Below are 57,671 nucleotides of genomic sequence, written 5' to 3'. Positions count from 1 at the left end.
CTTCGTCGTCACCATCAACGTGTGCGCGAATAAGCGCCATAAACTCTTTACCGAAACGCTCAAGTTTCCGCATCCCCACACCGTTGACGCTTAGCATTTCACTCGGTGAAACCGGCATCTGCTCCGCCATTTCAATCAGTGTGGCGTCGTTGAACACCACGTACGGCGGAATGTTCTCTTCGTCGGCAATGGCTTTACGCAGCTTACGCAATTTGGCGAACAGTTTGCGGTCGTAGTTACCACCGAAGGATTTCTGCATCGCACGCGGTTTCAGCGCCACAATACGCGGTACAGCAAGCTGTAACGCAACGTCACCGCGCAACACCGGACGCGCGGCTTCGGTTAGCTGTAACGCGGAGTGATGAGCAATATTCTGCGTCACCAGGCCCAGGTGAATAAGCTGGCGAATAACGCTCACCCAGTGTTCGTGGCTTTGCTCGCGACCAATGCCATAGACCGGCAGTTTGTCATGAGCCAGTTCGCGAATACGCTGGTTATTCGCTCCGCGCAGCACTTCCACGACGTACCCCATGCCGAAGCGTTGGTTAACACGGTAAATCGTCGACAGCGCTTTGCGCGCATCCATGAGTCCGTCGTACTGTTTTGGCGGGTCGAGGCAGATGTCGCAGTTACCACACGGTTCCTGACGCCCTTCGCCAAAATAGTTCAGCAGCACCAGACGACGACAGGTCTGCGCCTCGGCAAACGCCCCCATCGCATTGAGCTTATGACGTTCGATATCCAGCAGTTGCCCAGCGGGTTTCTCTTCGAGGCAGCGGCGTAGCCATGCCATATCAGCCGGATCGTAAAACAGCATCGCTTCCGCAGGCAGGCCATCACGCCCGGCGCGGCCGGTTTCCTGGTAATAGGATTCAATGTTGCGCGGAATATCGAAATGCACCACGAAGCGTACGTTAGGTTTGTTGATCCCCATACCGAACGCCACGGTCGCCACTACGATTTGTAGGTCATCACGCTGGAATTTCTCCTGCACCTCGGCGCGTACGGCATTTTCCAGCCCGGCATGATAAGCCCCGGCGCTGATGCCACGGCTTTGCAGACGCGCGGCGGTGTCTTCGACTTTGGCGCGACTGTTACAATAGATAATGCCAGACTTACCGCGCTGCTCTTGCACGTAGCGCATCAGCTGATCGAGCGGCTTAAACTTCTCCATCAGCATGTAGCGAATGTTCGGGCGGTCAAAGCTGCTGATCTGAATTAACGGATCGTTCAGTCCCAGCAGACGCACAATGTCCAGCCGGGTTGTCTCATCCGCGGTCGCGGTCAGCGCCACAAACGGCAGGGTTGGGAAACGCTGACGTAACTGGCCCAGCGCAGCGTACTCGGGGCGGAAATCATGCCCCCACTGCGAAATACAGTGCGCTTCATCAACCGCCAGCAGCACCGGATTCCAGTGCGCCAGATGCTCAAGGAAGTTATCCAGCATCAGGCGTTCGGGCGCAATATACAGTAAGCGAATCTGCCCGCTGCGACAGCCCGCCATCACCTCAAGCTGCTGTTCACGACTTTGAGTAGAATTCAGGCACGCCGCCGCCACGCCGTTGGCCAGCAGTTGATCGACCTGATCTTTCATCAGGGAAATCAGCGGGGAAACGACAACGGTGAGTCCGTTTAGCAATAACGCGGGAATTTGATAGCACAGGGATTTACCGCCGCCGGTCGGCATAACGACCAGGCAGTCGCGACCAGAGAGCACGGTATCAATGATTTCTTCCTGACCGGGGCGAAACTGTTGGTAGCCAAAGGTTTCCTGCAAAACCTGTTTAGCGCCCATTTCCAGATTCAACACTTCCGCCTGCGCCACATTAACCCCATTCGCCCGAAATAAAAACAGGCGCTATTTTCAGCGCCTGAGAGAGAAACTGCAATGATTAAAATACTCTCAATACTTATCAGAAGATATCGTTGAGCATCACGCCCACACCAACACGCGTCTGATTGAAGTTGTAGTCAATCAGCGATTCGCCGTAACCACTGTAGACCTGAGTGTATAGACGCACATGCTTCGTGATGGGGTAACTGGCCCCCAGCTCTGCGCCGCCGTAGCCGGTATTCCAGTTGTACTGGCCTTTCACGCTGATAACCGCGTCACCCAGGTGATACCCCATTTTCAGCTGATAGTAGCCCATGTATTTAGTGATATCAGGGTTATCGTCGGTGCTACCAATCACGTACCACGGCTTAACTTCCACCAGCCAGTTACCATTTTCAGCCATCAGACGGGTATAAAGACGGTTCCAGCTACGTGAAGTGGGATCGGATCGGCCGTTGGAGTCATGGTTATAACCCATTTCGACATCACGAAGCGTCCAACCGGCAAAGCGATAGTCTGTGGCGAAACCGAGGAACAATTGCGGTTCGTAGTTGGTTTCGCGAAACGGTGAAGACTCTTCACTGTTCGAAAGCTGCCACCAGGACTTCTGGGTATAGGAACCGCCAAGTACCGAGTTTGGGCCTAATATCCCGCGCCAGAGCGGAAACGCCAGGCTTAGCTGAAACTTAACCTCATCTTTGCGCGCATTTTCGGACCAGCTATAACTGCTGATCGCCTCTTTGTTCATGTCGCTGGTATTGGTGTAAATAAGATAGTTGGTGTCATACGGATAAAGCGTGAAAGGGTTGTCATGTTCCTGCAGCATATTGGCGATAATACTGCCACGAACCGCCGGTGCATCATGAATCTCTTTCACTGTCGCTTCCTGCGCATACGCGGTCAACGGCAGCATAATTGCTGGTAGTAACCATCCCAGAATCGCCCGCATCGGTAATGTTCTCCTGAACCAAAATATTGATGAATTGTATAATTATCTGGCAAGTATTCTACATACTTAGCTAGTTCCTCGTTAGTTATCCCGTCCTAAAGTAGAAAACAACAAATAATAAGCATAATATCAACATTTCATTAACCATTGAGATGTAGGGATCGTATGTCTGCCGTACTTACTGCTGAGGAAGCGCTGAAGTTAGTGGGTGAAATGTTTGTCTATCATATGCCGTTTAACCGGGCGCTGGGACTGGAGCTCGAACGCTATGAGAAAGAATTTGCTCAATTAGCCTTTAATAACCAACCGATGATGGTCGGCAACTGGGCGCAAAGCATTCTGCATGGCGGCGTGATCGCCTCGGCGCTGGACGTCGCCGCGGGGCTGGTATGCGTTGGGAGTACGCTGACCCGCCATGAAACGATCAGCGAGGACGAACTGCGTCAGCGAATGTCACGCATGGGCACAATCGATTTGCGTGTTGATTATCTGCGCCCCGGAAGAGGGAGCCGCTTTACCGCCACCAGTAGCCTGCTGCGGGCGGGCAATAAAGTCGCTGTGGCGCGCGTGGAACTGCATAACGAAGAACAGCTTTATATTGCCAGCGCAACCGCCACTTATATGGTGGGGTAAGTGCCTAAAAAAAGGTAAACTGCTGTTACATTTCTGCAATGAGTTTTCCCGATGGATGCTAAACAAACGCGGCAGGGCGTGCTACTCGCTCTTGCTGCTTATTTTATTTGGGGTATCGCTCCCGCCTACTTCAAGCTGATTTACTATGTTCCGGCGGATGAGATCCTGACGCACCGCGTCATCTGGTCATTTTTCTTTATGGTGGTACTGATGAGCATCAGCCGCCAGTGGTCAGGTGTCAAAACGCTGCTACAAACGCCAAAGAAGATCTTCCTGCTGGCGCTCTCTGCAGTGCTCATCGGCGGAAACTGGCTGCTGTTCATTTGGGCGGTCAATAATCACCATATGCTGGAAGCCAGCCTCGGCTATTTTATTAACCCACTGGTGAATATTGTGCTGGGAATGCTATTCCTCGGTGAGCGCTTTCGTCGCATGCAGTGGCTGGCGGTACTGTTAGCCGCCTGCGGCGTGCTGGTACAGCTGTGGACCTTCGGATCGCTGCCAATAATCGCGCTGGGACTGGCGTTCAGCTTTGCGTTCTATGGGCTGGTGCGCAAGAAGATTGCTGTCGAAGCACAAACCGGCATGCTGATCGAAACCCTGTGGCTTTTACCTGTCGCCGCCATCTATCTGTTTGGCATTGCGGACAGCTCAACCAGCCATATGGGGCAAAACCCCATGTCGCTCAACCTGCTGTTGATTGCCGCGGGTGTCGTGACCACCATTCCGCTGTTGTGCTTTACCGGCGCGGCAACCCGCCTGCGTCTGTCAACGCTGGGATTCTTCCAGTATATCGGGCCTACGCTGATGTTCCTGCTGGCCGTCACCTTCTATGGTGAAGTTCCGGGAACGGATAAAATGGTCACGTTTGCGTTTATCTGGGTGGCGCTGGCGATTTTCGTGATGGATGCGATTTATACGCAACGACGGGTTCGTCGGAGCTAGGGGAGTGCCGGATGGCGCTTCGCTTATCCGGCCTACAAAAGCACATCGCCGTAGGCCGGATAAAGTACAGTGATTACAGCCAGTTCTTGCGCTTAAAGTACAGATACGGCGCCAGACCCGCGAGCATCATAAAGACAATCGCGCCCGGGTAACCGAAGCTCCAGTGCAATTCCGGCATAAACTCAAAGTTCATCCCGTAGCTGGAAGCCACCAGCGTCGGCGGCAGGAATACCACAGAAACAACCGAGAAGATCTTGATGATGCGGTTCTGCTCGATGTTGATAAAGCCCATCGCCGCCTGCATCAGGAAGTTAACCTTCTGGAACAGCGATTCATTATGCGGCAGCAGGGATTCGATATCGCGCAGGATCTCACGCGCCTGCTCCAGCTGACTGCCCGGCAAACGCGCTTTACGCACCAGGAAGTTTAGCGCGCGCTGGGTATCCATCAGACACAGACGAACCTTCCAGCCGATATCTTCCAGTTCCGCCAGCGTCGACAACGCTTCGTCATATTCATCGCCCTGACGCCCTTCCATGATCACACGGCTGAGTTTTTCCAGGTCGCTGTAGATGTTTTCGATCTCATCCGCCAACTGTTCAATTTTGGTTTCGAACAGGTCAAGCAGCAGCTCGTAGGCGTTGCCATCCACCATCGCCTGATTACGCGCACGCATGCGGTACAGGCGGAAAGCCGGCAGTTCGCGCTCGCGCAGGGTAAACAGGCGGCCTTCGCGAATGGTAAATGCGACGGTTGAGTTACCCGCGTGATCGTCGGCATCTTCATAAAAGAAGAAGGAGTGAATGTGCAGACCGTCTTCGTCTTCAAAAAAACGTGCGGATGCTTCGATGTCTTCCAGTTCAGGGCGCGTAGCCAGATTCTGGCCCAAGTCCTTTTGCACACGGTTTCGTTCTTCGTCATCCGGCTCGACTAAATCGACCCAAACCGAACTGGCCAGGTGCTCGATCTCGTCTGCCTCAAGGCGAGTTAAACGATTGTTTTCCAGTTGAAATGCGCTCAGCATGACCGGGACTCCCAATGCAAAAAATTATCGGACAGTTCGGAGGGCACACAGAAACAAATTGGGTTTCAGACCATTAAACAGCCTGACTCAGCGCGACGGGAAAAAAACAGAAGGTCGCTGACAACCGCGAAGGCTATCAGCAAAAAGGGATAGCCTTAGGAGTTGATCCTGGATGACAGGATAATGAGCCAGTATCTACTGGGTGTGTCCAAGGCGAATGTCCTCTTAGCGTAATCGTGCGCGCATGTTACGCCAGCAAAATTTTGACGTCAACACGCAACGGATGGCGAAAAAGTAATAATTTCCCCTTATACAGAAAGGTTAGCAGAGGGGAATTATTTATCTATGATTTCAGAATATTAACCGACAGGTTGCCGGATGTCGGCTCGGCCTTATCCGGCCTGGAAATCAAAATATTACGTTCTGCGTAGGCCTGATAAGCGCAGCGACATCAGGCGATCATACCGTTTCCAGTCTGGCGTAGGCGGCAACCAGCCATTTGATCCCCTGCCCCTGGAATGCGACCTGCAAACGACTGTGTTCGCCGCTTCCTTCCAGATTAACGATGGTGCCCTCGCCAAATTTAGCATGGCGCACGCGCTGACCGAGCTTGTAGCCGGTATCGTTTTCCGCCATTGGCGTGCCCATCCGCTGATGGCTCACCGGACGGCTGACCGTGGCGCGCAGGCGAACCTCTTCAACGCACGCTTCCGGCAGTTCGCCGATAAAGCGCGACGGACGATGGTAAACCTCTTTGCCGTACAGACGACGCGTTTCGGCGTAGGTCAGCGTCAGCTTTTGCATCGCGCGGGTTACGCCGACGTAAGCCAGGCGGCGCTCTTCTTCGAGGCGACCACCTTCGTCCAGCGACATTTGGCTGGGGAACATGCCTTCTTCCATCCCCACGATAAACACCTGCGGGAATTCCAGACCTTTCGCCGAGTGCAGCGTCATCAGCTGAACCGCGTCCTGCCAGGTATCCGCTTGCCCTTCGCCTGCTTCCAGCGCGGCGTGAGACAGAAACGCCTGCAGCGGCATTAAGTCTTCGTCTTCTTCGTTGTAGCTGAACTGGCGCGTTGCCGTCACCAGTTCGTCTAAGTTTTCGATACGCGTCTGGCCTTTCTCACCTTTTTCCTGCTCGTACATCATGCGCAGGCCGGAGTCTTTAATCACCCGGTCAGTCTGCACGTGCAGCGGCATATCGGCGGTCTCCTGCGCCAGTGCGTCAATCAGCTCCATAAAGCGCTGTAAGGCGCTGGCGGCGCGACCCGCGAGGGCTTTTTCCTGCAACAGCTCACGACAGGCCTGCCACAGTGTTAGCTGGCGGTCACGGGAGGTCTGACGCACCACGTCTAAAGTACGATCGCCAATCCCGCGCGTCGGAGTATTCACCACGCGCTCAAACGCGGCGTCGTCATTGCGGTTGGCAATCAGGCGCAGGTAGGAAAGCGCATCTTTGATTTCCTGGCGTTCGAAGAATCGCATCCCGCCATAGATCCGATACGGCATGCTGGCCTGTAACAACGCCTCTTCCAGTACGCGCGACTGGGCGTTACTGCGATAAAGAATGGCGCACTGTTCCAGCGCTCCGCCGTTGTCCTGCCAGGTCTTGATGCGATTGACCACAAAGCGCGCTTCATCAAGCTCGTTGAACGCGCAGTACAGCGAGATCGGTTCGCCGTCGACGCCGTCGGTCCACAGTTTTTTACCCAGACGCCCGTTGTTGTTTTCAATCAGGGCGTTGGCCGCGCTGAGGATATTGTTAGTCGAGCGGTAGTTCTGCTCCAGGCGAATAGTTTCTGCGCCGGGGAAGTCAGTGAGGAAGCGCTGGATGTTCTCCACCTGCGCTCCGCGCCAGCCGTAGATTGACTGATCGTCATCGCCGACGATCATTACCTTGCCGGTATCGCCCGCCAGCAGGCGGATCCACGCATACTGAATGTTGTTGGTATCCTGAAATTCGTCCACCAGGATATTGGTAAAGCGTTCGCGGTAGTGCTGCAGGATATGCGGCTTGTTGAGCCACAGCTCGTGAGCGCGCAGCAGCAGCTCGGCGAAATCCACCAGCCCCGCGCGGTCACATGCTTCCTGGTAAGCCTGATACACTTTCTGCCAGGTTTGCTCAACCGGGTTGCCGTAGCTTTGCAGGTGGTGCGGACGCAGCCCTTCGTCTTTCTGGCTGTTGATGAACCACATCGCCTGACGCGGCGGCCACTGCTTCTCATCAAGGTTCATCGCCTTGATCAGACGCTTGAGCAAACGCAGTTGGTCTTCGCTGTCGAGGATCTGAAAATCCTGCGGCAGGTTCGCATCCATATGGTGCGCGCGCAGCAGACGGTGGGCCAGACCGTGGAATGTACCGACCCACATACCGCCCTGGCTGGTTCCCATGATCTGGCCGATACGGTGGCGCATTTCCGCCGCCGCTTTGTTGGTAAAGGTCACCGCCATAATGGAGTACGGCGAGTTGTTCTCAACCGTCAGTAACCAGGCGATACGGTGCACCAGCACGCGCGTTTTACCACTCCCCGCGCCTGCCAGAACCAGCATGTTGCTGCGTGGCGCGGCCACCGCTTCACGCTGTTTATCATTAAGGCTGTCGAGCAGGTAAGAAACGTCCATTGGCACCGCCGCGTAAAAGTAGGTAAGGCGGATAAGCGTAGCGCCATCCGCCAAAAAGCTGGGTATATATACAGAGTTCTGCTGGTGATTATATCAGCGAGGTCAGAGATGCCAACTGTGAAATTTCGATATGCGGAAGCAAACGACTGTCTGCGGTTTGCATCAGGTCGGCATTTTCCGGTTTGATCCAGCAGGCCTGCATACCACAACGGATGGCGCCCGCGACGTCCGTCGTCAGGTCATCACCCACGTGCAGAATCTCACCCACAGGCATTTTCAGTTTTTCCGCCGCCAACGTGTACATGTCGCTAAAGGGCTTTGATCGCCCGTCGGGACCGGCGCGCAGCACAAACTCAAAGTAATCACCCAGGCCAAACAGTTCCGGCTGCGCGTTACCGTTGGTGATCGCCACCAGCGGCCATTTGCGGGCCAGCGCCTTCAGCGTGTCATGCGTCGTCTGCGGGACTTCAATGCGGCTACGCCATTTGGCAAAATTCATCATTGCCGCATTCGCCCCCATTCTGGCTTCTGCCGCTGACAACCCCGCCTCCAGCATAGCGCGCTCTACGGCACGGTGACGCCATTGGGTAACATCGTGGTATATTTCCGGCTCGGCGTCGCGAACGGCCTGACGTAAGCGCTGTAGGTCGCTATTTTGCAGCGAATTCAACGCCGGATGGTAATTCTGTACAAACGCGAGCGCTTCCTGCTCGGTGCGAGTGATAACGGGACGGTTATCGTAAAGGGTGTCATCAAGGTCAAAGGTGAGCGCAGAAATGCGCCCCAAAGGCCGGTAAAAACGCATTATTTCCCCCGTTTGGCGCGCGGATGCGCTGCATCGTACACTGAAGCCAGGTGTTGAAAATCAAGATGGGTATAGATTTGAGTCGTGGAGAGATTGGCATGACCCAATAACTCCTGCACTCCGCGCAGATCGCCGCTCGACTCCAGCATATGCGTCGCAAAGGAGTGACGCAATTTGTGGGGATGTACGTGGCTGTTCAGCCCCTGCTTGATACCCCATTCAGCAAAGCGTTTCTGCACGTTACGCGCCGAGATACGTTTGCCCAGTTTGGACAGAAATAGCGCATCGTCATCGCTGCCAAATAGCCCGCGTAGATCCAGCCAGTGCTCAATCCACGCCACCGCGTTGCGGCCAATCGGCAGGCGACGCTCTTTACTGCCCTTACCCATCACCCACACTTCGCCGGTGTCGAGGTCGAGATGTTTAATATCCAGCCCAACCAACTCAGATAAACGCAGACCCGCGCCGTACATCACTTCCAGCATTGCTCTATCGCGCACGGCAAGGGGATCGTTGAGATCGATATCCAGCAGACGATTAACATCGTCGACATCGATATTTTTAGGGAGATGACGCGGTGCTTTCGGCGCGGAAACGCTTTTTGCCGGATTGGCTTTCAGCTCGCCCTGATTAACCAGCCAGTCGAAGAAACTGCGTAACGCGGAGAGACGCAGCGCCAGACTCGCCGGCCCCAGTCCCTTACGACGGCTGCGAACAGCAAAACTACGTACCATCGCAGCATCACATTGTTGCCAGCTTTGCAGACCGGTCTCTCCGGCTAACGCAATGATGGCATCAAGCTGACGCTGATAATTAAGCAATGTGATCGGGCTAAGCTGACGCTCAACGCCCAGATAGCGCAAAAAGCGCGCCACATCCTGAGAAAAGGGTGAATCGGTCATACGCGTTCAATCCAGCGCTCCAGCAGCTCCGGCAACATCAGCGAGATTTCCTGCAGCAATTGCGTGCCTTGCCCCTGCTGGTAATGATTAACGTCACGGCTGCTAAACAGCATCACGCCCAGAGAGCCATCTTGCCCGAGCATCGACATCGCCACCGAGCCTATGGCTTTCGCCTCCGGCATCATGACCAGCAATTCCGGACCATTAAGCGGCCCAAGATAGTGCTGTGACTGACCCAGACGCTGGATACGCAGCGGTTCAAAAGCCTGACGGCTTAATGCCAGATGGGTGAATTTTGATGGCGCGCCAAGTCGCCAGCGATCCGGGAACAGACGAACCGTCGCTCCGGCCAGCCCTAACTCACGCGCCCAGCGATGAAATCGCATCAGCATGTCGTCAAGACTGCTGGCCGACACCAGCCGTCCTTGCAGATTTAACAGACGATAGAACAGGCTTTCATTGGCGTTGGCTTGTTCCATCAACAACGCCATGTTCTCTTCCAGCACGTTAATATGATTACGTGCCCGCGCCATATGCCATTCCACTAAAGAGACCGTGCCCCGCACTGGGTGCGGAACTCGCATCGCTTCAACGGCCTGGGCATTACGGATAAAAAACTCAGGATTACGTTGCAAGTAATCGACGACCGCCCGGTCGTCCAGCTCCATGAGCGTTTCCTGTAGTTCTTCCCCTGGTTGCTTCATAAGTGAATAAATCCGTCGTAGACATGTGCCGCCGGGCCAGTCATATACAGCGGATGACCCGGACCTTTCCAGGCGATATCAAGTCGACCGCCCGGTAATTCCACCCTCACTTCTTCCGCCAGCAGACCCTGCTGGATACCGACCGCAACGGCAGCGCACGCACCGCTGCCGCAGGCCTGCGTTTCACCCGCGCCGCGCTCATAGACGCGCAGTCGGATATGCTCGCGTTTTACCACCTGCATAAATCCGATATTGGCGCGTTCAGGAAAGCGTTCGTGGCTTTCCAGAACCGGTCCCAGTGTTTCTACCGTGGCCGTATCAACATCATCAACCTGAATCACGCAGTGCGGGTTCCCCATTGAAACCACGCCGCACAATACTGTCTGTTCGGCCGCGCGCATAATATAGGTCTTCTCTGCTTTGTTAGCGCGAAAAGGAACCTGCGAGGGTTCAAAATTGGGTTCGCCCATATTCACCCGCACCAGCTCGTCGTCGGTTACGGTTAATACCATACGACCATTCGCGGTACTGACGCGAATATCACGTTTATTAGTCAGCCCTTTCAGGCGAACAAAACGGGCAAAACAGCGGGCGCCATTGCCACACTGTGACACTTCACTGCCGTCGGCATTAAAAATACGGTAGTGGAAATCCAGCTCCGGATCATACGGAGGCTCAACCACCAGCAGTTGATCAAATCCAACGCCGAGATGTCTGTCGGCCAGGCGGCGGATCAGCTCTGGTGAGAAAAAGACATTCTGCGTTACCGCGTCGACGACCATAAAATCGTTGCCAAGGCCATGCATTTTAGAGAATTGCATCATTCACTCCGTTCACGCGGGTACAGAAATGTAAAATCTATTCCTGCCGTTAGTAATTCACCTGAGAAGGCCCATCACTAATCCCACGATCGTTTTTCTCAGGCGTGGTGGATTGCGATTGCGGCTGAACGCTCTTGGTCGGAGGCGGCGCGGTTTTATCAGCTGGCGGGAAATAGAGCGGGCCTTTTAGCCCACAGCCCGTCAGGCTGAACAGAGTAAAAATGACAGCGAGTGGCTTTAACACGTTTTTCATTATGGATTGCCTGTAAAGTTCATGCTTTCTGTTTTCTATCATCGCAGGAGAAGGCGTAAAAGCAAGAGTTTGGCTAAAAACTGCATCGCGATTTATTCCACGTTATACTGCGAGCATCACGAAAAATAGGATAAGAAAATGAACGACAGTGAATTTCATCGCCTTGCTGACACCCTGTGGATGACCATTGAAGAACGTCTGGATGACTGGGATGGCGACAGCGATATCGATTGTGAGATCAACGGCGGCGTGCTGACCATCAGCTTCGAAAACGGCAGCAAAATTATCATTAACCGTCAGGAGCCGCTGCACCAGGTGTGGCTGGCAACCAAACAAGGCGGCTACCACTTTGACCTGAAAGGCGACGAGTGGATCTGCGACCGAAGCGGCGAAACGTTCTGGGATCTGTTGGAACAAGCGGCAACACAGCAGGCGGGTGAAGAGGTGAGCTTCCGCTAAGCTTTAGTGCCGGATGCGCTTTGCTTATCCGGCCTACTTTAGCCCGGTAAGCGTCGCGCCACCGGGCAAGTTAACTCACGAGAAATACTGCTGTAACAGCGGCGTGTCGTTGTCCTGACTGGCTGGCGGAACGGCGCTAATCGGCTGGGTGCGGAACGGAATCACCTGCGCGCGCCCGTCGGTTTTCACAATCTGATAGAACTGCGGCAGGTTAAAGTTGATGAAGCTGGAGCCGTAGGTAAAACGATCGTGCGACGATGAGTAGAAACGGCTGACGTCGCGTACCAACTCCTCTTTGCTACCTTCGCAGTGGTGATACACCTCGGCCCGATTGCTTTCGTCCAGAATGTAGATATTAAAGCCCTGCTCATCACCCGTTTCTTCGAAAAAGAACTGAATAATCCCTTCACTGGCAAAACCGTCGACCACCGACGGCAGTTTCACATGGTTGGTCTCAACCTGGACGGAAAGCCCGTGCAGTTTGTTATGTGAAATCGCGCCATAGAATTCAATTGCGTTTTCCAGCTTCTGTACCGAAACGTTCAGGCGCTCGAAGAACAATCCCCACGTCTGGCCGGAAACACGCAGCGCTTTGAAACGTCCGGTTTCCTGACGGGTGCTGGAGAGGCGTAATTCGATGCACTCAGACACCAGTTGCTGGACGCGGGTGCGAATTAAACCGCGCAAATGCTGGCTATAGCAGAACACTTCGACGCTATCCGGCGGCGCGGCATCCTGGTGCATTTTGCCCAGAATCGTTTTTAACGCTTCAATCATCGCCTGCTCGCCGTTGAAGTGCAGCGTACGCACTTCATTCCACGAGTTGCGGTACAGCAGGTCGACGCTTCCTACCAGGCAATTTTGCTCTTCGCCAAAGCTGAAGACATCCAGCTTACGGAAATCAAAATGTACCACCTGATTACGGAATGCGGCCGTTGGGTCATATTCGAGGTTAACGATAATCGCCAGATGGCGAATTTCGCATGGGCTATAGAGCGCTTTCGGCGTTGGTGCAGGCAGTCGCAGCGGGAAGTGGTGCGACACGTCGGCGACCATTTCCTGTAGCTTCGGCAAATCAACAATGCCGTTGCCCTTAATAAACAAATGCGTACGCGAGGTCAGCAGGCCGTTGAACCAGGCCCACGCCACCAGCTTGTTGAGATAGCGGTTATATTCCAGCGGCTGATGGCTGATGATCGAGTCCATGTTCGGCGCGCGGTTGTAGAGATACCAACCTGAACGGTTAGCACGACCCGGCGGTACATGGATAAAGGTCAGATTCGGTTCTGAGAGGTCCGGAGATATCTGCGGGTTCACCAGCGTTACCTTGCCTGGCAACGCTTCAAACGCGGCATACAGCTTACGGGTCAGCACGCCGATATCCTGCGGACTGGCGCTAACGCTGAGGTTATTGCGCCGCGCAAAGCGGATCAGATTACGATAGCTCTGCATCATCGCATCGAGCAGTTCGTTATGCGCTTCGCGTACCTGGTCAATCTTCCAGTTAGCGCGGTTATCCAGCATGGTCAGACGGGCGTCATCCCAGCCCCACTCTTTCACTAACTGACTTAATACTTCACGACGCCAGCCCACGCAGGCGCGCTCACGGCTCAGTTTCTCACACACTTTTAAGTAGAAACATCGACGCACTAAATCCAGGCGCGTCGGATCTTCGATCGCCGTGAGATACTCGGTAACGCGCTCCAGCATCATACAGTAAGGATCGAGACCAAAAGAGACGATCTCGCCGTCATGCAGGCGCTGTTTAATATCTTTCGCCAACAGGCGTGGATTTGGGTATTCCCAGGAATAGGCTTCCAGCAGCAGCGTTTTCAGCACCGCTTTGTACGGGGAGTCGATACTCTTGTACAACTGCCAGAGGCTGGCGCCAAAGTACTCTTCGGCGGAAAGCGAACTGAGCCCGCCGAGATCCAGCCATTCGTTTGGCGTTAGCACCCCCTGTGCGTAGAGCGTCATGACGTAATCGTCGTAATGCTCTTCTTCGTCGCCCGGCACCATATTCCACAGAATACGTTTACCCGCGAGGCGCACAGCGGTGCGATAGAATTCATCAAGCAACAGGATATGCTGCGTCGAGCCACAGTCTTCACCACCCAGACTGCCGCTTTCATTGTGACGGAAACGGTTTTCATCAATCAGGAAGAAACTGACTTCCACGCCCAGCGAGGCGGCCCAGCTTTCCAGCAGACTACATTTTCGCTGCAGCAGCTGGCGCTCTTCGCTATCCAGCCAGGATTGATGGCAGACCCAGATATCAAGGTCAGAGGAACAGCTTTGCCCTACCGAAGAGGTGCTGCCCATTGAGTAAACGCCGGTGATCGGCAGTTCGCCCTTGGGAGGATCCTGCGGCGACATACCGCGGTACAGTTCCAGTTCGTTCAGGTAGTGGCGTTGGGTTTCATCAGGCGTGTAAAAGCATATGCCTTTGGGAACGTTACCATCGAGGTAACCCGGCATCAGCGGATGGTGGTAGTGCAATAATGTCGGCAGCAGACTGTATACCTGCTGGAAGGCAGGTCCCATGGCAGCAAGCGCGCGATCCACACGCAGTTGATTTATGGCATCCAGTCTCTGTTTCAGAGTCTCAATATAGAGGTACAAGACGTATCGCCTGATGTTGCTATCCGTCATGTTGTCGATTGCCGCGGCGCAAGCGCTCACAATAATCGCCATCAATTCGGATAAACCGTATGTCAAAAATAACCGTTACCTGTTTTTCGCCCATATTTTTTTATGCTGTTCAGCCGAAAAAATGGTCTAAAACGTGATCAATTTAACACCTTGCTCATTGACCGTAAAGAAAGATGCGCTACATACAAGTGTAGCACCGTTCGTTACGTGTAAATTCCTTCATACGGTCGGGAGGTTTCTCGTCATTATTCACTGCCAGTGATGATGCAGCGCCTTTTCCTCTCACTTACGTTTGAGCGTAACGCTGACATCCCTTTGATAAGGATGTTAGGATGGTCAATGATTGATAATGACGGTAACAAGCATGTTAGACAATGTTTTGAGAATTGCCACACGCCAAAGCCCCCTTGCGCTCTGGCAGGCACATTATGTCAAAGACGCCTTAATGGCAAACCACCCCGGTCTGATCGTGGAGCTGGTTCCTATGGTAACCCGTGGCGATGTGATCCTTGATACCCCGCTGGCGAAGGTCGGGGGAAAAGGGTTGTTTGTTAAAGAGCTGGAAGTCGCGCTGCTGGAAAAACGCGCCGATATCGCTGTGCATTCCATGAAGGATGTGCCGGTTGAATTCCCTGATGGTCTTGGGCTGGTCACCATTTGTGAGCGAGAGGATCCGCGTGATGCTTTCGTCTCAAATAAGTACAACTCGCTGGATGAACTCCCCGCAGGCAGCATCGTCGGGACATCCAGTTTGCGCCGCCAGTGCCAGTTGGCAAAACGTCGCCCGGATCTCGTCATCCGTTCGCTGCGCGGCAACGTAGGCACGCGCCTCAGCAAACTGGATAACGGCGATTATGACGCCATTATTCTGGCGGTCGCCGGATTAAAACGTTTAGGTCTTGAGTCGCGAGTCCGCACCGCTCTGCCGCCGGAAGTCTCCCTGCCCGCAGTCGGGCAAGGCGCAGTAGGCATTGAATGTCGACTGGATGATATGCGCACTCAGGCGCTGCTAGCGCCGCTCAACCATGAAGAAACCGCGCTACGCGTCAAAGCAGAACGCGCCATGAACACCCGCCTGGAAGGGGGATGTCAGGTACCTATTGGAAGCTATGCCGAAATCATCGACGGTGAGATTTGGCTACGTGCGCTGGTCGGCGCGCCTGACGGTTCACAGATGGTATGCGGAGAACGTCGCGGCGCCACACAGGATGCCGAACAGATGGGTATATCTCTGGCAGAAGAACTGCTGGAGAACGGTGCGCGCGCCATTCTGGCGGAAGTTTATAACGGAGAAGCCCCCGCATGAGTATTCTGGTCACCCGCCCGTCTCCCGCAGGGGAAGAGTTAGTGAGCCGACTGCGCACACTGGGGCAGGTGGCCTGGAGTTTTCCGCTCATCGAGTTTTCACCTGGTCGGGAACTGGCAACGCTTGCTTCCCGACTGTCGGCGCTGACGGAGAACGATCTGGTCTTCGCCCTCTCGCAGCACGCCGTTACCTTTGCAGATGCCGAACTTCGCCAGCAAGAGAAAAGCTGGCCATCCCTTCCGCGATATTTTGCCATTGGTCGAACAACGGCGCTGGCGCTGCATACTGCTAGCGGCTTCAATATTCACTACCCTCTGGATCGGGAAATTAGCGAAGTCTTGCTACAATTACCTGAATTACAAAATATTGCGGGAAAACGCGCGCTTATATTACGCGGCAACGGTGGCCGGGAGCTGATAGGTGATACCCTGACGGCACGCGGAGCCGATATCGATTTTTGTGAATGTTATCAACGCAGTGCAAAACATTACGATGGTGCGGAAGAAGCGATGCGCTGGCAATCCCGTGGCGTAACCACGGTGGTTGTCACCAGCGGAGAGATGCTACAACAGCTCTGGTCGCTCATTCCGCAGTGGTATCGTGAGCACTGGTTACTACGCTGTCGGCTGTTGGTCGTCAGTGAGCGTCTGGCGCACCTCGCCCGGGAACTGGGCTGGCAAGATATTAAGGTCGCTGATAACGCCGACAACGATGCGCTACTACGCGCATTACAATAACTCTCATAATGGGATGCCATAATGACGGAACAAGAAAAATCCTCCGCCGTGGTTGAAGAGACCAGGGAGGCCGTGGAAACCACGTCACAGCCAGTTAATACTGAAAAAAAGAGTAAGAACAGCACGGCGCTGATTCTGAGCGCTGTGGCGATTGCTATTGCGCTGGCTGCAGGCGTTGGGTTATACGGCTGGGGGAAACAACAGGCAACAACACAAACGGCAACCAGCGATGCGCTGGCGAACCAGCTGACGGCACTGCAAAAAGCGCAGGAAAGCCAAAAAGCTGAGCTGGAAGGTATTATTAAACAGCAGGCAACGCAGCTGGATGAAGCCACTCGCCAGCAGGCCGCGCTGGTCAAACAGCTTGATGAAGTCCAGCAAAAAGTCGCCACCATCTCCGGCAGCGATGCTGGCACATGGCTGCTGGCGCAGGCTGATTTTCTGGTGAAACTGGCCGGTCGCAAATTATGGAGCGATCAGGACGTCACCACCGCCGCGGCGCTGTTGAAAAGCGCCGACGCCAGTCTGGCAGATATGAACGACCCGAGCTTAATTACCGCCCGTCGCGCGATTACTGACGACATTGCGAGCCTCTCTGCGGTGACTCAGGTCGACTATGACGGCATTATCCTGAAAGTGAATCAGCTCTCTAATCAGATTGATAACCTGCGTCTGGCCGACAACGACACCGACGATTCTCCAATGGACTCAGACAGCAGCGAGCTTTCCAGCTCAATTAGCGAATGGCGCGTCAATCTGCAAAAAAGCTGGCAGAACTTTATGGACAGCTTTATCACTATTCGCCGTCGTGATGAAACCGCCGTCCCGCTGCTGGCGCCGAACCAGGACGTTTACTTACGTGAAAATATCCGTTCCCGCCTGTTAGTGGCTGCCCAGGCCGTGCCGCGTCATCAGGAAGAGACATACCGCCAGGCGCTGGAAAATGTCTCCACATGGGTGCGTGCTTACTACGACACCGACGATGCAGCGACCAAAGCGTTCCTTGAAGAAGTAGACCAACTGAGCCAGCAAAGCATCAGTATGGATGTTCCAGAAACGCTGCAGAGCCAGGCTATTCTCGACAAGTTAATGCAGACCCGCGTACGTAATTTACTGGCGCAGCCTGCCACAGCACCGGTAGCAGCAGCGCCAGCGCCTTCGACAGACGCTCCGGCAACCGCGCCGCAAGGAGAATAATGATGCTAAAAGTATTGTTGCTCTTTGTGCTGTTGATCGCCGGGATCGTCGTCGGTCCGATGATAGCCGGTCATCAGGGTTACGTGCTGATCCAGACGGATAACTACAATATCGAAACCAGCGTGACGGGCCTGGTGATCATCCTGATCGTCGCCATGGTCGTCCTGTTTGCGATTGAATGGCTGTTGCGCCGAATTTTCCGCACCGGCGCACATACCCGTGGGTGGTTTGTGGGTCGTAAGCGTCGTCGCGCCCGTAAGCAGACCGAACAGGCGCTGCTCAAACTGGCAGAAGGTGACTATCAGCAGGTTGAGAAGCTGATGTCGAAAAATGCCGATCATGCAGAACAGCCGGTAGTGAATTACCTGCTGGCGGCAGAAGCGGCGCAGCAGCGCGGTGACGAAGCGCGCGCCAACCAACACCTTGAGCGTGCTGCCGAACTGGCCGGAAATGATACGATCCCGGTAGAAATCGCTCGCGTTCGCCTGCAACTGGCGCGCAATGAAAATCACGCCGCACGCCACAGCGTAGACAAACTGCTGGAAGTGACGCCACGTCATCCGGAAGTACTGCGTCTGGCTGAGCAGGCTTACATTCGCACCGGCGCATGGAGCTCCTTGCTGGATATCATCCCATCCATGGCAAAAGCGCATGTGGGTGATGACGAGCACCGCGCCATGCTGGAACAACAGGCATGGGTTGGTTTGATGGATCAGGTCCGCGCCGATCAGGGCAGCGAGGGGCTGCGTGCATGGTGGAAAAACCAGAGCCGTAAAACCCGTCATCAGGTTGCTTTGCAGGTAGCGATGGCTGAACATCTGATTGAGTGTGACGATCACGATACGGCTCAGCAGGTCATCATTGATGGTTTGAAACGTCAGTACGATGACCGCCTGGTGCTGCCGATCCCGCGTCTGAAAACCAATAACCCGGAACAGATAGAAAAAGTGCTGCGCCAGCAGATTAAAGCCGTGGGCGATCGCCCGTTGCTGTGGAGTACGCTGGGTCAGTCGTTAATGAAGCATGGGGAATGGCAGGAAGCTACGCTCGCCTTCCGTGCCGCTCTCAAACAGCGCCCGGATGCCTATGACTACGCCTGGCTTGCTGACGCACTGGACAGACTGCACCAGCCGGAAGAAGCCGCCACCATGCGCCGCGATGGCCTAATGTTGACGCTGCAGAACAACAATCCCCCGCAGTAACTCCTGAATGCCCGGTGGCGCTTTCGCTTACCGGGCCTACATATTTTTCAATCGTATAAACAAAATCCTTCGAGAAGTCGCTCGAAGGATTTTGTTTATGCATAAAAAAACGCCCGCTCGGTAAGGAGCAGGCGTTAAACAGGTCTGTATGACAACATAAATGGGTGCTTCACTCAACGTTATGTCCATGGTGTTTGATGAGGCTTGAGCGACATCTGTCTGTGGACGATAAGCACCGTAAACGGCTCTGCATCATTCCTGAGTTTATGAGGCCAGATGGCGAACATAAGAGATGGAATGAGCATCTACCCGCATATTATTGCACAACGCATGCCACGATTGCACTGCAAAAACCAGGTATTCGGACTTTTTAAGACTTCAGGAAATTCGCAGGTGTGAAGGCTAAGAAGGGAAAATCTGAAAACAAAAAACCCCGCCGAAGCGGGGTTCAAAATTGGTCGGCGAGAGAGGATTCGAACCTCCGACCCACTGGTCCCAAACCAGTTGCGCTACCAAGCTGCGCTACTCGCCGTTTTACTGCTTTTTGAATTTTTAGTTCAATTCTTTAAGTCGTGGTGCGAGGGGGGGGACTCGAACCCCCACATCCTAAGGACACTAACACCTGAAGCTAGCGCGTCTACCAATTCCGCCACCTTCGCATTTCACAACTTTAAATTAATGGGGTGGCTAATGGGATTCGAACCCACGACAACTGGAATCACAATCCAGGGCTCTACCAACTGAGCTATAGCCACCACTGCAAATCTTTTACGCGGTATTAAAACCACCGCAGCTCTGGCACCCTACTAAATGGTGCGCCCGACAGGATTCGAACCTGAGACCTCTGCCTCCGGAGGGCAGCGCTCTATCCAGCTGAGCTACGGGCGCTTAGCGCCGTTGCGGGGCTGGATATTACGGAGGTCTCGGTCTTCTGTCTAGTGCTTTTTTAAAATAAATTATCGTTTGGTCATGGTTTGTGCGTTTTGTCGCTTATTCCCGCAATTTATGGGCTGTGCCATGACGATTCAGACCAAAAACCTTATAAATGAGCGTCACGGCCAGTAAGAAACCCATGCCAACAAAAAGCGACATTCGGGTATCTTCATTAAAGTACATGCCAATTAATACGCAAATCAGGAACGCCATCGTCAAATAATTCGCCCACGGGAACAGAATGGAGCGGAATGGATGACTGGCAATCGCCGCTTTATGCGCCTGACGGAAACGCAACTGGCTTATCAGGATCACAAACCACGGCACCATCCCCGGCAACACGCTGGCACTATAGACATAAACAAACACGCGCTGCGGGTTAGGAATGATGTAGTTCAGGCATGAGCCAATCAGCAGGATCGCGATAGAAATAGCCACTCCGGCAACCGGCACGCCATGGCGTGATACTTTTCCAACAACGGCAGGAAGCTGGCGATTCTTTGCCAGCGCGTAGAGCATACGCCCACAGCTGTACATGCCGCTGTTACAGCCAGACAGCGCCGCCGTCAGCACCACAAAGTTAATAATCCCTGCCGCAGCAGTAATACCAATCTTGGCAAAGGTGAGCACAAACGGGCTACCGTTGCTGCCAATCTCATTCCACGGGAAAATAGTGACGATGACAAAAATCGCACCAACGTAGAAAATCAGAATGCGCCACAACACTTTACCCACCGCGCTACGCAGCGTGACCTGTGGATTCTTCGCTTCCCCTGCAGTGATGCCGATCAGCTCCACGCCCTGGTAAGACGCCACAACAATACACAATGCCGTCAGGAAGCCCTTCCAGCCCCCAGCAAAGAAGCCACCGTGCTCGGTCAGGTTGCCAAAACCAATCGCCTGGCCGCCATTGCCGAAGCCGAAGAAAATCACCCCAACCCCAATGACGATCATCACAATGATGGTGGTCACTTTGATCATGGCAAACCAGAACTCAATTTCACCATACAGGCGAACCGCAGCGAGGTTTGCCAACGCAACCAGTCCGACTGCGATCAGTGCGGGTATCCATTGTGCCATTTCCGGGAACCAGAACTGTACGTACACCCCGATGGCGGTAATCTCTGAGATCCCCACCGCCATCCACATAAACCAGTATGACCAGGCGGTAAGATAGCCAAAGAAGGGGCTCATATAACGGTGGGCGTAAACAGCGAATGAACCGGCAACCGGCTCGAGGAATAACATCTCCCCCATAGAACGCATGATGAAAAAGACGAACAGCCCGGCGACGATATACGCCAGCAGAACTGAAGGTCCCGCCCATTTAAGGGTACTGGCGGCCCCCATAAATAGCCCAACGCCAATAGTGCCCCCAAGGGCAATTAATTCGATGTGACGAGCCTCCAGCCCACGCTGTAGCTCAGGTTTGTTCTCGGCCATAAATCCTCTTGTTGTGTTTGCATGCTGCCCGGTATTACCGGTTCTCGTTATGGGTACATCTTGTTATGCCATAACAGGCCATACGGCACCGACCGCTTAACGGTTGGCGCCAAACACACCATGGCACTGCAATGATTGTTGCGAATGGTTTCCTAAAATCGCTTAAATGGCAATTAAAGCATTCAAAAAATAAATAGATTGTGCGAGAAAGCAGCGATAATGTTGTGAATAAGTAGCGTAATTAGCAGATCACGCTACTTACCAGAGGAGAGAGGGCGTCAGAGGTTGCCGGTATAGTGCCAGCGGAGATAGCGTAATAAGCGAAGTTGTCGAGTAATACGGCTCGGCTGCGACAATAAGCGATACAGCCACTCCAGCCCCAGATTTTGCCAGATTTTAGGTGCGCGCTTAACGTGACCGGTAAAGACGTCGTAGGTACCTCCCACGCCCATATACAGCGCGTCAGGGTGAGTCTTGCGGCAATCACGCATAAAGATCTCTTGTTTTGGCGAACCCATCGCCACCGTCACAATTTGCGCACCGCTGGCGTGAATACGCTCAAACAACGCCTGACGCTGCTCTGGGGCAAAATAACCGTCCTGACTACCCACAATGTTCACGCGCCACTGCGCACGTAGTTTTGCTTCTGTTTGCGCCAGAACTTCAGGCTTGCCACCAACCAGGAAAACAGGCGTTCCGTTTTGCCCGGCTCGCGCCATCAGCGCTTCCCAAAGGTCAGCTCCGGCCACGCGTGAAACCTGTGCCTGCGGGAATTTTTTGCGCACCGAACGCACCACGCTAATTCCATCCGCATATTTGAACTCCGCGGCGTTGATCAGCTCCCTCACTTCAGGGTTATCTTCTGCTGTCAGCATCTTCTCAGCGTTGATAGCCACCAGCGTTCCTGACCTGAGGTGTCCTTCGGCAAACAGGTAATTCAGCGCATGTTGCATATCGCGCCAGCCAATCAGTTGTAATCCGCGCAACGAATACAGCGGCGCAGTTGTGTTATCTGTCATTACGATCCTTCAATCTGTGTCCGGGGCAGCGATTTGATTCGTTTATGGATGAGTCCCGCGCTATCGAATAGCCAGAACAGCAGTTTTGCCACCAGTAGGCAAACGCCGAAAATCACGAGGAAAAAGACCACTCGTGAGACAAACGAATCCAGCCCTTCACGTGCCAACACAATCATATTGAAAATGGCGCCAAAACAGAAACTGTGCAAAATCGCCGCCTTATATCGATTGGTTTCTCGGTTACCTAGCTCATACAGCCAGTCGAACCACTTGATGATGAGCCCAACAACAATCGCGCCTAATGGTATAAACAGCGCCCCGCCCATCACCACCAGTGAACCAATTAACGTCGGCGAAATCGCCAGTCCTGAGTGGTTGTTCAACACTTCCCAGGTAAAGTAGTTCGCTGAGTTGAGTACAATACTCGGCCGCCCAGGCCACAGCCAGGAGGGGATAAAGACGTAGAAGTCACGGACGATCGGCGCCAGCCCCTGGAACTCAATATTGTGGTAATTCTGCAACAACAGCGCCAGGTTCTCCCACGGCGAGAAGGTGTCGCGCGTAAGGTACAGGAACGTATAGAACGCCTCATCGCCGCTAACGCTCATTCCGTAGCGCTTCAACGCCAGCCAGAACATCCCGACAATGCCCAACAGGCCTGCAGCGGCCAACATCCACAGCGAAATCCAGCCGCGAATAATGCCGATAAACAAGAAGATGGCAAACGCGATAATGATATTGGCCCGCGTCCCACCCACAATCATATAGGTCAGCAAACCAAACGTGACGGTACTCACCAGGAAGAACACCCACGCTTTGCTGTCCTGACGTAAGAAATAAACCACCAGCATTGCCGGAATGAAGAAGTAGAAGAAACGCTTCAGAGCGACGCCAGAGACTTCACTGGAAAAAATCTGGCTATAGGATTGCAGTCTGAACAGCAGGAATCCGTTGTGCATAAAGAAGATGCCCACGCTCACCAGCGCAATCGCCATCAGGATAACCCAGGTCAAATGGGCTTCAACGCGATTGATGGTAAACAGCGGCCTGCGCGGCTTATCATCTACTCGTTTGCGCAAGCGCGTTTTATACGTCACGTAGTAGACGGCATAGAAACAGGCGGCTGACAGCAAGGCCTGTAGAAGGATCTCCGGCGGAGCCACTGCCACATCAAAGCGGAACACCAGGATGCTGGTTAACGGGAATCCGAAGAAGAACGTCAGCAAGAACAACAATGAGAAGAAAACATTGAAGTTAAAACGCACGCGGCGGAACTCAAACCAGGTCAGCGTGGCGATAAACAAGGTGGAGAGCAGCCAGACCACCAGAAGACCGCTGAATTGCATCAGGCTCATACGGTTTCTCCTGAAGCAATGCGCAGCGCGTTGTGCCACGGCTGCAGATAATTCGGGCTAAAGAAGGTAATAGTATTTTTATCTACCGATGCCAACTGGCGCTGCGCTTCACGTACGACGCCTTCATTGAGATCATCAGTGGTAAATAACACCGGAAGATTTTGTTCCACCATATCCTGCCAGAAGGGATTTTCACGGTTGAGCACGCATGGGATACCCGCCTGGATCAGCAAACACAGGGTACCGATTCCCTGTTGACGGGCAAAAATAAAGTAACCCAAATCACACTGCCGCAATAATGTTAGATAGGCATCAAATTCCAGCTTTTCACTCAAAATTTGCAGATTGTCAGCGCTAAATAACGCCAGACCGGCCTGACGAACCTCATCGATATAGGCCGTATTATTGGCGGGATAACCCATTGGCACAATCACATTCACCGTGTCGCCAAACTGCTGATGGACGGCGCGAAGCGCGGCAACATGCTCATTGCTGCGATCGCCAGAGTTGCCAACCAGCACCGTCATCTTGCCGCTGCGCTGGCAATCATTGCTCATGTTATTGAGTGAAGGGTCCATTCGCGTTGGGAAATAGAGCAACTCACCCCGCACACGGGGATGTTGCTCGGCGAAATAACGTAAATCGCCCCGTGTGGCAAACACGCAGCCCACACGATTCTGTGCCATGCGGCGAATCGGGTAAAACAGGCGGAATTTCAGCCCACTGGAGACTTCGTATAAATCAGCGCCCCAGATATGCCAGTAAAACTGCGCCGGTTTAATCCCGCCACTCAGCAGCGCCAGCCACAGGCTGGTGTTGAACTGACCGTGGAAGAAGAAACGCTGCTGGCGATCCGCTTTTGCTTTCGCGATCACAGCGTCAGCAAGCGCCTTTTTCCCGCTGTAGAAGCTTAGCGATAACGCCGGGCAGCTCTCACTGAGTCCCGCATCCTGACCGGCAACCATAAACGTGCGCGCATGCTCGCTCGTCGCAGCCAGCGAGTCGTTGAAAAACCGCAGCACGGTTTGGTTATGGTGAGGGATATCCGATCCCAGAACGTGAATCAGTACAGTCATGCCCGCCTACGCCAGAGTAAAAACACGCCACAACAAAGAGAAAAATAGACGATGTACGTTGCCATATAAGCCTGTGCCGCTCCCAGCGCACCGTGTGCAGGGATCAGCCAGTGAGCAAACACCGTCAATAACATGAACTGGCTAATTTCAGCCAAAATATAAAACCGCAGCGATGCTTTCGCGATCACCAGATACCCAAAGACATACGCCCCTACTTTCAGTACATCGCCGACCAGTTGCCAGGCAAACAGATCGCGCATGGCGGTGAATTTTGCGGAGAAAAGCAGCCAGATCGCAAAATCACGCAGCAACCAAACAGTAAAGCTCGCAGCGGCAACCGCCGGTAACACGAACTTCAGCGACTTAACCACCTCGCGCGTAATGTCGCGCTTTTCGGTCAGTCGAGACAACGTCGGAAGCAAGTAAACGCTGAATGAGGCGGTAATGAATTGCAGATAAGCATCAGAGATACTGCTTACTCCCTGCCAAATCCCCACATCATCCCAACTGTACTGCGCCGCCAGCAGGTTTCGCATCATCACGTATGCCACAGGCAGCGTTACGGAGGTAATCAGCGCCATCAGGGTAAACTTGCTTAGCTGTCCAGCCAGACCGTTATCCCACGAGGGTTTCAGGTAATGCAGGGGAATTGCCCCACGCTTAATCAGCATAATAGCGGCGGGGATAACGACCAACGCGGGCACTAACGCCAGACCCAGCAAAGCGCCTTCATACCCTCCCAGGCGATAACAGCCATAATAAGCCACTACGCCCACCAGGCTACCCACAATCAGCGACAGCGCGTTACCCGCCGCATCGCGAAAGCCCTTCATCAACGCCAGCAGCAGGTTCGCCCAGGCAATACCCATCTGCACCAGCGCAACCAGTCTTACCAGCCCCTGATAATGAGTATGGCCAAACAATCCCTGACTGATTGGCGCGGCCGCCAGCAGAAAAATCACCGCCATCAGCGTAGAGAATCCGAGCACCATCGCGGAAGATGTACCGACTACCTTACGGAGCTGGGTCGGATCGTCATGGTGCTGCGCAACATATTTCGTGACGCCGTTGAAAATGCCGGCCCCCGCCAGGACACCAAGCACGGTGACCATCTGGCGGAAGTTACCCGCCTGCCCCACACCTGCCGGGCCAAACGACACCGCCAGCAGCTTCACGACCAGCAATCCTGCACCAATTTTTACCAGCGTACTGGCTGCCGTCCATAAGGACGCTTTAGCAAGCGACATATCAGGCGAAGTAGTTGAGTAAGGTCGAAATGACCGTTCGCTGGTTTACTGGCGACAGGTTGTAAAACAGCGGCAAGCGCAGCAGACGCTCGCTCTCTTTAGTGGTGAAACGATCAACACCGGCAAATACGCCGAATTTATCGCCAGCCGGACAATCATGTAGCGGGATATAGTGGAACACCGCCATAATTTCAGCTTCTTTCAAGAAGTTAATCAACGCCGTGCGATCGTCGATATCGCGCAGCTTGATATAAAACATATGGGCGTTTTGCACGCAGCCGTCCGGGACAGAAGGTAGCTCGATACGTCCGGCACGCGCCAGCGGTTCGAGAGCATCATAGTAGTTCTGCCACAGCGCCAGACGCTGCTGGTTAATACGGTCAGCCGCTTCCAGTTGCGCCCACAGATAGGCAGCCTGCAGATCGGACATCAGATAGCTGGAGCCAATATCACGCCAGGTATACTTATCCACCTGACCGCGGAAAAACTGGCTGCGGTTAGTTCCTTTTTCACGGATGATCTCTGCACGTTCGACTAATTTTTTATCATTAATCAGCGTCGCACCACCTTCACCGCCTGCGGTATAGTTTTTGGTCTCGTGGAAGCTAAAGCAACCGATGTGACCAATCGTCCCCAGCGCCCGACCTTTGTAAGTCGACATGACGCCCTGGGCCGCATCTTCCACGACAAACAGGTTATGTTTGGTCGCCAGCGCCATGATGGTATCCATTTCACAGGCTACGCCCGCGTAATGCACCGGAACGATAGCGCGGGTCTTGTCGGTGATCGCCGCTTCAATCAGCGTTTCGTCAATGTTCATGGTATCCGGGCGGATATCAACAAAGACAATTTTCGCACCGCGCAGCACGAAAGCATTGGCCGTGGAGACAAACGTATAGCTCGGCATAATGACTTCATCGTCAGGCTGGATATCCAGCAGCAATGCCGCCATCTCAAGCGATGCGGTGCAGGAAGGCGTCAGCAATACTTTCTCGCTGCCAAAATGCTGTTCCAGCCACTGTTGGCAGCGACGGGTAAAACCACCGTCGCCACACAGCTTGCCGCTGTTCATCGCAGACTGCATGTAATCGAGTTCAGTGCCCACCACCGGCGGTGCGTTAAATGGAATCATCGTGTCACCTGTATAACCAATACGCGGTGCTTTCCACATTCGCACCACTGTGTATATAGCGTTTAAGCGCGGCGGTATTGCCCATTTGGGTCGCCACGCGCAATGTTGTTTTACCGCGAGCCTGCGCCCAGCAAAGGGCAGCCTGCATCAGTTCTGCTCCCGCCCCACGCCCGGCCAGCAGGCCAATTCGCGCCTCGGTCGCATTCAGTTCACGCAACGAGACATAGCCACGAATATCACCAGCCGGTGTACGAAAAACGAGGCATTGATGATCGAACGTCCCCAGCACCGCGTTTTCAATCCACTGCGCGTAAAAACGCGCGCTGGCATCTGCGGCATACCACGGGGCGCGAAAACGACTTTGCGCGAACGCCTGTCCTGCCAGTTGGCGTAATGCAGGGATATCCGTAGTTTGTGCGACCTGCGCACCGGGGTCGTCGCTGACACACATCACTGGCATTACGAAATCCACTTCACCTTCAACCAGTGAGAAGCCCAACTGTTGCAGGGCGTCTAATTCTTGGGTATTGGCGGCAGGAATTTTTGCCTGTACCCGCGACCAGGGCTGCAACACATCCGCAGTCAGAACCGGCGCGTGTTGGTCAAAACGCACAATGGCGCTATTCACGCCAAAGAACGTATTTTCCCAGCTAAGCGGCTCAATACTGGCGCGGATTTTCACCGCCAGACCCCTTTGGTATCAACGATATATTGCTGGTGAACCGCATCGCCTTTAATGGCTTTAAATTCATTATGGTCGACCAGCAAGACCAGCACATCGGCGCTTGCCAGGGCATCGTCCAGCGCTGCCAGTTGGCACAGACCGTCCAGTTTTTTCGGCAGTTGATGGATGTTCGGTTCCACCACCAATGTTTCGCCTTTGTGCCAATGCGCGATGCTTTGCGCAATTCCCATCGCCGGGCTTTCACGTAAGTCATCAATATTCGGTTTAAATGCCAGACCAAAACAGGCAATTTTCACTTCGCTGGCTCGTTTATTGGTATCCGCCAGACAGTCGGCCACGGCAGCTTTTACCTGATCAACCACCCAATGAGGCTTACCGTCGTTTACCTCACGCGCGGTGCGAATCAATTTCGCCTGCTGCGGGTTCTGCGCCACGATAAACCACGGATCAACCGCGATACAGTGCCCGCCAACCCCCGGACCCGGTTGCAAAATATTCACGCGCGGATGGCGATTTGCCAGTCGAATCAGTTCCCAGACGTTGATCCCCTGATCGGCGCAAATCAGCGACAGCTCATTGGCGAAGGCGATATTGACGTCACGGAAGCTATTTTCAGTCAGTTTGCACATTTCCGCCGTACGGGCGTTGGTCACGACACATTCGCCCTCAAGGAAAATGTTGTACAGTTCGCTAGCACGCGCGGAACAGACGGAGGTCATTCCCCCAATCACGCGGTCGTTTTTAATCAGTTCAACCATCACCTGGCCCGGCAGCACGCGCTCTGGGCAATAAGCAATGTTAACGTCCGCGTGTTCACCGACTTGCTGCGGGAAAGTCAGGTCAGGACGCATTTCAGCCAGCCATGTGGCCATCTGTTCAGTGGCCCCGACAGGCGACGTCGATTCAAGGATCACCAACGCGCCTTTTTTCAGCACCGGTGCAAGAGACTTGGCTGCGGCTTCCACATAAACCATATCGGGTTCGTGCTCCCCCTTAAACGGAGTAGGCACAGCAATCAGATAGGCATCCGCATCTACAGGGGTTGTGGTCGCACGCAGAAATCCATTTTCGACCGCCTTTTTCACCACTGCGCCCAAATCTGGCTCAACGATATGAATTTCACCGCGATTAATGGTATCCACCGCGTGTTGATTTACATCTACGCCAATCACATGCTTTTGACGGGAAGCAAAGGCAGCCGCCGTCGGCAGTCCGATATAACCCAGCCCAATGACAGAAATGGTCGTAAAACTCATAGCGATATCCGATTATTTTTTAACGCGTGTAAAATGCGGCCACATGCCTGCCCGTCACCATACGGATTATGGGCGCGGCTCATGGTCTGATATTCATTGTCGTCATGCAGCAAACGCGTGACTTCTTCGACAATACGCTGCGGGTCGGTCCCTACCAGACGTACTGTGCCTGCAGTAATCGCTTCCGGACGTTCCGTCGTTTCGCGCATCACCAGTACGGGTTTCCCCAGAGATGGGGCCTCTTCCTGAATCCCGCCAGAGTCGGTAAGGATCAGCCAGGCGTGATTCATCAGCCAGACAAACGGCATGTAATCCTGCGGTTCAATCAGGATGACGTTTTCAACGTGACCCAGAATGCGATTAACCGGTTCGCTGACGTTAGGATTCAGGTGCACCGGATAGACAATCTGTACGTTCTGATTGGCCGCAGCAATTTCCGCCAGCGCATGGCAAATGTGTTCAAAACCGCGACCGAAGCTTTCCCGACGATGACCGGTCACCAGTATCATCTTTTTATCCGAACTCAGGAATGGGTAATGCTCTGCCAGTTCAGCTCGCAATGCATCGCTCGCCAGTACGCGATCGCGTACCCAGATCAACGCATCAATAACCGTATTACCTGTAACGAAGATACGGCTATCAGAAATGTTTTCTCGTAACAGGTTTTGGCGCGAGTTTTCTGTTGGTGCAAAATGATACATCGCCAGATGCCCGGTCAGCGTACGGTTCGCCTCTTCCGGCCAGGGAGAGTAGAGATCGCCTGTACGTAAGCCTGCCTCCACATGCCCTACCGGGATGCGCTGATAGAACGCGGCCAGGCTAGTAGCAATGGTGGTTGTGGTATCGCCGTGAACTAACACAACGTCAGGTTTAAAATCAGCCAGAATTGGCTTTAATCCTTCCAGTATTCGGCAGGTAATTTCTGTTAGTCCCTGACCTGGCTGCATAATATTGAGATCGTAGTCAGGTACAATGGAAAAGAGGTTCAACACCTGATCGAGCATCTCCCGATGCTGCGCCGTGACGCAAACTTTTGCCTCAAAATCAGGATCTTTTGCCAGCGCATGAACCAGAGGTGCCATTTTTATGGCCTCCGGTCGCGTGCCAAATACAGTCAGTACTTTCACATCGATTCTCTTCGGATTGGCAGTGAGGGCCCAGCCCCTCACTGCAACGATATTGCTAAATCGTGCGGCGACGGGTTAACGCGACACCGGCACCGATCAGAGCCCCAACGATACCCCACATAATCATCAGGAAGGCACGACGAGGGCTGTCACGTTTTACCGGTTCCTCCGGCGTACGCAAATAACGATAGGTCTGAAAACGCGGATCCAGAGTTGGCCCAACGTTCAGTGTGTTAAGCATGGCTCGGTTTTGGAAGTAGTCCAGATCGAAATCGGGACCAACAGATTGCAGGTTTTCGAGTCGTGCCTGCAGCATAGGACGTCCAAGCAAAAACAGTTCAGAATCGGGTAGCTCTTCAGCCGGAACGTCAGTGGAAGTACGCGAAATATTATGCTGTTCAGCAATTTTGAGAGCCTGCTCAATGTTGTGAACTCGGCGAGAGAAAATCGATTTCGCCACTTCTTCCTGGCGTTTAACCTGCGCCTTCATCTGCACAGTGCGCGCAGCCCAGGCTCCCTTTAACTCGTCGTTCAGATGACGCGCCGCACGCTGACTGGCAAACGCGACGTACTGACGCAACAGATTGTTGGCATCAGGTGCCGTTTCGGCAATCAGCTTCACGCTGTCATTGGTATTACGAACCGCATCGCCGGGCATAAACTGAATGTTATTAATCAGTTCATCCAGCATCGCCGCATCGGCTTTACTGTTACCCACCATACGTTGCTTGTAATAATCAGTCTGCTGCCAGAATTCACGGCGCGTATCCCATGAGGCAAGCTGCATGATAAATTCTTTATAGGCCTCATCCATCACTGACGGCTGATCCGCAGATGCAAGACTGGCCTTGATGTCCAGGTTACGTAAGAACTGCTGCTGAGAGTAATAGCCGCCCAACATATTAACCGTTGGCCTGTCTGAAATCGCCGTCGCGCTCCACTCCTGACGAGCAAAAAACGTATAGGCGAGAGCGACTAACGCGAAGGCGAGAGCCATACCGATGATCCACACCTTCCCTGTCCACAAAGTACGAAACAACCCACGGATGTCCAGTTCATTTTCAGCGCTCATGGCATGTTCCCCCGGTAATGGTTGTGTCATCGTACCCTCAATTTATTTGGTTAAGTTTGGTTTACTGTCACGGTTTCTACGCAACTTGCGCTTCCAGCGTTTGATAAATCTCGCTACCTTCCAGGCACGTTTAATACAATAGTCGTACAAGACAAATGCCAGTAAAAAGAGCACCAGCATCACCCATTCCGGAACGACCCGAGAATATTCAGCCAACACGCCGATAGAAGCCAGGATCGCAGCAGCCAGCGTAATCAGGACAAAAGCCTGTCGGGAGGTAAACCCGGCACGCATGATTAAATGGTGAATATGTTGACGGTCCGGGGAGAAAGGGCTCATGCCTTTACGTAAACGACGATACATGATCGCCACCATATCCATTAACGGAATAGCAATAATCCACAGTGCGGTGACCGGACTAATAGGATGCGTTTTACCTTGAGTGGTCTCCAGCAGGATCCAGATGACCGTAAAGCCAATCAGCGTACTCCCCGCATCGCCCATAAAGACCTTATAGCGCCGTCCGAGAATACCCAGGTTCAGCATGATGTAAGGCAGAATGGCGGCGATCATGGCAAAACACCAGATAGCCAGGCTTGTCTGGCCGTCAAACCACAAGATAAGCCCCATTGCGGCGAATGATACGCTGGATAGCCCGCCTAACAGACCATCAATCCCATCCACCATGTTAAAGGCGTTAATTGCAGCCCAAACGGCGAAAAGGGTAAGGAAATAGCCAAAAGGACCGAGCACCATCTCCCAAGGGCCAAAAATGAACCCAAGGCTCAACAGATAGAGCTTACCTACCGCCATCATAATGATGCCGATGATAGCCTGGATGGTCGCACGGATTTTTACACTGATATCAAAGCGGTCGTCCAGTGCACCGATAAATACCAGTACACCAGCACAAGCCAGGTAGAGAGTTGCATGCGGGATATAATAATCGGCGATGAGGAACGTAAAGCAAATGCCTGCGTAAACCGAAATCCCCCCAACCAACGGAATCAGTCCCTGATGACGTTTGCGGAAGTTGGGTTTATCCACCAATCCTATCTTTTTCGCAACCTTACGGGCAAAGAAAAGAAACAGCGTTGTGAATAAAAAAATACTGATGAGATCAGTACTTGCTGTCAGTAAATTCACTATACATACTCTCAAAGAATATCAATATATGAAGTATAACCATCCAGGCGATTATTCAGAAGAGAAACCCGATTCCATATCAGGTGGTTCTGTATGATTATTAACCACAAAATACGAATTACAACCCTTCGTCGCCAGGCGGTATGTCATACCGGATTATTATTATTGTGTCGTTAAGATTACATCCACAAAAGCAAAACGCCACGTAAAAACGTGGCGTTTTCAGATGATGCCCGAATCAGGAACGCTTCATCATATCGAAGAAGTCGTCATTGGTCTTGGTCATCGCCAGTTTGTTAATGAGGAATTCCATTGCGTCGATTTCACCCATCGGATGGATGATTTTGCGCAGGATCCACATTTTCTGCAGCTCTTCCTGGGTGGTGAGCAGCTCTTCTTTACGGGTACCGGAACGGTTGTAGTCGATAGCCGGGAAGACGCGTTTTTCAGCAATCTTACGAGAGAGATGCAGTTCCATGTTGCCGGTACCTTTAAACTCTTCGTAGATAACTTCATCCATTTTAGAGCCGGTATCAATCAGCGCAGTCGCGATGATGGTCAGGCTACCGCCCTCTTCCACGTTACGTGCAGCACCAAAGAAACGCTTAGGACGATGCAGGGCGTTGGCGTCCACACCACCGGTCAGTACTTTACCGGAAGCCGGTACGACGGTGTTGTAGGCGCGAGCCAGACGGGTGATGGAGTCGAGCAGAATGATAACGTCTTTCTTGTGTTCAACCAGACGTTTCGCCTTCTCGATAACCATTTCCGCAACCTGAACGTGACGAGAGGCTGGTTCGTCAAAGGTAGAGGCAACCACTTCACCTTTCACCAGACGCTGCATCTCGGTAACTTCTTCCGGACGTTCGTCAATCAGCAGCACCATCAGCACGCAGTCAGGATGATTGTATGCAATGCTCTGCGCGATGTTCTGCAGCAGCATGGTTTTACCCGCTTTCGGCGGAGCAACAATCAGACCACGTTGGCCACGACCGATCGGCGATGCCAGATCCAGTACACGCGCCGTTAAGTCTTCAGTAGAACCGTTACCACGTTCCATACGCAGACGAGAGTTTGCGTGCAGCGGCGTTAAGTTCTCAAAGAGGATTTTGTTACGGGCGTTTTCTGGTTTGTCGTAGTTAACTTCGTTAACTTTCAACAGCGCAAAGTAGCGTTCACCTTCTTTTGGCGGGCGAATCTTACCAGAAATGGTATCACCAGTGCGGAGGTTGAAACGGCGGATTTGGCTGGGAGAAACGTAGATGTCATCAGGACCGGCGAGGTAGGAGCTGTCTGCAGAGCGGAGGAAACCAAATCCATCCTGCAATATCTCCAGCACACCGTCACCAAAGATATCTTCGCCACTCTTTGCGTGCTGCTTCAGGATGGCAAAAATAATGTCCTGCTTGCGCATACGAGCCAGGTTTTCAAGGCCCATATTTTCGCCGAGAGTGATCAGCTCAGAAACCGGCGTATTCTTTAATTCGGTAAGATTCATAATGGTGTGAGTTCTTAAACTTGGGGTAAATCTCGAACTTAATGTTGTGAATGGTATGGCAGGGTCATCCATGCCTGTTTACGGCCATCAACTCATGTCTGTTCGCTGTCTGGTCACAGGAAAGTACGCAGAACTGAAACGACAAGACGGATTGAGTGACAAGCCAGGAATCTGTCCACTTCTCGCGCGAGAAACAACGGGAAGTATTGGATATAACTAGATTCAAACTTAATAAGGTATGTTTAATACGAAGTCAACACTAACTTAGCACGACTCAAGTCGGGCGTCCAGTCATCCGAATCATTTCGAAGTAGGGTCGCCCGATCATGAGACTTCCTTACGCTAAATTAGCGTCGAGGAATTCTTTCAACTGACCTTTGGACAGCGCGCCGACTTTCGTCGCCGCAACTTCACCGTTTTTAAACAGCAGCAGGGTCGGGATGCCACGGATACCATACTTCGGCGCGGTGCCTGGGTTTTGGTCAATGTTCAGTTTAGCAACCGTCAGTTTGCCCTGATATTCGTCAGCGATTTCATCCAGAATCGGAGCGATCATTTTGCACGGACCGCACCACTCTGCCCAGAAATCAACGAGGATTGCTCCGTCCGCTTTGAGTACATCCGTGTCAAAACTGTCGTCAGTCAGGTGAATAATTTTATCGCTCATAATAACTCCACAGGAATAAGCCTGGTGCATTGGTGTAGCATTAATCAACGACGTGTTGATGTAGCATTAACCAACTAAAGGTTGACTTTATTTCACCGGATACGCTTTCGTAAAGCAATAGTAAGCTGATATTCTACCACACTATGAGCAAAACACATTTAACAGAACAGAAGTTTTCCGACTTCGCCCTGCACCCAAAGGTGATAGAAGCCCTTGAAAACAAAGGCTTTCATAACTGCACGCCCATTCAGGCCCTCGCGCTGCCGCTAACGCTGGCTGGTCGTGATGTTGCCGGGCAGGCGCAAACCGGTACCGGAAAAACGATGGCGTTCCTGACGTCAACGTTTCATTATCTTCTCTCTCATCCCGCGATTGCCGATCGCAAGGTGAACCAACCGCGTGCGTTAATTATGGCGCCAACGCGTGAGTTAGCCGTGCAGATCCACGCCGATGCCGAGCCGCTGGCACAGACCACGGGTCTGAAATTAGGCCTGGCGTATGGCGGCGACGGTTATGATAAACAACTGAAAGTGCTGGAAAGCGGCGTCGATATTCTTATCGGCACGACCGGTCGTCTCATCGACTATGCAAAACAGAACCACATTAATCTGGGCGCGATTCAGGTCGTGGTGCTGGATGAAGCCGATCGTATGTACGATCTGGGCTTTATTAAAGATATCCGTTGGCTGTTCCGTCGTATGCCGCCAACCACCCAACGTCTGAACATGCTGTTTTCTGCAACCCTCTCATACCGCGTTCGCGAACTGGCGTTCGAACAGATGAATAACGCTGAGTACGTTGAAGTCGAACCGGAACAGAAAACAGGCCACCGCATTAAAGAAGAGCTCTTCTACCCTTCCAACGAAGAGAAAATGCGTTTGCTGCAAACGCTGATTGAAGAAGAGTGGCCAGATCGCGCCATTGTTTTTGCTAACACCAAGCATCGTTGTGAAGATATCTGGGGCAGCCTTGCTGCGGACGGTCATCGCGTCGGTCTGCTGACCGGTGACGTAGCACAGAAAAAACGTCTGCGTATTCTTGATGAGTTCACCCGTGGCGATCTCGACATTCTCGTTGCGACGGATGTCGCTGCGCGTGGCCTGCATATTCCAGCTGTAACGCACGTATTTAACTATGACCTGCCGGATGACTGTGAAGATTACGTTCACCGAATCGGTCGTACCGGACGTGCTGGCGCAAGCGGTCACTCTATCAGCCTGGCCTGTGAAGAGTACGCGCTGAATTTACCCGCAATCGAGACCTATATCGGCCACTCGATTCCGGTAAGCAAATATAACCCGGATGCGCTGATGACCGATCTGCCGAAGCCGTTGCGCTTAACGCGCCCGCGTACAGGCAATGGCCCACGCCGTACCGGTGGTGCTCCGCGTAATCGTCGTCGTTCAGGTTAAGAAAAGTTATGCCTTACACAAAATCATTCAGCCTGTATCAAGGCGGCAAGAAAACGAATCCCGATGAGCTTACTTTAGTAAGTGATTCGGGTGAGAGAACGCAGCCAACACAGATACAGGTTGAAGGATGAAGTGTATGAATTCTACTTCGCTGTATGCGGCAATCGATCTCGGCTCGAATAGTTTTCATATGCTGGTTGTACGCGAGGTGGCAGGAAGCATCCAGACGCTCACGCGTATCAAACGCAAAGTGCGTCTGGCCGCTGGACTCAACGGTGACAATGAGCTCTCTGTTGAAGCGATGGAGCGCGGCTGGCAATGCTTGCGCTTGTTTGCAGAACGTCTGCAGGATATTCCGCATCCACAAATCCGCGTGGTCGCCACGGCAACATTACGCATCGCCGTAAATGCCGATGTGTTTATTGCCAAAGCGCAAGAGATCCTTGGCTGCCCTGTCCAGGTAATTAGCGGTGAAGAAGAAGCGCGACTGATTTATCAAGGTGTAGCCCACACAACCGGCGGTGCCGATCAGCGTCTGGTTGTGGATATTGGTGGCGCCAGCACTGAATTAGTCACCGGTTCCGGCGCACAAACCACCTCTCTGTTCAGCCTGTCGATGGGCTGCGTCACCTGGCTCGAACGCTATTTTACCGATCGTAATCTGGCACAGGAAAACTTTGACGAGGCAGAGAAGGCCGCACGTGAAGTTCTGCGCCCGGTCGCCGACAAACTGCGTTTTCATGGCTGGAAAGTTTGCGTTGGTGCCTCTGGTACCGTCCAGGCGTTGCAGGAAATCATGATGGCGCAGGGCATGGATGAGCGCATTACGCTGGCCAAACTTCAGCAGCTCAAGCAGCGCGCCATTCACTGCGGTCGTCTGGAAGAGCTGGAAATCGAAGGGTTAACGCTGGAACGTGCGCTGGTTTTCCCCAGCGGGCTGGCCATTCTGATTGCTATTTTCACCGAACTGAACATTCAATGCATGACCCTGGCCGGCGGCGCATTACGTGAAGGTCTGGTCTACGGTATGCTGCACCTGGCGGTGGATCAGGATATTCGTAGCCGCACATTACGCAATATCCAGCGTCGCTTTATGGTCGATACAGAGCAAGCACATCGCGTTGCTAATTTAGCGACTAAATTTCTCGATCAGGTAGAAAAAAAGTGGCATCTTGAACCGATTAGCCGCGAACTACTGATTAGTGCCTGTCAGCTGCATGAAATTGGCCTAAGCGTTGATTTTAAACAGGCACCACAGCATGCCGCTTATCTGGTGCGCAATCTCGATCTCCCGGGTTTTACCCCTGCGCAAAAGAAACTGCTAGCAACGCTGTTACTCAACCAGACCAATCCCGTCGATCTCTCTTCGCTCCACCAGCAAAACGCAGTGCCACCGCGCATCGCGGAGCATCTTTGCCGTTTGCTACGTTTGGCGATCATCTTCGCCAGCCGTCGCCGTGACGATCTTGTGCCGGAAATTCAAATGGATGCAAGAAACGAGCACCTGACGGTCACGCTACCAGAAGGCTGGCTGGAACATCATCCGCTGGGTAAAGAGTTAATCGATCAGGAAAGTCAGTGGCAAAGCTATGTCCACTGGCCACTGGACGTTCATTAGATGTTGGTTGCCGGATAGCGCGCGTTTACACGTATCCGGCCTACAAAATACCTACTTCGCTTTGGCTTTCGCCATCATTGCCCGAATATTAGCGATGCTGGCCTGCCCTTTTTGCATCCGCTCCTCAGCGCTCACCACTTTACGCTCTTGCTCCCAGATAACGTCATCCTGTGGCAGCTCCAGCAGGAAACGACTCGGTTCCGGACGCACCAGCTCACCGTACTGACGACGCTCTTTACACAGCGTGAAGATGAGTTCTTTCTGTGCACGCGTAATCCCTACGTAAGCCAGACGACGTTCTTCGTCGATATTGTCTTCATCGATACTGCTCTGGTGCGGCAAAAATCCTTCTTCCATTCCCACCATAAACACGTACGGGAACTCCAGCCCTTTGGAGGCATGCAGCGTCATCAATTGCACCTGATCCAGCTCTTCTTCACTCTCTCCACGTTCCATCATGTCGCGCAGAGTAAAGCGGGTAACGACCTGGGTCAGGGTCATTGGCTCTTCCAGCTCACTGCCTTCCAGCATCTCCGTCATCCAGCTGAACAGCGTATTGACGTTTTTCATACGCATTTCAGCCGCTTTCGGGCTCGGCGAGGTTTCATACAGCCAGGATTCGTAATCAATACCGTGAATAAGATCGCGCACAGCGGCAACCGGTTCGCGCTCCGCCAGGCGCTGAATTTCACCCAGCCAGTGCGTAAAGCGGGTCAGAGAGTCATACCCGCGCCCGGTCAGTGTCTGGCTAAGCCCCATATCAAAGCTGGCGGTAAACAGGCTTTTATTACGCGTCATCGCCCATTCACCCAACTTTTGCAGCGTAGCCGGACCGATTTCACGCTTTGGCGTGTTTACGATGCGCAAAAATGCGCTGTCGTCATCCGGGTTGCTCAGCACACGCAGGTAGGCCAGCAGATCTTTAATTTCCGGACGCGAGAAGAACGATGTTCCGCCGGAAATTTTGTACGGGATACGGTTCTGCATTAGAAACTTTTCGAACACGCGTGACTGATGGTTGCCGCGATACAGGATGGCGTAGTCTTTATATTGAGTCTTGTTCACAAAGTGATGGGCAATTAATTCCCCGGTCACGCGTTCCGCTTCGTGCTCTTCATTATTGGCACTTAGTACCTTCAGCTCAGCACCGTAACCCAGCTCGGAAAAGAGCCGCTTTTCAAAGACGTGTGGATTGTTCGCAATGAGGATGTTCGCCGCCTTAAGGATGCGACCTGATGAACGGTAGTTTTGCTCCAGCTTCACCACCTGCAAAGCCGGAAAATCTTTGCTCAACAGTACCAGGTTCTGCGGACGGGCGCCGCGCCAGGAGTAGATCGACTGATCGTCATCACCCACGACGGTAAAGCGCGCACGTTTCCCTACCAGCAACTTCACCAGCTCGTACTGGCTGGTGTTAGTATCCTGATATTCATCCACCAGCAGGTAGCGGATTCTGTTTTGCCAGCGCTCACGTACTTCTTCATTGCGCTGTAGCAGCAGCGTGGGAAGCAGGATCAGATCGTCAAAATCGAGGACGTTGCACGCCTTCATATGCGCGTCATACAGACCATAGCAGTGGGCAAAAATACGATCGCGCTCGCCCTTTGCGCTGGCTGCCGCCTGCGCTGGCGTCATCAGATCGTTTTTCCAGTTGGAGATCGTCGAGATCAGCTGCTGGAGAATAAGCTTATCGTCTTCGATTAGCCCTTCGGTCAGTTCCTTAAGCAAGGCCACCTGGTCAGTATCGTCAAACAACGAGAAGTTAGACTTCATCCCCAACGCCGCGTATTCACGCTTAATGATATCCAGTCCCAGGGTGTGGAAGGTGGAGATCATCAACCCACGCGCCTCTTTACGACCCAGCGTTTGTGCCACGCGCTCTTTCATCTCGCGCGCAGCCTTATTGGTAAAGGTCACTGCCGCAATATGTCGTGCCTGATAGCCACATTCACGGATCAGATGGGCAATTTTGTTGGTGATAACACGCGTCTTGCCGGAACCCGCTCCCGCCAGCACCAGGCAAGGTCCGGTGACGAATTCGACGGCTTGTTGTTGTCCGGGGTTCAAACGCATAAAGGGTCACTCATGAAAGTCGGGAGGGGAGAATAACAGCGTGGTAGTATAGCCAGCCTTAACCACCCCACTCAAGGCACGATCATGGCAAAAACAGCAGCAGCAGTGCATATCCTTGTTAAAGAAGAGAAACTGGCACTGGATCTTCTGGAGCAGATTAAAAACGGCGCCGACTTCGGCAAACTGGCGAAAAAACACTCCATCTGCCCATCAGGCAAACGCGGCGGTGATTTGGGCGAATTCCGTCAGGGCCAGATGGTTCCGGCATTCGACAAAGTGGTCTTTTCCTGCCCTGTGCTGGAGCCAATCGGCCCGCTGCACACTCAGTTCGGCTACCACATCATTAAAGTGCTGTACCGTAACTAAAAAAGCCGGGTGGCGGCTACGCCTTACCCGGCCTACATTTTACGATTTTGTAGGTCGGGTAAGCGAAGCGCCACCCGACAAGATTTATTAGCCTGCGACCGCAATGCGCTTCATATCGGTCATGTAGCCACGCAGTTTCTGGCCCACTTTCTCGATAGCATGGCCGCGAATCGCATCGTTCACGTCACGCAGCTGCGCGTTGTCTACCGCGCCTTCAGCAATCGCTTTGCCCAGGTCGCCGGTCTGCAGGGTGGTCATGAACTCTTTCAGCAGCGGTACGCAAGCGTAAGAGAACAGGTAGTTGCCGTATTCTGCGGTATCAGAGATAACCACGTTCATTTCGTACAGACGCTTACGGGCAATGGTGTTGGCGATCAACGGCAGTTCGTGCAGTGATTCGTAGTAAGCAGATTCTTCGATGATGCCGGAATCCACCATAGTTTCGAACGCCAGCTCAACGCCCGCTTTCACCATCGCAATCATCAGAACGCCTTTATCAAAGTATTCCTGCTCGCCGATTTTACCGTCGAACTGGGCAGCGGTTTCGAACGCGGTTTTGCCGGTCTCTTCACGCCAGGTCAGCAGTTTCTTATCGTCGTTAGCCCAGTCAGCCATCATACCGGAAGAGAATTCACCGGAGATGATGTCATCCATGTGTTTCTGGAACAGCGGTGCCATGATCTCTTTCAGCTGTTCGGACAGCGCGTAAGCACGCAGTTTCGCCGGGTTAGACAGACGGTCCATCATCAGGGTGATGCCGCCCTGCTTCAGCGCTTCGGTGATGGTTTCCCAGCCGAACTGAATCAGTTTTTCAGCATATGCCGGGTCAGTACCCTCTTCCACCAGCTTATCGAAGCACAGCAGAGAACCGGCCTGCAGCATACCGCACAGGATAGTCTGCTCACCCATCAGATCAGATTTCACTTCCGCAACGAAGGAGGACTCCAGCACACCCGCACGGTGACCGCCAGTAGCCGCAGCCCAGGCTTTAGCAATCGCCATGCCTTCGCCTTTCGGATCGTTTTCCGGGTGAACGGCGATCAGCGTAGGTACGCCGAAACCACGTTTGTACTCTTCACGCACTTCTGTACCCGGACATTTCGGTGCCACCATCACGACGGTGATGTCTTTACGGATCTGCTCGCCCACTTCCACGATGTTGAAGCCGTGGGAGTAACCCAGCGCTGCGCCGTCTTTCATCAGCGGCTGTACAGAACGCACAACGTCGGAGTGCTGCTTGTCCGGCGTCAGGTTAACCACCAGATCAGCCTGCGGGATCAGCTCTTCGTAGGTACCCACTTTGAAGCCGTTTTCGGTCGCTTTACGCCAGGAAGCACGCTTCTCAGCAATCGCTTCTTTACGCAGGGCGTAGGAGATATCCAGACCGGAGTCACGCATGTTCAGGCCCTGGTTCAGACCCTGAGCGCCACAGCCGACGATGACCACTTTTTTACCCTGAAGGTAGCTCGCACCATCGGCGAATTCGTCGCGGCCCATAAAGCGACATTTACCCAGCTGTGCCAGCTGCTGGCGCAGGTTCAGTGTATTAAAGTAGTTAGCCATGATGGTGTACTCCGTGATGTTGTGTTGTGGTGCTTATTATTCGGTTCGCAGATTTGTATTTGCGAGATTGAATCCACATTACAACAGGAAATTTATTGCGGAAATTGATATATTCACAACGTCACATTGCAATTTATGCAACGTAGAAAATCGGAGGCTCGTCTGTGGATTTACGCGATCTGAAAATGTTCCTGCATTTGGCTGAAAGTCGTCACTTTGGCCGCAGCGCGCGGGCAATGCACGTCAGCCCATCCACGCTTTCCCGGCAGATTCAGCGCCTCGAAGAAGACCTCGGCCAGCCGCTGTTTGTGCGCGATAACCGCACGGTTACGCTGACCGAAGCCGGTGAAGAGCTGCGCGTGTTTGCCCAACAGACGCTGTTGCAGTACCAGCAGTTACGTCACACCCTCGATCAACAAGGGCCGTCGCTGTCAGGCGAACTGCATATCTTCTGTTCGGTAACTGCCGCCTACAGCCATCTGCCGCCAATCCTTGACCGTTTCCGCGCCGAGCATCCGTCAGTGGAAATTAAGCTCACCACCGGCGACGCTGCCGATGCGATGGACAAAGTGGTCACTGGTGAAGCCGATCTGGCGATTGCCGGTAAGCCCGAAACACTGCCTGGCGCGGTGGCGTTCTCGATGCTGGAGAATCTGACGGTTGTGTTGATCGCTCCGGCGCTGCCCTGCCCGGTGCGTAATCAGGTATCGGTCGATAAGCCAGACTGGTCGACGGTGCCGTTTATCATGGCCGATCAAGGTCCGGTACGCCGCCGTATCGAGCTGTGGTTCCGCCGTCACAAAATCAGCAACCCATCGATTTACGCCACGGTGGGTGGCCACGAAGCGATGGTCTCAATGGTAGCACTGGGCTGCGGCGTGGCGCTGCTGCCGGAAGTGGTGCTAGAAAACAGCCCGGAGCCGGTACGTAATCGCGTGATGATTTTAGAGCGCAGTGACGAAAAAACACCGTTCGAGCTTGGCGTCTGCGCGCCGAAAAAGCGGCTGCATGAACCGCTGATCGACGCGTTTTGGAAGATTGTTCTGGAACGTAAATCCGCAGAGTAGCGCCAGCGTCAGGTCTAAAATCAGTGGTAGATTCAGTATTGGCGCTCCTTTTCTGTATAATGTCGTGATCCATTGTAGTGGGGGGCTTGTTAACCATCGCGTTAAGCAGGCCAGAACAGACGGTGTCATTGCGCACTTGACAGCGAAAATACAAACTTAATTAGCCATCATTATGATAATCAAACCAAAAATTCGTGGATTCATCTGTACAACGACCCATCCGACTGGCTGCAAAGTCAACGTGGAAAAGCAGATCGAGTATGTTAAGCAGAACGGGAAAATCGAGAACGGCCCGTCTCGCGTGCTGGTGATCGGTGCTTCCACCGGTTACGGTCTGGCTTCCAGAATTTCCGCCGCCTTTGGCAGCGGTGCCGCCACTATCGGCGTATTTTTCGAAAAACCGGGCACGGATACCAAACCAGGTTCCGCAGGCTGGTATAACTCTGCAGCTTTCGACGAAGCGGCCAAGCGTGAAGGTCTGTACTCCAAAAGCATTAACGGCGATGCGTTCTCTGACGAATGCCGTGATGAAGTGATCAAACTGATCAAAGAAGACCTGGGTCAGATTGACCTGGTGGTTTACTCACTGGCTTCCCCAGTGCGTAAAATGCCGAAAACCGGTGAAATCGTCCGTTCAGCGCTGAAGCCAATCGGTGAGGTTTACACTTCTAAAGCGATCGATACCAACAAAGATCAGATCATCACCGCCAGCATTGAGCCGGCTACCGAAGAAGAAGTTCAGAACACCGTCACCGTCATGGGCGGCGAAGACTGGGAACTGTGGATGGGCGCGCTGAGCGAAGCGGGCGTGCTGGCTGATGGCGTGAAAACCGTAGCCTACTCCTACATCGGTACCGACCTGACCTGGCCAATCTACTGGCACGGCGCGCTGGGCAAAGCGAAAGAAGACCTCGATCGCGCGGCGGGAGAACTGCGTAACCAGCTGGCACCGCTGAACGGTTCCGCTAACGTTGCCGTACTGAAGTCCGTTATCACCCAGGCATCTTCTGCGATTCCGGTAATGCCACTGTACATCTCCATGGTCTTCAAGCTGATGAAAGCGCAGGGGATTCACGAAGGTTGTATTGAGCAGATCAACCGTCTGATGACCACCAGCCTGTACGGCGATAAAGTGGCGCTTGATGACAACCAGCGTATCCGTATGGATGACTGGGAACTGCGTGACGACATTCAGCAGGCATGTCGCGATCTGTGGCCGCTGATCACTACCGAAAACCTGGCGCAAGAAACTGACTATGCAGGATACAAGCAGGAATTCCTGAATCTGTTCGGTTTTGCCCTCGACGGTGTGGATTACGATGCTGACGTGAATACCGAAGTCGAATTCGACGTTATCACGCTGTAATCTGCTGATACAGTAGCAAAAAGGGTTCATGTTTTTACATGAACCCTTTTTTAATGGCTGTCGTTAACCCGCTAGGAAGAACCTGAACGCCGGGTTATGTGTTTCATCATGACAGTCATAACCCAGTTCATTCAGCCGCGTTTCGAAATCAGGATCGTGTTCACCCAACTCAAACGCCGCCAGCACACGACCATAGTCAGTGCCGTGACTGCGATAGTGGAACAATGAAATATTCCAGTGCGTCCCCAGGGTATGCAGGAATTTGAGCAACGCCCCCGGCGACTCCGGAAATTCGAAGCTATAAAGACGTTCCTGTAAGGGTTTCGACGGACGTCCACCGACCATATAGCGCACGTGTAGCTTCGCCATCTCGTCATCGGACAGATCCACCACGCTATAGCCGCCCTCATTGAGCAGTTGCAGGATTTCCTTACGCTCTTCCAGCCCACGACTCAGACGTACGCCGACAAAAATGCAGGCGTCTTTCGCATCAGCAAAGCGGTAGTTAAACTCGGTCACCGAGCGCCCGCCCAGCAGTTGGCAAAACTTCAGGAAGCTGCCCTTTTCTTCCGGGATGGTCACGGCCAGCAAGGCTTCGCGCTGTTCCCCCAGCTCGCAACGTTCGGAAACGTAGCGCAGGCCGTGGAAGTTAACGTTAGCGCCGGAAAGAACATGCGCCAGGCGCTCGCCGCGAATATTATGCTGGGCGATGTATTTTTTCATCCCCGCCAGCGCCAGTGCCCCGGAAGGCTCCGCCACCGCACGTACATCCTCGAACAGGTCTTTCATTGCCGCGCAAATAGCATCGCTATCCACGGTAATAATATCGTCGAGATATTCCTGGCACAGACGGAAGGTTTCATCACCAATACGTTTCACCGCCACGCCTTCGGCAAAGAGACCCACTCGCGGCAGATCCACCGGATGACCGGCATCCAGCGCCGCTTTCAGACAGGCCGAATCTTCGGCTTCCACGGCAATCACTTTGATTTGCGGCATCAGCTGTTTAATTAGCACCGCAACACCTGCCGCTAATCCGCCACCACCAACTGGCACAAATACGCGATCGAGATGCGCGTCCTGCTGGAGCAGCTCCAGCGCCAGCGTGCCCTGCCCGGCAATCACCATCGGATGATCGAACGGCGGCACCCAGGTAAACCCCTGCTGCTGCGACAATTCAATCGCTTTGGCTTTGGCTTCATCAAAGTTCGCGCCGTGCAGCAGCACTTCTCCGCCGAAGCTGCGAACGGCGTCGACTTTGATATCGGCGGTAGCCGTTGGCATGACAATCAGCGCCTTCACGCCTAATCGCGCAGAGGAGAAAGCGACGCCCTGAGCATGATTACCAGCCGATGCGGTAATGACGCCATGCGCTTTTTGTTCTTCGGTCAAGCTCGCCATCATGGCATAGGCACCGCGTAGCTTGAAGCTGTGAACGGGTTGACGGTCTTCGCGCTTCACCAGAATGACGTTGTCGAGGCGCGAAGAGAGTTTTTCCATTTTCTGTAGCGGCGTTACCTGTGCCGCTTCGTATACCGGCGCACGCAGTACCGCTCTGAGATACTCGGCGCCCTCAGGAGCGCCGGATAGAGGTTGTGAATCCGCCATGATCATTATCCCCCGAGCTTCGACTTATCGCGCACCGCACCTTTGTCGGCACTGGTTGCCAGGCTGGCGTAGGCGCGCAGTGCAAAGGAGACCTGACGCTGACGATCTTTTGGCGTCCAGGCTTTGTCACCGCGAGCTTCCTGCGCTTCACGGCGCGCAGCGATTTCCGCATCACTCAGTTGCAATTGAATGCCACGATTCGGGATATCGATGGCAATCATGTCACCATCTTCGATAATCGCGATATTACCGCCGCTGGCCGCTTCCGGAGAAACGTGACCAATGGAAAGCCCCGAAGTACCGCCGGAGAAACGACCGTCGGTAATCAGCGCGCAAGCCTTACCGAGGCCCATCGATTTCAGGAAGGTGGTTGGGTAGAGCATTTCCTGCATGCCTGGTCCGCCTTTCGGCCCTTCGTAGCGAATGACAACCACGTCGCCAGCCACCACTTTACCGCCGAGGATGGCTTCAACCGCATCGTCCTGGCTTTCATACACTTTTGCCGGGCCGGTGAATTTCAGGATGCTGTCATCCACGCCTGCGGTTTTTACAATACAGCCGTTTTCCGCGAAGTTACCGTACAGAACTGCCAGACCGCCGTCTTTGCTATAAGCGTGCTCCAGCGAGCGAATGCAGCCTTCAGCGCGGTCGTCATCCAGCGTATCCCAACGGCAATCCTGTGAGAATGCCTGGGTAGTACGAATGCCGGCCGGGCCGGCACGGAACATTTTTTTCACCGCGTCGTCTTTGGTCAACATCACGTCATACCGATCAAGCGTTTGCGGCAAAGTCAGACCCAGCACGTTTTTCACGTCGCGGTTCAGCAGTCCGGCACGATCCAGTTCGCCTAAAATACCCAGAACGCCGCCTGCGCGGTGTACGTCTTCCATATGGTATTTCTGCGTGCTCGGCGCCACCTTACACAGCTGCGGGACTTTGCGGGACAGCTTGTCGATATCACTCATGGTGAAGTCGATTTCCGCTTCCTGCGCGGCCGCCAGCAGGTGCAGAACGGTATTGGTGGAACCGCCCATGGCGATATCCAGCGTCATGGCGTTCTCAAACGCCGCTTTGCTGGCAATGTTGCGCGGCAGGGCGGAGGCATCATCCTGCTCGTAATAGCGTTTGGTCAGCTCGACGATGCGCTTACCTGCGTTGAGGAACAGTTCTTTACGGTCGGCGTGAGTCGCCAACAGCGAACCGTTACCCGGCTGCGACAAGCCCAGCGCTTCGGTCAGGCAGTTCATCGAGTTAGCGGTGAACATACCGGAACAGGAGCCGCAGGTTGGGCAAGCGGAACGCTCAACCTGCTCGCTTTGTGAGTCGGAAACTTTCGGGTCAGCGCCCTGAATCATCGCATCAACCAGGTCAAGCTTGATGATTTGGTCAGAGAGCTTGGTTTTCCCGGCTTCCATCGGACCGCCGGAAACAAAGATCACCGGAATATTCAGGCGCAAAGAGGCCATTAACATCCCGGGGGTGATTTTGTCGCAGTTGGAGATGCAGACCATCGCATCAGCGCAGTGGGCGTTAACCATGTACTCAACGGAGTCAGCGATCAGCTCACGCGACGGCAGTGAATACAGCATGCCGCCATGGCCCATGGCGATACCATCATCCACAGCAATGGTGTTGAACTCTTTCGCCACGCCGCCTGAGGCTTCGATTTGTTCGGCAACCAGCTTACCGAGATCGCGCAGGTGGACGTGACCCGGCACAAACTGGGTAAAGGAGTTCACCACAGCGATAATCGGTTTGCCGAAGTCATCATCGGTCATCCCGGTAGCGCGCCACAATGCGCGGGCACCCGCCATATTGCGGCCGTGGGTGGTGGTAGCAGAACGATACTTAGGCATGCTTGATTAACTCCCGTCTGTCTTTCCCCTTCATACTTCACGCCGCAGGTGCGTTGACCGCCTCGCTCACCCCAGTCACTTACTACAGTAAGCTCCTGGGACTTGCTGCGTTGCCGTCTTCCTGCAACGTGAATTATTTTGGGGGAATATTAATTTTGTTATTGGTTTACTGAATCCAACCAGCCGTATTTATCTTCCGTTTCACCGGTGAAGAGGCCAAAGAAGGCCTGCTGGATGCGTTTGGTGACCGGACCGCAGCGGCCTTCGCCCACCTGGATACCATCGACACTGCGTACTGGGGTGATTTCAGCCGCGGTACCGGACATGAACACTTCGTCGGCCAGGTACAGTGATTCACGGGACAGCACCTGCTCACGCACTTCGATATCGAGATCTTTCGCCAGCTTAATGATCGCGTCACGGGTAATACCCGGCAGTGCAGAAGAGGTAAACGGCGGGGTAAACAGAATACCGTCTTTTACTTCAAACAGGTTTTCGCCCGCACCTTCGGAGATGTAACCATTCACATCCAGCGCAATGCCTTCCTGATAGCCATGACGACGCGCTTCGCTACCCACCAGCAGCGAAGACAGATAGTTACCGCCCGCTTTAGCAGCAGTAGGGATGGTGTTCGGCGCAACGCGGTTCCAGGAAGAAACCATCGCGTCGATCCCCTGCTCCAGTGCTTCAGCACCGAGGTAAGCGCCCCACGGGAACGCGGCGATGATCACGTCAGTGGTGTATCCCGCTGGCGGGTTAACGCCCATCCCCACGTCGCCAACAAACACTAGCGGACGGATATAGGCGCTGGTCAGATTGTTTTTACGAATCACCTCGCGGCAAGCTTCCATCAGCTCATCAACGCTCTGAGAAACCGGAAAACGATAGATCTTGGCTGAATCACGCAGACGCTGCATATGTTCGCGATGACGGAACACCACCGGCCCTTTGTGAGAATCGTAGCAACGGATGCCTTCGAATACTGAAGTACCGTAGTGCAGCGCGTGGGACATCACGTGGACCTTCGCGTCTTCCCAACGAATCATCTCGCCATTAGACCAAATGTAATCAGCTTTTTTCGTCGTCATTTTTCTTCCTTTTGCGCTCAGGCGCGGATTTGTTGTGATGTGGTTGTGCTCTGGCAGATAGCAACATGTGCAACGTCTACCAGTTTACTTAACTGACTAAACAGTAAGTCGACCGACCGGGGGCTGGCAACGGTCAATTCGATATTTATATTTTGCGCATCGCTGGCGGCTTCCATATTCATGGAGCACACCTGAAAACCACGATGGCGTACCACGCGTAAAACACGTTCTAACGTTTCCGGATTGAAACGAGCCTCAACGGCGACCTGATGTTGCATCATGATAATTTCTCCAGCATTTCTGAGTTACTGGCACCTGGTGGTACCAGAGGCCAGACATTCTCAAGTTCGTCGATTGAGACATGAAGCAGGTATGGCCCCTCGCTGTTCAGCATGGTGTCGAGTGCCGCTTCAACCTGGTCTTTACGGGTGATGTGTTGACCTGGTATGCCGAAGGCGCTGGCCAACATGAGGAAATCGGGGTTATCGGTAAGGGTGGTTTCGCTATAACGTTCCTGGAAAAACAGCTGCTGCCATTGTCGCACCATGCCTAACCGCTGGTTGTCGAGTAAGACTATTTTCAGCGGCAATTGCTTGCGTTTTACGGTGCCCAGCTCCTGTACATTCATCATGAAGGAGCCGTCACCGGAGATACAGATTACCGTATCGTTCGGGCGAGCAACCTGCGCACCAACCGCTGCTGGCAGGCCAAAGCCCATCGTACCCAGGCCGCTTGAGGTGATGAAATTTTCCGGGCGGGTGTAGGTCATATGCTGCGCCGACCACATCTGATGCTGACCAACATCCGTTGTCACTACGCTGTCTGTGGGTTTGCGATCGGACAACTGCTTCAACAACAGTGGCGCGTAGATAGCCTCACCGGGATGATCATAGCGCCAGGTATGCTCTGTGCGCAGTTCAGCGCTATGCTGACGCCATGCGTCAATCTTCAGAGATTGCTGCAATGCCGGCAGCAGAGAATTTAAATCACCCTGCAGGGCGACGTGCGCCTGGCGCAGTTTGTTCATTTCCGCCGGGTCAATATCCATGTGGATCACGCTGGCGTTCGGTGCGAAGGTATTCAGCTTGCCGGTCACCCGGTCATCAAAACGCGCACCCACTGCAATCAGTAAATCACATTCTTGCACCGCGAAATTTGCCGCTTTAGTGCCATGCATTCCCAACATACCCAAATAGTATGGGTAGTAAGCTTCTACTGCGCCCAGCCCCTTCAACGTGCAGGCGACCGGCATTTGGGTTACCGCGATAAATTCACGCAGGGCCGGGACCGCCTGCGCCATACCAACGCCGCCACCGACGTACAGGATCGGTTTTTGCGCCTGCGCCAGCATTTTACGTGCCTGCTCAACATCCGCGTGCGGGAAAACCTCTACATTTTCGACGGTCGTAAAATACGGCTCCAGCGTACCGCTGGCCAGCTGGATGTCTTTCGGGATATCAACCAGAACCGGACCCGGACGACCGGAGTTCGCCACAGCGAAAGCCTCTGCCATGATGCGCGGCAGCTCTTCCAGTGACTGCACCAGGAAACTGTGTTTGGTGCAGGACAAAGACATACCGAGAACGTCCACTTCCTGGAACGCATCCGTTCCGATGAAAGGTGAGGCCACCTGACCGGTGATCGCCACCACAGGAACAGAATCTAACAGCGCATCGGCGAGTCCGGTGATCAGGTTGGTAGCGCCAGGACCTGAAGTGGCGATACACACGCCGGTTTTACCGGTCGCACGGGCATAGCCAATTGCCGCCATTGCCGCGCCCTGCTCGTGTCGGCACAACAGGTGTTCTACGCCGCCGTCATACAACGCATCGTAAACCGGCATAATTGCGCCACCAGGATAACCAAAGACGGTTTGAACCCCTTGTGCACGCAACGCATGTACCACCCACTGTGCCCCATTCATAGTTACATCCCCGCCGTAAATCTTGAGAAACAGAATTTTATGCTACCGCTCACTTTCTGCTCCTCATGTATGTTTTTAAGGTCAAAAAAAACCCCCGGACCTTTCGGTGCGGGGGTCTTAGTTCGTTAAGGCTTGTTTTCTAAGCCTTTCCTCGTCCAAGTGCAGCCCCGCACGGTGGGATAATAATCACCACCACGCTAATCACGACCAGGCTAATCACTCGTAGAAGGGCTGTCATTTTTGTATTTTCTTGCATCTTGTTCGAAGGAATACCTAAAGAGTTACCATAGAATTTGCAAATGACACAAGATATTTTTTTATTCGTTTTTCTGACGCCGTTAACGGTTTAGATAAATATCATTGTTTTTTATACAAAAAATCAAAAGTGAAAATATTTCACGTTTCAGGTGATTCTCGGCAACCCGTTCCCTACTAAAAACGTTATTCAAAAGCGTTTGCGGGCGCTATTCCAGGCTTTATGCAAGCAGTATTGAGCTACATAAAAACACGGGAATAAGCCTCTAAAAACCGTAATTATGTGAAATCTTGCCGCGATGTATTGCGACATAATGCTTTCATCAGGAGGGCTTATGTCACTATCGATTGTTCACACACGCGCTGCGCTGGGCGTGAATGCGCCAGCTATTACCATCGAGGTACATATCAGTAATGGTTTGCCTGGTTTAACCATGGTGGGATTACCCGAAACAACGGTAAAAGAAGCCCGCGATCGGGTTCGCAGTGCGATTATTAATAGCGGTTATGAATTCCCGGCGAAGAAGATAACCATAAACCTCGCTCCGGCCGATCTCCCGAAAGAAGGGGGACGATATGATTTACCTATCGCAGTTGCGCTTCTGGCAGCGTCTGAGCAGCTTACAACCCATAACCTCGATACATATGAGCTGGTAGGCGAATTAGCGCTTACAGGCGCGTTACGCGGCGTTCCCGGTGCGATATCAAGTGCAACTGAAGCTATTCGCGCAGGCAGGAGAATTATTGTCGCAAAAGAGAATGCAGCTGAAGTGGGACTGATACACGGTGAAGGGTGCCTTATTGCCGATCATCTACAGGCTGTATGCGCATTTCTCGAAGGTAAGCATGATTTAGACAGACCATCATCGGCAGATTTTACCCCCTGCGCATTAGCAGATGATCTGAGCGATGTTATCGGCCAGGAACAAGGTAAACGCGGACTGGAACTTACCGCAGCTGGCGGTCATAACCTCTTACTCATCGGGCCGCCGGGAACGGGTAAGACCATGCTGGCCAGTCGCCTGAGAGGATTGCTTCCGCCACTGAGCAATGATGAGGCACTGGAAAGCGCCGCGATTCTAAGTCTGGTCAATTCCGACACGCTACAAAAACAGTGGAAACAACGCCCTTTTCGTTCGCCGCATCACAGTGCTTCATTAACCGCCATGGTCGGTGGAGGCTCTATTCCTGCGCCAGGCGAGATATCTCTGGCGCATAACGGCATACTGTTTCTGGATGAACTTCCCGAGTTTGAGCGGCGCACGCTGGATGCACTGCGAGAGCCCATTGAGTCCGGGCAGATTCATTTATCCCGCGCTCGGGCAAAAATAACTTACCCCGCGCGTTTTCAGCTTATTGCTGCCATGAATCCCAGCCCAACAGGACATTATCAGGGGAACCATAACCGCTGTACCCCAGAGCAGACACTACGCTACCTCAATCGATTATCAGGTCCATTTCTTGACCGCTTCGATCTCTCCCTCGAAATCCCCTTACCGCCGCCCGGCATACTCAGCCAGAGCCAGGTAAAAGGGGAAGATAGCGCAACGGTGAAGCAACGCGTTATGGCAGCACGAGAGCGTCAGTATCAGCGGCAGAATAAGTTAAATGCGCATCTGGACAGTCAGGATATCCATAAATACTGTCCATTGCGTAGCGACGATGCGCAGTGGCTTGAAGAAACGCTCGCGCATCTCGGATTATCCATCCGCGCCTGGTTACGCCTGATAAAGGTCGCTCGAACGATCGCGGATATAGAACAATCTGACCATATATCTCGCCAGCACTTACAGGAGGCTGTTGGGTATCGGGCGATAGACAGATTACTCATTCATTTGCAGAAACTACTGGCATAAAAAAAGGGCTTTCGCCCTTTTTTATTAATCATCAGATTCGGTGTAGTCTTCCGCACCTTCCACCTGAGGTTTCCCGCCAGACAGCGTGTGGAAGCGTTTTGGACGCTTAATGCGCGTCATGTATTTGGACCACACACGTTCAGCTTCGGTAACCGGTTCGCGCTCACCACGGCATACCGCAACAAACAGTTTTTCTTCTTCCGTTACCGGCTCACGCTTGCCCAGATCCAGCTCGTTGAAAGCATAACCGTGACGCTCAAGCAGTTGTGCTTCTTTAATGGTGAAATCACCATGACGGGAGAATCCGCGGGGATAATATTTATTATCGAAATATCGATTAGTCGTCGTAAAGCTTTCCGCCATCCTGCACGCTCCTAATTCTTTGGCCGAGCTATTTATGGCGCGGAGTATTAGTTACGCTTGACAGAGCGTCAAACAAAAGATTTAAATCATAACGACAAATAATTTTATGGAGCGAGTTGTGGATACGGAATTGTTAAAAACTTTCCTGGAAGTTAGCCGGACACGCCACTTTGGCAGGGCTGCTGAAGCGCTCTATCTGACCCAATCAGCGGTTAGTTTCCGGATCAGACAACTGGAAAATCAATTGGGTGTAAACCTGTTCACCCGACACAGAAACAATATCCGTTTAACCGCTGCAGGTGAAAAATTATTACCTTACGCTGAAACGCTGATGAATACGTGGCAAGCAGCACGTAAGGAGGTTGCGAATACCTCGCGGCATAACGAGTTTTCTATTGGTGCCAGCGCATCCCTCTGGGAATGCATGCTTAATGGCTGGCTGGGGCGTTTGTACCAATCCCAGGAGCCACAATCCAGCCTGCAATTTGAAGCGAGGATCGCGCAGCGACAGTCGTTAGTAAAACAGCTTCATGAACGACAGCTTGATCTATTGATTACTACCGAAACGCCCAAAATGGACGAATTTAGCAGCCAACTGTTGGGATATTTCACGCTGGCGCTCTATTGCAGTTCTCCTTCACAAACCAAAGATGAACTGAATTATCTGCGTCTGGAATGGGGACCTGACTTTCAGCAACACGAGGCTGGATTGATTGCGGGAGATGAAGTGCCGGTACTTACCACCAGTTCGGCAGAATTAGCCAGGCAGCAACTTTCAGTCCTCAAAGGTTTTAGCTGGCTACCGGTCAGCTGGGCTAAAGGTAAAAGCGATCTCCATACGGTTACCGACAGTACAACGCTTTCACGCCCGTTATATGCAGTTTGGCTGCAAAATAGCGATAAACATGCGCTGATTTGCGATCTGCTGAGAACGAATATTCTGGAAGATTAAGGAAAATGCTGGCAAGGATGCCGGGAGTAAAATAGAAAGAAGGAAAAACTCAAATTACAGGTAAAAAAAAATCCTTAGCAATAATGCTAAGGATTGTTTCTGGCAGGGGCGGAGAGACTCGAACTCGCGACACCCGGTTTTGGAGACCGGTGCTCTACCAACTGAGCTACGCCCCTAAATCTTCTTATCATTAAGCCTGCTTAGTAGCAGGCTTAATTTTCTAATAAGTGGCGGAACGGACGGGACTCGAACCCGCGACCCCCTGCGTGACAGGCAGGTATTCTAACCAACTGAACTACCGCTCCACCGAATTTCTTTGTCACCACCCGGATTCTTCATCCCGGTTTACTGCAATTTGATGCCTGGCAGTTCCCTACTCTCGCATGGGGAGACCCCACACTACCATCGGCGCTACGGCGTTTCACTTCTGAGTTCGGCATGGGGTCAGGTGGGACCACCGCGCTACAGCCGCCAGGCAAATTCTGTTTATCAACACGCTTTTGCATGTCAATCTAATCTGTAATCAGGCTGAATATTGTCTCTGTCTTTCGCCAAAACATCTTCGGCGTTGTAAGGTTAAGCCTCACGGTTCATTAGTATCGGTTAGCTCAATGTATCGCTACACTTACACACCCGACCTATCAACGTCGTCGTCTTCAACGTTCCTTCAGGACTCTCAAGGAGTCAGGGAGAACTCATCTCGGGGCAAGTTTCGTGCTTAGATGCTTTCAGCACTTATCTCTTCCGCATTTAGCTACCGGGCAATGCCATTGGCATGACAACCCGAACACCAGTGATGCGTCCACTCCGGTCCTCTCGTACTAGGAGCAGCCCCCCTCAATTCTCCAGCGCCCACGGCAGATAGGGACCGAACTGTCTCACGACGTTCTAAACCCAGCTCGCGTACCACTTTAAATGGCGAACAGCCATACCCTTGGGACCTACTTCAGCCCCAGGATGTGATGAGCCGACATCGAGGTGCCAAACACCGCCGTCGATATGAACTCTTGGGCGGTATCAGCCTGTTATCCCCGGAGTACCTTTTATCCGTTGAGCGATGGCCCTTCCATTCAGAACCACCGGATCACTAAGACCTGCTTTCGCACCTGCTCGAGCCGTCACTCTCGCAGTCAAGCTAGCTTATGCCTTTGCACTAACCTCCTGATGTCCGACCAGGATTAGCTAACCTTCGTGCTCCTCCGTTACTCTTTAGGAGGAGACCGCCCCAGTCAAACTACCCACCAGACACTGTCCGCAACCCGGATCACGGGTCTACGTTAGAACACCAGCCATTAAAGGGTGGTATTTCAAGGATGGCTCCATGCAGACTGGCGTCCACACTTCAAAGCCTCCCACCTATCCTACACATCAAGGACCAGTGTTCAGTGTCAAGCTATAGTAAAGGTTCACGGGGTCTTTCCGTCTTGCCGCGGGTACACTGCATCTTCACAGCGAGTTCAATTTCACTGAGTCTCGGGTGGAGACAGCCTGGCCATCATTACGCCATTCGTGCAGGTCGGAACTTACCCGACAAGGAATTTCGCTACCTTAGGACCGTTATAGTTACGGCCGCCGTTTACCGGGGCTTCGATCAAGAGCTTCTCCTTACGGATAACCCCATCAATTAACCTTCCGGCACCGGGCAGGCGTCACACCGTATACGTCCACTTTCGTGTTTGCACAGTGCTGTGTTTTTAATAAACAGTTGCAGCCAGCTGGTATCTTCGACTGATTTCAGCTCCATGGGTAAACCACTTCACCTACATATCAGCGTGCCTTCTCCCGAAGTTACGGCACCATTTTGCCTAGTTCCTTCACCCGAGTTCTCTCAAGCGCCTTGGTATTCTCTACCTGACCACCTGTGTCGGTTTGGGGTACGATTTCGTGTTACCTGATGCTTAGAGGCTTTTCCTGGAAGCAGGGCATTTGTTACTTCAGCACCGTAGTGCCTCGTCATCACACCTCAGCGTTAATAAGGTACCGGATTTACCTGGAACCTCCGCCTACATGCTTAAACCGGGACAACCGTCGCCCGGCTAACATAGCCTTCTCCGTCCCCCCTTCGCAGTAACACCAAGTACAGGAATATTAACCTGTTTCCCATCGACTACGCCTTTCGGCCTCGCCTTAGGGGTCGACTCACCCTGCCCCGATTAACGTTGGACAGGAACCCTTGGTCTTCCGGCGTGCGGGTTTTTCACCCGCATTATCGTTACTTATGTCAGCATTCGCACTTCTGATACCTCCAGCATACCTCACGATACACCTTCAACGGCTTACAGAACGCTCCCCTACCCAACAACACATAGTGTCGCTGCCGCAGCTTCGGTGCATGGTTTAGCCCCGTTACATCTTCCGCGCAGGCCGACTCGACCAGTGAGCTATTACGCTTTCTTTAAATGATGGCTGCTTCTAAGCCAACATCCTGGCTGTCTGTGCCTTCCCACATCGTTTCCCACTTAACCATGACTTTGGGACCTTAGCTGGCGGTCTGGGTTGTTTCCCTCTTCACGACGGACGTTAGCACCCGCCGTGTGTCTCCCGTGATAACATTCTTCGGTATTCGCAGTTTGCATCGGGTTGGTAAGTCGGGATGACCCCCTAGCCGAAACAGTGCTCTACCCCCGAAGATGAGTTCACGAGGCGCTACCTAAATAGCTTTCGGGGAGAACCAGCTATCTCCCGGTTTGATTGGCCTTTCACCCCCAGCCACAAGTCATCCGCTAATTTTTCAACATTAGTCGGTTCGGTCCTCCAGTTAGTGTTACCCAACCTTCAACCTGCCCATGGCTAGATCACCGGGTTTCGGGTCTATACCCTGCAACTTAACGCCCAGTTAAGACTCGGTTTCCCTTCGGCTCCCCTATTCGGTTAACCTTGCTACAGAATATAAGTCGCTGACCCATTATACAAAAGGTACGCAGTCACACCCCAAAGGGTGCTCCCACTGCTTGTACGTACACGGTTTCAGGTTCTTTTTCACTCCCCTCGCCGGGGTTCTTTTCGCCTTTCCCTCACGGTACTGGTTCACTATCGGTCAGTCAGGAGTATTTAGCCTTGGAGGATGGTCCCCCCATATTCAGACAGGATACCACGTGTCCCGCCCTACTCTTCGAGTTCACAACACATGCACTTTTGTGTACGGGACTTTCACCCTGTATCGTGCGACTTTCCAGACGCTTCCACTAACACACATGCTGATTCAGACTCTGGGCTGCTCCCCGTTCGCTCGCCGCTACTGGGGGAATCTCGGTTGATTTCTTTTCCTCGGGGTACTTAGATGTTTCAGTTCCCCCGGTTCGCTTCATTACGCTATGTATTCACGTAATGATAGTGTGACGAATCACACTGGGTTTCCCCATTCGGAAATCGCCGGTTATAACGGTTCATATCACCTTACCGACGCTTATCGCAGATTAGCACGTCCTTCATCGCCTCTGACTGCCAGGGCATCCACCGTGTACGCTTAGTCGCTTAACCTCACAACCCGAAGATGTTTCTTTCGATTCATTATCGGTTTGCAAAAATTTGAGAGACTCGAACACACCGCTTTTCATTTCTTATTACGGAGAAATGAAACAGTGTGTCGTTTCAATTTTCAGC

General features: G+C 53.1%; 48 protein-coding genes, 6 tRNA genes and 2 rRNA genes (1 of these 56 running past the window's edge). 14 read left to right on the top strand and 42 right to left on the bottom strand.

From position 1 onward, the window contains the following. A protein-coding gene (recQ, locus tag OGX89_RS16890) for an ATP-dependent DNA helicase RecQ (RefSeq protein WP_008787089.1) crosses the window boundary here: on the bottom strand, positions 1 to 1,825 show its 5' portion. 5 nt of this gene lie to the left of the window's left edge; 1,825 of the gene's 1,830 nt are visible here — the first part of the coding sequence; the start codon lies at positions 1,823 to 1,825; its stop codon lies off the left edge, out of view. Between the two features lie 88 nt (positions 1,826 to 1,913). Beyond that, the gene (pldA, locus tag OGX89_RS16885; RefSeq protein WP_003828947.1) at positions 1,914 to 2,783 is read right to left on the bottom strand and encodes a phospholipase A; all 870 of its coding nucleotides are present in this window, start codon (positions 2,781 to 2,783) and stop codon (positions 1,914 to 1,916) included. Positions 2,784 to 2,948: 165 nt separating this feature from the next. Between pldA and yigI the strand changes: the two genes are divergently transcribed. Both yigI and rarD read left to right on the top strand, forming a co-directional pair. Then, a complete protein-coding gene (gene yigI, locus OGX89_RS16880) occupies positions 2,949 to 3,416 on the top strand; it encodes an acyl-CoA thioesterase YigI (RefSeq protein ID WP_003828949.1) in 468 nt (155 codons plus the stop codon). 51 nt (positions 3,417 to 3,467) lie between these two features. After that, the gene (rarD, locus tag OGX89_RS16875; protein WP_003828953.1) at positions 3,468 to 4,361 is read left to right on the top strand and encodes an EamA family transporter RarD; all 894 of its coding nucleotides are present in this window, start codon (positions 3,468 to 3,470) and stop codon (positions 4,359 to 4,361) included. 73 nt (positions 4,362 to 4,434) lie between these two features. On the opposite strand, the gene corA is transcribed toward rarD, so the two are convergent. From corA to lptM, 8 genes are all read right to left on the bottom strand, one after another. Further along, positions 4,435 to 5,385 carry a magnesium/cobalt transporter CorA gene (gene corA, locus OGX89_RS16870; RefSeq protein ID WP_003017920.1) on the bottom strand — a complete coding sequence of 317 codons (951 nt, stop codon included), beginning with the start codon at positions 5,383 to 5,385 and terminating at the stop codon, positions 4,435 to 4,437. A 155-nt stretch (positions 5,386 to 5,540) separates the two neighbouring features. Next, positions 5,541 to 5,597, bottom strand: coding sequence for a YsgD/CorL family protein (gene ysgD / locus OGX89_RS16865; RefSeq protein ID WP_212723238.1), 57 nt, complete (start codon positions 5,595 to 5,597; stop codon positions 5,541 to 5,543). 247 nt (positions 5,598 to 5,844) lie between these two features. Further along, entirely contained in the window at positions 5,845 to 8,007 is a 2,163-nt protein-coding gene (gene uvrD, locus OGX89_RS16860) for a DNA helicase II (protein WP_003828957.1), read from the bottom strand. An 88-nt stretch (positions 8,008 to 8,095) separates the two neighbouring features. Further along, positions 8,096 to 8,812 (bottom strand): 5-amino-6-(5-phospho-D-ribitylamino)uracil phosphatase YigB, encoded by a 717-nt coding sequence (yigB, locus tag OGX89_RS16855; protein ID WP_032945701.1) that lies wholly within the window; start codon positions 8,810 to 8,812, stop codon positions 8,096 to 8,098. Further along, positions 8,812 to 9,714, bottom strand: coding sequence for a tyrosine recombinase XerC (gene xerC / locus OGX89_RS16850; RefSeq protein ID WP_003828960.1), 903 nt, complete (start codon positions 9,712 to 9,714; stop codon positions 8,812 to 8,814). Before xerC ends, yigB begins: the two co-directional genes overlap by 1 nt. Beyond that, positions 9,711 to 10,418, bottom strand: coding sequence for a DUF484 domain-containing protein (locus OGX89_RS16845; protein WP_008787084.1), 708 nt, complete (start codon positions 10,416 to 10,418; stop codon positions 9,711 to 9,713). Before OGX89_RS16845 ends, xerC begins: the two co-directional genes overlap by 4 nt. Next, positions 10,415 to 11,239 carry a diaminopimelate epimerase gene (dapF, locus tag OGX89_RS16840; RefSeq protein ID WP_003017933.1) on the bottom strand — a complete coding sequence of 275 codons (825 nt, stop codon included), beginning with the start codon at positions 11,237 to 11,239 and terminating at the stop codon, positions 10,415 to 10,417. The genes OGX89_RS16845 and dapF overlap by 4 nt, the downstream gene beginning before the upstream one ends. A 49-nt stretch (positions 11,240 to 11,288) precedes the next feature. Next, positions 11,289 to 11,492, bottom strand: coding sequence for an LPS translocon maturation chaperone LptM (gene lptM, locus OGX89_RS16835; protein WP_003017937.1), 204 nt, complete (start codon positions 11,490 to 11,492; stop codon positions 11,289 to 11,291). A 138-nt stretch (positions 11,493 to 11,630) separates the two neighbouring features. On the opposite strand from lptM, the gene cyaY reads away from it, so the two are divergent. After that, positions 11,631 to 11,951 carry an iron donor protein CyaY gene (gene cyaY, locus OGX89_RS16830; protein WP_003828967.1) on the top strand — a complete coding sequence of 107 codons (321 nt, stop codon included), beginning with the start codon at positions 11,631 to 11,633 and terminating at the stop codon, positions 11,949 to 11,951. Between the two features lie 75 nt (positions 11,952 to 12,026). On the opposite strand, the gene cyaA is transcribed toward cyaY, so the two are convergent. Further along, the gene (gene cyaA / locus OGX89_RS16825) at positions 12,027 to 14,573 is read right to left on the bottom strand and encodes a class I adenylate cyclase (RefSeq protein ID WP_032934207.1); all 2,547 of its coding nucleotides are present in this window, start codon (positions 14,571 to 14,573) and stop codon (positions 12,027 to 12,029) included. A 394-nt stretch (positions 14,574 to 14,967) separates the two neighbouring features. Between cyaA and hemC the strand changes: the two genes are divergently transcribed. The 4 genes from hemC to hemY are packed head-to-tail and all read left to right on the top strand — an operon-like array spanning position 14,968 to position 19,045. Beyond that, on the top strand, positions 14,968 to 15,909 hold the full coding sequence (gene hemC, locus OGX89_RS16820; RefSeq protein WP_003828972.1) for a hydroxymethylbilane synthase: 942 nt from the start codon (positions 14,968 to 14,970) through the stop codon (positions 15,907 to 15,909). Further along, a complete protein-coding gene (gene hemD / locus OGX89_RS16815) occupies positions 15,906 to 16,646 on the top strand; it encodes a uroporphyrinogen-III synthase (protein ID WP_126957723.1) in 741 nt (246 codons plus the stop codon). The genes hemC and hemD overlap by 4 nt, the downstream gene beginning before the upstream one ends. A gap of 21 nt (positions 16,647 to 16,667) precedes the next feature. Next, complete coding sequence (gene hemX / locus OGX89_RS16810) at positions 16,668 to 17,843, top strand: uroporphyrinogen-III C-methyltransferase (RefSeq protein ID WP_003828975.1); 1,176 nt, start codon at positions 16,668 to 16,670, stop codon at positions 17,841 to 17,843. Positions 17,844 to 17,845: 2 nt separating this feature from the next. Next, complete coding sequence (gene hemY / locus OGX89_RS16805) at positions 17,846 to 19,045, top strand: protoheme IX biogenesis protein HemY (protein ID WP_048215221.1); 1,200 nt, start codon at positions 17,846 to 17,848, stop codon at positions 19,043 to 19,045. Between the two features lie 455 nt (positions 19,046 to 19,500). Here hemY and OGX89_RS16800 read toward each other — a convergent pair. The 18 genes from OGX89_RS16800 to trxA form a co-directional block, all read right to left on the bottom strand. Then, positions 19,501 to 19,577: transfer RNA gene (locus tag OGX89_RS16800), tRNA-Pro, on the bottom strand. Between the two features lie 41 nt (positions 19,578 to 19,618). Next, positions 19,619 to 19,704 (bottom strand) — tRNA-Leu (locus OGX89_RS16795). Between the two features lie 20 nt (positions 19,705 to 19,724). Then, positions 19,725 to 19,800 (bottom strand) — tRNA-His (locus tag OGX89_RS16790). 56 nt (positions 19,801 to 19,856) lie between these two features. Further along, positions 19,857 to 19,933, bottom strand: a tRNA-Arg gene (locus OGX89_RS16785). Positions 19,934 to 20,035: 102 nt separating this feature from the next. After that, on the bottom strand, positions 20,036 to 21,421 hold the full coding sequence (thrP, locus tag OGX89_RS16780) for a bifunctional threonine/serine APC transporter ThrP (RefSeq protein WP_003828980.1): 1,386 nt from the start codon (positions 21,419 to 21,421) through the stop codon (positions 20,036 to 20,038). A 278-nt stretch (positions 21,422 to 21,699) separates the two neighbouring features. Beyond that, positions 21,700 to 22,440: a lipopolysaccharide N-acetylmannosaminouronosyltransferase gene (gene wecG / locus OGX89_RS16775; RefSeq protein WP_003828982.1), complete on the bottom strand. Its 741-nt coding sequence runs from the start codon at positions 22,438 to 22,440 to the stop codon at positions 21,700 to 21,702. Then, positions 22,440 to 23,795 carry an ECA oligosaccharide polymerase gene (wzyE, locus tag OGX89_RS16770; protein WP_286560811.1) on the bottom strand — a complete coding sequence of 452 codons (1,356 nt, stop codon included), beginning with the start codon at positions 23,793 to 23,795 and terminating at the stop codon, positions 22,440 to 22,442. The genes wecG and wzyE overlap by 1 nt, the downstream gene beginning before the upstream one ends. Next, positions 23,792 to 24,871 carry a TDP-N-acetylfucosamine:lipid II N-acetylfucosaminyltransferase gene (locus OGX89_RS16765; protein ID WP_063941784.1) on the bottom strand — a complete coding sequence of 360 codons (1,080 nt, stop codon included), beginning with the start codon at positions 24,869 to 24,871 and terminating at the stop codon, positions 23,792 to 23,794. The genes wzyE and OGX89_RS16765 overlap by 4 nt, the downstream gene beginning before the upstream one ends. Next, positions 24,868 to 26,118, bottom strand: a complete 1,251-nt coding sequence (gene wzxE / locus OGX89_RS16760) for a lipid III flippase WzxE (RefSeq protein ID WP_126957725.1) — start codon at positions 26,116 to 26,118, stop codon at positions 24,868 to 24,870. Before wzxE ends, OGX89_RS16765 begins: the two co-directional genes overlap by 4 nt. Position 26,119: 1 nt before the next feature. Next, positions 26,120 to 27,250, bottom strand: coding sequence for a dTDP-4-amino-4,6-dideoxygalactose transaminase (gene rffA, locus OGX89_RS16755; RefSeq protein WP_003828992.1), 1,131 nt, complete (start codon positions 27,248 to 27,250; stop codon positions 26,120 to 26,122). Between the two features lie 4 nt (positions 27,251 to 27,254). After that, positions 27,255 to 27,932, bottom strand: a complete 678-nt coding sequence (rffC, locus tag OGX89_RS16750; RefSeq protein WP_126957727.1) for a dTDP-4-amino-4,6-dideoxy-D-galactose acyltransferase — start codon at positions 27,930 to 27,932, stop codon at positions 27,255 to 27,257. Further along, the gene (gene wecC / locus OGX89_RS16745) at positions 27,929 to 29,191 is read right to left on the bottom strand and encodes a UDP-N-acetyl-D-mannosamine dehydrogenase (RefSeq protein WP_126957729.1); all 1,263 of its coding nucleotides are present in this window, start codon (positions 29,189 to 29,191) and stop codon (positions 27,929 to 27,931) included. Before wecC ends, rffC begins: the two co-directional genes overlap by 4 nt. After that, positions 29,188 to 30,318 (bottom strand): non-hydrolyzing UDP-N-acetylglucosamine 2-epimerase, encoded by a 1,131-nt coding sequence (wecB, locus tag OGX89_RS16740; protein WP_032934208.1) that lies wholly within the window; start codon positions 30,316 to 30,318, stop codon positions 29,188 to 29,190. The genes wecC and wecB overlap by 4 nt, the downstream gene beginning before the upstream one ends. 55 nt (positions 30,319 to 30,373) lie before the next feature. Then, positions 30,374 to 31,420, bottom strand: coding sequence for an ECA polysaccharide chain length modulation protein (gene wzzE, locus OGX89_RS16735; RefSeq protein WP_126957731.1), 1,047 nt, complete (start codon positions 31,418 to 31,420; stop codon positions 30,374 to 30,376). Between the two features lie 12 nt (positions 31,421 to 31,432). After that, a complete protein-coding gene (gene wecA / locus OGX89_RS16730) occupies positions 31,433 to 32,536 on the bottom strand; it encodes a UDP-N-acetylglucosamine--undecaprenyl-phosphate N-acetylglucosaminephosphotransferase (protein ID WP_032945680.1) in 1,104 nt (367 codons plus the stop codon). Between the two features lie 238 nt (positions 32,537 to 32,774). Further along, positions 32,775 to 34,034, bottom strand: a complete 1,260-nt coding sequence (gene rho, locus OGX89_RS16725; RefSeq protein ID WP_002437993.1) for a transcription termination factor Rho — start codon at positions 34,032 to 34,034, stop codon at positions 32,775 to 32,777. Between the two features lie 87 nt (positions 34,035 to 34,121). Continuing rightward, positions 34,122 to 34,241: a rho operon leader peptide gene (locus OGX89_RS16720; protein ID WP_049259789.1), complete on the bottom strand. Its 120-nt coding sequence runs from the start codon at positions 34,239 to 34,241 to the stop codon at positions 34,122 to 34,124. Positions 34,242 to 34,371: 130 nt separating this feature from the next. After that, positions 34,372 to 34,701 carry a thioredoxin TrxA gene (gene trxA / locus OGX89_RS16715; protein ID WP_001280776.1) on the bottom strand — a complete coding sequence of 110 codons (330 nt, stop codon included), beginning with the start codon at positions 34,699 to 34,701 and terminating at the stop codon, positions 34,372 to 34,374. A gap of 143 nt (positions 34,702 to 34,844) precedes the next feature. On the opposite strand from trxA, the gene rhlB reads away from it, so the two are divergent. Both rhlB and gppA read left to right on the top strand, forming a co-directional pair. After that, positions 34,845 to 36,113 (top strand): ATP-dependent RNA helicase RhlB, encoded by a 1,269-nt coding sequence (gene rhlB, locus OGX89_RS16710; protein WP_003829013.1) that lies wholly within the window; start codon positions 34,845 to 34,847, stop codon positions 36,111 to 36,113. Positions 36,114 to 36,249: 136 nt separating this feature from the next. Then, entirely contained in the window at positions 36,250 to 37,731 is a 1,482-nt protein-coding gene (gppA, locus tag OGX89_RS16705; RefSeq protein WP_003829016.1) for a guanosine-5'-triphosphate,3'-diphosphate diphosphatase, read from the top strand. 51 nt (positions 37,732 to 37,782) lie between these two features. Here gppA and rep read toward each other — a convergent pair whose 3' ends face one another. Then, positions 37,783 to 39,804, bottom strand: coding sequence for a DNA helicase Rep (rep, locus tag OGX89_RS16700; RefSeq protein WP_003829018.1), 2,022 nt, complete (start codon positions 39,802 to 39,804; stop codon positions 37,783 to 37,785). 84 nt (positions 39,805 to 39,888) lie between these two features. Here rep and ppiC point away from each other — a divergent pair, with 84 nt between their 5' ends. Further along, positions 39,889 to 40,170, top strand: a complete 282-nt coding sequence (gene ppiC, locus OGX89_RS16695; RefSeq protein ID WP_126957733.1) for a peptidylprolyl isomerase PpiC — start codon at positions 39,889 to 39,891, stop codon at positions 40,168 to 40,170. Positions 40,171 to 40,257: 87 nt separating this feature from the next. Here the strand turns inward: ppiC and ilvC are convergent, their stop codons facing one another. After that, the gene (ilvC, locus tag OGX89_RS16690; protein ID WP_003829020.1) at positions 40,258 to 41,733 is read right to left on the bottom strand and encodes a ketol-acid reductoisomerase; all 1,476 of its coding nucleotides are present in this window, start codon (positions 41,731 to 41,733) and stop codon (positions 40,258 to 40,260) included. Between the two features lie 164 nt (positions 41,734 to 41,897). Here ilvC and ilvY point away from each other — a divergent pair, with 164 nt between their 5' ends. Both ilvY and fabV read left to right on the top strand, forming a co-directional pair. Then, entirely contained in the window at positions 41,898 to 42,800 is a 903-nt protein-coding gene (gene ilvY, locus OGX89_RS16685; RefSeq protein ID WP_003829023.1) for an HTH-type transcriptional activator IlvY, read from the top strand. 172 nt (positions 42,801 to 42,972) lie between these two features. Then, a complete protein-coding gene (gene fabV, locus OGX89_RS16680; protein WP_008787067.1) occupies positions 42,973 to 44,166 on the top strand; it encodes an enoyl-ACP reductase FabV in 1,194 nt (397 codons plus the stop codon). A 63-nt stretch (positions 44,167 to 44,229) separates the two neighbouring features. Here the strand turns inward: fabV and ilvA are convergent, their stop codons facing one another. The 6 genes from ilvA to ilvL all read right to left on the bottom strand — a co-directional run bounded on the left by ilvA (position 44,230) and on the right by ilvL (position 50,880). Next, the gene (ilvA, locus tag OGX89_RS16675; RefSeq protein ID WP_126957735.1) at positions 44,230 to 45,774 is read right to left on the bottom strand and encodes a threonine ammonia-lyase, biosynthetic; all 1,545 of its coding nucleotides are present in this window, start codon (positions 45,772 to 45,774) and stop codon (positions 44,230 to 44,232) included. 5 nt (positions 45,775 to 45,779) lie between these two features. Beyond that, positions 45,780 to 47,630, bottom strand: coding sequence for a dihydroxy-acid dehydratase (ilvD, locus tag OGX89_RS16670; RefSeq protein ID WP_003829028.1), 1,851 nt, complete (start codon positions 47,628 to 47,630; stop codon positions 45,780 to 45,782). A gap of 158 nt (positions 47,631 to 47,788) precedes the next feature. Beyond that, positions 47,789 to 48,718: a branched-chain amino acid transaminase gene (locus OGX89_RS16665; protein WP_003829030.1), complete on the bottom strand. Its 930-nt coding sequence runs from the start codon at positions 48,716 to 48,718 to the stop codon at positions 47,789 to 47,791. A 17-nt stretch (positions 48,719 to 48,735) separates the two neighbouring features. Beyond that, positions 48,736 to 48,999 (bottom strand): acetolactate synthase 2 small subunit, encoded by a 264-nt coding sequence (ilvM, locus tag OGX89_RS16660; RefSeq protein ID WP_003018017.1) that lies wholly within the window; start codon positions 48,997 to 48,999, stop codon positions 48,736 to 48,738. Then, a complete protein-coding gene (gene ilvG, locus OGX89_RS16655; RefSeq protein WP_126957737.1) occupies positions 48,996 to 50,642 on the bottom strand; it encodes an acetolactate synthase 2 catalytic subunit in 1,647 nt (548 codons plus the stop codon). The genes ilvM and ilvG overlap by 4 nt, the downstream gene beginning before the upstream one ends. 139 nt (positions 50,643 to 50,781) lie before the next feature. Beyond that, the gene (gene ilvL / locus OGX89_RS16650) at positions 50,782 to 50,880 is read right to left on the bottom strand and encodes an ilv operon leader peptide (RefSeq protein WP_001311244.1); all 99 of its coding nucleotides are present in this window, start codon (positions 50,878 to 50,880) and stop codon (positions 50,782 to 50,784) included. A gap of 352 nt (positions 50,881 to 51,232) precedes the next feature. On the opposite strand from ilvL, the gene OGX89_RS16645 reads away from it, so the two are divergent. Continuing rightward, positions 51,233 to 52,753 carry a YifB family Mg chelatase-like AAA ATPase gene (locus OGX89_RS16645; RefSeq protein ID WP_126957739.1) on the top strand — a complete coding sequence of 507 codons (1,521 nt, stop codon included), beginning with the start codon at positions 51,233 to 51,235 and terminating at the stop codon, positions 52,751 to 52,753. 24 nt (positions 52,754 to 52,777) lie between these two features. On the opposite strand, the gene maoP is transcribed toward OGX89_RS16645, so the two are convergent. Continuing rightward, the gene (gene maoP, locus OGX89_RS16640) at positions 52,778 to 53,116 is read right to left on the bottom strand and encodes a macrodomain Ori organization protein MaoP (RefSeq protein ID WP_003018025.1); all 339 of its coding nucleotides are present in this window, start codon (positions 53,114 to 53,116) and stop codon (positions 52,778 to 52,780) included. Between the two features lie 106 nt (positions 53,117 to 53,222). On the opposite strand from maoP, the gene hdfR reads away from it, so the two are divergent. Beyond that, positions 53,223 to 54,068 carry an HTH-type transcriptional regulator HdfR gene (gene hdfR, locus OGX89_RS16635; RefSeq protein ID WP_008787063.1) on the top strand — a complete coding sequence of 282 codons (846 nt, stop codon included), beginning with the start codon at positions 53,223 to 53,225 and terminating at the stop codon, positions 54,066 to 54,068. A 100-nt stretch (positions 54,069 to 54,168) separates the two neighbouring features. Here hdfR and OGX89_RS16630 read toward each other — a convergent pair. The 4 genes from OGX89_RS16630 to OGX89_RS16615 all read right to left on the bottom strand — a co-directional run bounded on the left by OGX89_RS16630 (position 54,169) and on the right by OGX89_RS16615 (position 57,548). Then, positions 54,169 to 54,244 (bottom strand) — tRNA-Trp (locus OGX89_RS16630). Between the two features lie 52 nt (positions 54,245 to 54,296). Beyond that, positions 54,297 to 54,373 (bottom strand) — tRNA-Asp (locus tag OGX89_RS16625). A 55-nt stretch (positions 54,374 to 54,428) separates the two neighbouring features. Continuing rightward, a 5S ribosomal RNA gene (gene rrf, locus OGX89_RS16620) occupies positions 54,429 to 54,544 on the bottom strand. A 96-nt stretch (positions 54,545 to 54,640) separates the two neighbouring features. Beyond that, positions 54,641 to 57,548: ribosomal RNA gene (locus tag OGX89_RS16615) — 23S ribosomal RNA — on the bottom strand. Between the last annotated feature and the right edge of the window lie 123 nt (positions 57,549 to 57,671).

The organism is Citrobacter sp. Cpo103, assembly GCF_030332605.1.
Taxonomy (GTDB): Bacteria; Pseudomonadota; Gammaproteobacteria; order Enterobacterales; family Enterobacteriaceae; genus Citrobacter; species Citrobacter portucalensis.
Note: the sequence above shows the minus strand (reverse complement) of the source record. Positions and strands in the feature narration are given on the sequence as shown.

Coding starts and splice junctions, on each gene's coding strand:
- rep (WP_003829018.1), bottom strand. CDS start 39,804: ATGCGTTTGAACCCCGGACAACAACAAGCCGTCGAATTCGTCACCGGA.
- wzyE (WP_286560811.1), bottom strand. CDS start 23,795: ATGAGCCTGATGCAATTCAGCGGTCTTCTGGTGGTCTGGCTGCTCTCC.
- ilvM (WP_003018017.1), bottom strand. CDS start 48,999: ATGATGCAACATCAGGTCGCCGTTGAGGCTCGTTTCAATCCGGAAACG.
- hemD (WP_126957723.1), top strand. CDS start 15,906: ATGAGTATTCTGGTCACCCGCCCGTCTCCCGCAGGGGAAGAGTTAGTG.
- OGX89_RS16845 (WP_008787084.1), bottom strand. CDS start 10,418: ATGAAGCAACCAGGGGAAGAACTACAGGAAACGCTCATGGAGCTGGAC.
- lptM (WP_003017937.1), bottom strand. CDS start 11,492: ATGAAAAACGTGTTAAAGCCACTCGCTGTCATTTTTACTCTGTTCAGC.
- hemC (WP_003828972.1), top strand. CDS start 14,968: ATGTTAGACAATGTTTTGAGAATTGCCACACGCCAAAGCCCCCTTGCG.
- ppiC (WP_126957733.1), top strand. CDS start 39,889: ATGGCAAAAACAGCAGCAGCAGTGCATATCCTTGTTAAAGAAGAGAAA.
- rffA (WP_003828992.1), bottom strand. CDS start 27,250: ATGATTCCATTTAACGCACCGCCGGTGGTGGGCACTGAACTCGATTAC.
- ilvC (WP_003829020.1), bottom strand. CDS start 41,733: ATGGCTAACTACTTTAATACACTGAACCTGCGCCAGCAGCTGGCACAG.
- gppA (WP_003829016.1), top strand. CDS start 36,250: ATGAATTCTACTTCGCTGTATGCGGCAATCGATCTCGGCTCGAATAGT.
- corA (WP_003017920.1), bottom strand. CDS start 5,385: ATGCTGAGCGCATTTCAACTGGAAAACAATCGTTTAACTCGCCTTGAG.
- thrP (WP_003828980.1), bottom strand. CDS start 21,421: ATGGCCGAGAACAAACCTGAGCTACAGCGTGGGCTGGAGGCTCGTCAC.
- ilvD (WP_003829028.1), bottom strand. CDS start 47,630: ATGCCTAAGTATCGTTCTGCTACCACCACCCACGGCCGCAATATGGCG.
- wzxE (WP_126957725.1), bottom strand. CDS start 26,118: ATGTCGCTTGCTAAAGCGTCCTTATGGACGGCAGCCAGTACGCTGGTA.
- cyaY (WP_003828967.1), top strand. CDS start 11,631: ATGAACGACAGTGAATTTCATCGCCTTGCTGACACCCTGTGGATGACC.
- wzzE (WP_126957731.1), bottom strand. CDS start 31,420: ATGACACAACCATTACCGGGGGAACATGCCATGAGCGCTGAAAATGAA.
- pldA (WP_003828947.1), bottom strand. CDS start 2,783: ATGCGGGCGATTCTGGGATGGTTACTACCAGCAATTATGCTGCCGTTG.
- maoP (WP_003018025.1), bottom strand. CDS start 53,116: ATGGCGGAAAGCTTTACGACGACTAATCGATATTTCGATAATAAATAT.
- hemX (WP_003828975.1), top strand. CDS start 16,668: ATGACGGAACAAGAAAAATCCTCCGCCGTGGTTGAAGAGACCAGGGAG.
- trxA (WP_001280776.1), bottom strand. CDS start 34,701: ATGAGCGATAAAATTATTCACCTGACTGACGACAGTTTTGACACGGAT.
- ilvL (WP_001311244.1), bottom strand. CDS start 50,880: ATGACAGCCCTTCTACGAGTGATTAGCCTGGTCGTGATTAGCGTGGTG.
- yigI (WP_003828949.1), top strand. CDS start 2,949: ATGTCTGCCGTACTTACTGCTGAGGAAGCGCTGAAGTTAGTGGGTGAA.
- OGX89_RS16765 (WP_063941784.1), bottom strand. CDS start 24,871: ATGACTGTACTGATTCACGTTCTGGGATCGGATATCCCTCACCATAAC.
- dapF (WP_003017933.1), bottom strand. CDS start 11,239: ATGCAATTCTCTAAAATGCATGGCCTTGGCAACGATTTTATGGTCGTC.
- hemY (WP_048215221.1), top strand. CDS start 17,846: ATGCTAAAAGTATTGTTGCTCTTTGTGCTGTTGATCGCCGGGATCGTC.
- yigB (WP_032945701.1), bottom strand. CDS start 8,812: ATGCGTTTTTACCGGCCTTTGGGGCGCATTTCTGCGCTCACCTTTGAC.
- OGX89_RS16645 (WP_126957739.1), top strand. CDS start 51,233: ATGTCACTATCGATTGTTCACACACGCGCTGCGCTGGGCGTGAATGCG.
- hdfR (WP_008787063.1), top strand. CDS start 53,223: ATGGAGCGAGTTGTGGATACGGAATTGTTAAAAACTTTCCTGGAAGTT.
- rhlB (WP_003829013.1), top strand. CDS start 34,845: ATGAGCAAAACACATTTAACAGAACAGAAGTTTTCCGACTTCGCCCTG.
- uvrD (WP_003828957.1), bottom strand. CDS start 8,007: ATGGACGTTTCTTACCTGCTCGACAGCCTTAATGATAAACAGCGTGAA.
- fabV (WP_008787067.1), top strand. CDS start 42,973: ATGATAATCAAACCAAAAATTCGTGGATTCATCTGTACAACGACCCAT.
- wecG (WP_003828982.1), bottom strand. CDS start 22,440: ATGACAGATAACACAACTGCGCCGCTGTATTCGTTGCGCGGATTACAA.
- ilvG (WP_126957737.1), bottom strand. CDS start 50,642: ATGAATGGGGCACAGTGGGTGGTACATGCGTTGCGTGCACAAGGGGTT.
- rarD (WP_003828953.1), top strand. CDS start 3,468: ATGGATGCTAAACAAACGCGGCAGGGCGTGCTACTCGCTCTTGCTGCT.
- OGX89_RS16665 (WP_003829030.1), bottom strand. CDS start 48,718: ATGACGACGAAAAAAGCTGATTACATTTGGTCTAATGGCGAGATGATT.
- rho (WP_002437993.1), bottom strand. CDS start 34,034: ATGAATCTTACCGAATTAAAGAATACGCCGGTTTCTGAGCTGATCACT.
- ilvA (WP_126957735.1), bottom strand. CDS start 45,774: ATGGCGGATTCACAACCTCTATCCGGCGCTCCTGAGGGCGCCGAGTAT.
- xerC (WP_003828960.1), bottom strand. CDS start 9,714: ATGACCGATTCACCCTTTTCTCAGGATGTGGCGCGCTTTTTGCGCTAT.
- wecC (WP_126957729.1), bottom strand. CDS start 29,191: ATGAGTTTTACGACCATTTCTGTCATTGGGCTGGGTTATATCGGACTG.